Genomic DNA, 57,355 nt, shown 5'->3' with positions numbered 1-57,355 from the left:
GTTGCGCGACCAGCTGCTGATGGTCGGGTTCGCCTGCAGCGCGCGGCCGTCGTGGTGGCGCCGGAAGTACAGCCAGTCCGGCACCTGCAGGAAGCGGCCGTGCAACGCGACCTCGGCCATGAACACCTGGTCGGCGTGGTAGAAGCTCCCGTGCGGCTTGACCTTGCGCAGTACGTCGGTGCGCATCACGCCGTAGAAGTCGTCGGCCTGGATCGCGCCGGGCAGGTCGCCGTCGAACAGCATGCTGCGCAGCCGTTCGGGCGCCTGCGGCGCGTCGGTGTGCAGCGGGTACTCGAGCGCCTGGATCACGGTGTCCGCGCCGTCGATCGCCGCCGTGTAGCTGTGCGCCAGGATCGCGTCCGGGTGCTGGTCGAGCAGCTCGACGCAGCGGGCGACCAGGTCCCGCGCCCACAGGTCGTCGCCGGAGGCCCACTTGAACAGTTCGCCCCGGCTCTTCTGCAGGACGAAGTCGTGGTGCGGCGCGGCGCCGACGTTGCGCTCCTGCCGGTAGAACGTGATCCGCGGGTCCCGCGCGGCGTACTCGCGGCAGATGTCGTCGGTGCCGTCGGTGGACGCGTTGCTGGACAGGATCAGCTCGAAGTCGGTGTAGGTCTGGCCGAGGACCGCGTCGATCGACGCGCGCAGGTAGTCCTCGCCGTTGTACACCGGCAGGCCGATGCTGAGTCGCGGCCGAATACGGTCAGCGGTCATGACAGGCTCCCAACTGAGTGCGGCGCGGTCCGGTGGACCGGCGTGAGAAAGCGAGGCGATGCGGCAACGACAAGCAGCGGTACGGCGAGCAGCAGGCCACCGATCACGTCCGTGAACCAGTGCATCGACAGCAGCAGGAGCGACAGGCCCATCGTCAGCTCGGCCACCACCGCGACCCACCACGCCCAGGCCGGCGGGCGTTCCCGCCACAGCAGCAACACGCCGCCGAGGCAGGTCAGCAGGATCACCATGTGGCCGGACGGGAACGAGCCGCTGAACGAGCCGACGTGCCCTTGCGGATCCGGGCGCGCCACGATCGCCTTCGCGACCTGGGTGATCACGACGGCGGCCAGCGCGAGGATCCCCGCGAACACCAGCGGCCGCCACGACCTGCGCCGGGCCCCGGTCAGCGCGGCGACCAGTGCGAAGACGACGAGCGCGACCTCGGGCGCCGCGCCGTCGACGACGTTGCCGAAGATCTGTTGCCAGATGCCCCAGACGTCGTCGGGGCGGAAGACCTGGCGCAGGTCCTGGTCGAGGCCGTTGACGTGCCCGGCCGACGCCACCACGGCGAGCACCACGAACGCCACCACGCTGGCTACGGCCAGGAGGTTGGTCCAGGTGAACCGGGTAGCTCGCATGAGGTTCCTTCAGACGTACTTACGGAAGACGGGCCGCACCGGACGACCGCCCAGGAAGGCGTTCACGTCCTGGGCGTCGAGTGCCTGGCGGTAGACCGTGCACGCCTTCGCGACGACCTCGACAGTGCGGTCGATGTCGGCGTCGGTGAGCGCGCTGCTGACGACGAACGACGGCCCGATGACACCGCCGGTGATCAGCTCCCGGAGGAACAGGGTGCGGTAGATCTGTGACGGTTGCCGGTCTTCGTCGAGCGTCGCGAACACCAGGTTGCTGGCCCGGCCGCGGACCACGACGTGCTCCTGGACTCCGGCCGCCGCGGCGACCTCGCGGACGCCCCGGGCCAGCCGCTCACCGCGCTCGTGCAGCCGCGCGGCGATGTCCTCCTCCGCGTAGACCTCGGTCACCGCGATGGCTGCCGCGAGGGCGTGCGACTCGGCGCCGTGCGTGGTGGACAGCAGGAAGACGCGCTCGTGGCTGTCCCGCAGACCGCCGCGCTCCATGTACTCCCGCTTGCCGGCCAGCGCGGACACCGCGAAGCCGTTGCCGAGCGCCTTGCCGAAGGTGGACAGGTCGGGCGTCACGCCGTACAGGCCCTGGGCGCCGGCCGCGGAGAACCGGAAGCCGGTGATCATCTCGTCGAAGATCAGCAGCGCGCCGTAGCGGTGCGCCAGGTCGCGCAGGCCTTCGAGATACCCGGCCGGCGGGTCGTGCTGGGTCGCGGCCTCCAGGATCAGGCAGGCGATCTCGCCGTCGTGCTGCCGGAACAGCTCCTCGGTGGCGGCCAGGTCGCCGTACGGGAAACCGACCGTCAGCGCGCCGATCTCGGCGGGGATGCCGGCCGCCATCGGCGTCCGGGTGATGAACCAGTCGTCGATCGAGAAGAACGCGTGGTCGGCGCAGATCGCCACCAGCCGGCGGCCGGTGACCGCGCGGGCCAGCTTGACGGCGGCCGACGTCGCGTCCGAGCCGTTCTTGGCGAACTTCACCATCTCCGCGGTCGGCACCGTGGCCAGGAAGCGTTCGGCGGCGTCCAGCTCGACGATGCTCGGGCGGACGAAGTTGCTGCCGCGGTCGAGCTCCCGGCGGACCGCCTCGAGCACCTTCGGGTGCCGGTGGCCCAGGCTGACCGCCCGTAGGCCGGAGCCGTACTCGATGTACTCGTTGCCGTCGACGTCCCAGACGTGCGCGCCGTCGCCGCGCTCGATGACCGGCGCCATCTGCTCGGGGAACTGGTCGTCGCCCTTGGCGTAAGTGTGCGCGCCGCCCGGGATCACGTCGTGCAGCCGCTTGTTCGCGGCGATGGACTTCTCGAATGATCTGGTCATGTCAGCCTCGCAGTGGCGAGTGCCAGTGATGCGGCGGCCTTGTCGCGCTCGGACATCAGCGTGATCGGCAGCGGCCACGGGATGTCCAGCTCGGGGTCGTCGAAGCGGATCGCGACGTCCTCGGACGGGTCGTGCGCACGGTCGATGCGGTACGAGACGTCGGCCGGCTCGGTGAGGGCCTGGAACCCGTGCGCGCAACCGGCCGGGACGTAGACCGTCACCTGGTTGTCGCCGGTCAGGTCGAAGGTCTCCCGGTTGCGGTACGTCGGCGAGTCCGGGCGCAGGTCGACGACGACGTCGAACACCGCGCCGTACGAGCAGCGCACCAGCTTGGCCTCGCCCTTGCCGGAGCGGGTGTGCATGCCGCGGACCACGCCCTTGCGGGACCGGGAGATGCTGTCCTGCACGAAGGCGTCCGGGTCGAGACCGGCCTTGGCGACCACGTCCCGGTCGAACGTGCGGGAGAAGAATCCCCGTTCGTCACGGTGCGGCGCCGGCCGGAAGAGCAGGACGCCGGCGATGCCCGGGATCTCGATGACGTCCATGTCAGCGACCTCTCTCGTGCGGTTCCGGGAGCGGGACGAGGTACGTCGTGCCCCAGCCGCCGTCGGCCTCCAGCTGGGCGATGATCTCGTCGGCGATGTCCCAGGTCAGGACCAGGACGACGTCGGGCTTCGCGGCCAGCAGGTCGGCGATCGGGCGGATCGGGACCAGGCAGCTGCCGGGGATCCGGCGGCCGTGCTTGCCGGGTGCGAGGTCGACGGTGAACGGCAGCAGGTCCGTCGTCACGTTGCTGAGGCCGAGCAGCACCGGCGCCTTCGACGGGGCGCCGTACCCGAGCACGGTCCGTCCGGCGGCCCGGTGGCGGGCCAGTTCGTCGTGCAGCGCGCCGGCCGCGTGCCAGGCGGCCTCCTGCAGGCTGCCGAGCTGTACCTCGTCCGCGAGGCCCGCGGCGTCCTCGTCCTCCAGCACCACGTCGATCGATGCGTCCGGCCGCGCGTCGGCGGTGTGCCGCAGCATCACCATCAGGCTGCCGCCGTACATGTCGACCTGCTTGACCGACTCGACCATCAGGCCGTGCAGCGCGGCGAGGTTGCGCAGCGCCCGCAGCGACACGTACGCCCAGTGCCCGTGCCGGATCGTGTCGAACTGGTTCCCGACGAACAACGGCAGCAGGTGGTGGAACTCCATCACCAGCAGCCCACCCGGTGCCAGCCGCTCGGCGCGCAGCTTCAGCGACGCGCCGTATTGCGGCTCGTGCACGATCCCGTGCACGTCGATGACGAGATCGGCCTTCTCGCCATCGCCGGCAAGCCGGCAGCCCGCTGCGGTCAGGTGGTCGAGCCAGGACCCGCCATGCGGACTGCCGAACTCGAACACCACCCCGCCAGTCAGTTCGGGGTAGTCACGAAGGATCTCCTTGACCGAGGCCTCCGCATGCGCCCGGCTGGTCGCCGACTCCACTGCCAGCGGCTCCTCGGCGATCTGTGCCTCGACCGGACCGAGCTGCACCAGCGTGCAGTCCCGGCACAGCCACAGCGCGAGCGGCCAGCGCGGATCAGGTCCGGGCGTATCGGCAGCCGGGAAGTAGTCCGCGCACGGCTGCTCGCCGATGTCCACGACGGGTACGACGTCGGACGACCCGCACCCACGGCACCTGAAGCTCACCACATCCCCCTCCTTCACCATGTCAGCGTGGCTTTGGCCGTCGTGAACGCCTCGGCGTAAGGCGCGCGGCACTCCATGCCGCGCAGCCGGGCCAGTCCGGCGAACACCTCTTCGTCGAACCAGTCGTGCGGGACCTGGGACGGGTAGGCCTTGTGCAGCAGCGCCACCTTGTCCCGCAGCTGTTCCTCGGTGAGCTCGACGTACAGCCACGGCCGGCCGAAGTCGCCGTCCCACTTGGGGATCTCGTAGTGCAGCACCAGGTGGTTGCGCCACACCGTCGGCGCGAGCTCGGCGATCAGCCGGTGGTCCTGGTGCGCGTCGTGCTTGCCCGGGGCCAGGACCAGGTCCGGCGTGCGGCCCTCCGCGGCCGTTGCCTCGAGCAACTCCTTGGTCTCGTTCCAGTGCGCCGGCAGCCGCCCGTCCGGCAGCCCGGCCGAGGTCACGCTCACCTCGCACTCCGGCAGGAACAGCTCCGCCGCGCGGCGCGCCTCCTCCAGGCGCGCCGGCGTACCGGTCGCGATCACGAACTCGGCGGTCAGCTCCGGCACCGACTCGGCCAGCTTGAGCAGCGTGCCGCCGCAGCCGATCTCGATGTCGTCCGGATGCGCGCCGAGGGCGACCAGGTGGACCGGCCCGTCGATCAGGCCGAGCTGGAACGGGAGCATCAGATCGCCACCACTACCGGACCGTCGGACAGCCCGTCGGACACCTTGTCCAGCACCCGGCCGTGGTGGCCCCGGTTCTCGTGGCTCCACAACGCCCACGGCTTCTTCCCCGACCGGTACAGCTCCTCGAGCTGGCTGCGTTCCTTGAGCGTGTCCATCGGCGCCCAGAACCCGTGGTGCGGGATCGCCTCCAGCTTGCTCATCGCGGCCAGCCGCGGGAACGCGTCGCCGACCAGGTCCTCGTCCTCGTGCAGGACGTCGAAGATGTCCTTCTTGAGCACGAAGTACCCGCCGTTGATCCACGCGTTCAGGTCGGCGGCCGACCGCAGCCCGGTGACCCGGGAGTCGGTGCCGAACTCGACCACGTGGAAGGACGCCTGCGGCGGCACCGCGAGCAGGCTGGCGGTGACGTCGCTGGTCACGACGTGGTCGATGATCTTGTCCATCGGCGCGTCGGTCAGCACGTCGCCGTAGTTGGCCAGGAACACGTCGTCGTCCTCGAGGTACGGCCGGACCCGGCGCAGCCGCTCACCGATGCTGGTGTCGATCCCGGTGTCGACGAAGGTGATCTTCCACTCGCTGATGTCGGAGTCGAGCAGCTCGATGCGCTGGCCGCCCTTGGTCATCACGAAGTCGTTGGAGACCGTCTCCTCGTAGCGCAGGAAGTACTCCTTGACCGCCGAGCCGCCGAAGCCCAGGCAGAGGATGAACTCGGTGTGGCCGAAGTGCGCGTAGTACCGCATCACGTGCCACAGGACCGGCCGGTCGCCGATCGTCATCATCGGTTTCGGTGCGGAGTCGACGCCGCTGCGCATCCGCAGCCCGAACCCTCCGCAGAAGATCACGACCTTCATCAGACTTCTCTCCCCCCAACGGCTTTCAGATCACTTCGAGGCGCGGGATCGCGACGACGAACTTCGCGCCCCACTCCCGTGCGTAGCCGAGCTGGTGGACGATCTCCGTGCGCAGGTTCCACGGCAGGATCACGATGTAGTCGGGGCGCGTCTCGGCCAGGCGCTCCGGGGCGAAGATCGGGATGTGCGTGCCGGGCAGGTACATCCCGTGCTTGTGCGGGCTGCGGTCCACCGTGTACGGCAGCAGGTCCTCGCGGATGCCGCAGTGGTTGAGCAGCGTGTTGCCCTTGCCGGGCGCGCCGTAGCCGGCGACGAACTTGCCGTCGCGCTGCGCCTGGATCAGGAACTCGAGCAGGTCGGACTTGATCGTGAAGACCTCGGCGGCGAAGCCCAGGTGCCCCTCGACCGTGTGCAGGCCGGCCTCTTCCTCGTCCATCAGCACCTTGACGACGAGGTCGGACGGTTCGCCCGCGGTCTCGACCGGGGTACTGAAGACCCGCAGTGAGCCGCCGTGGCTGGCCAGCTCCTGGACGTCGACCACCTTCAGACCTGCCGCGGCGAGGGCCGCGGAGGCGGTCTTGAGGGTCAGGTACTGGTAGTGCTCGTGGTAGATCGTGTCGTACTGGCGGTTCTCGATCAGCCGGAGCAGGTGCGGGAACTCCAGCGACACCAGACCGTCGTCCTTGACCAGCGCCCGCAGGCCCTTCGCGAAGTCGACGATGTCCGGGACGTGCGCGAACACGTTGTTGCCGACGACCAGGTCCGCCCGGCCGTGCCGCGCGGCGGCGTCCTGGCCGGTCTCCTCGCCGAGGAAGTAGCTCTCGGTGCGGATGCCCTTCTCGTTGGCGATCTTCGCGATGTTCGCGGCCGGCTCGATGCCGAGCACCGGGATACCGAGCGCGACGGCGTGCTGCAGCAGGTAACCGTCGTTGCTGGCGGCCTCGACGATCAGGCTGTTCCCGTCCAGGCCGAGCCGCTCCTGCAGGTCGACGACGAAGCGGCGCGCGTGCTCGACCCAGCTGGTGGAGTACGACGAGAAGTAGAGGTAGTCGCTGAAGACGTCGTCGGCCGCGACGTACGCCGGGAGCTGCACGAGCAGGCAGTTGTCGCAGATCCGCACGTGCAGCGGGTAGAACGTCTCACCGCTGTCGAGCTGGTCGGCGCGCAGATAGCTCTCGCACGGCGGTGACATGCCCAGGTCGACGAAAGTCTGATTCAAATCGGCGCCACACAGGCGGCACGCCACTGCCATCAGTCCATCTCCTTCGGTCCGGGGAACTGCGCGTCGGTCTGCCGGCGCAACTGGTCGTCGACCAGGCCCGCACCGAGCAACTGCTGGATGCGGCGCAGCCGGACGAACTGGGCCGAGTTGAAGTCGTCGAGCGTGAGACCGTGCCGCTGGTAGGCGTCGTACAGCTCATCGACGCCCGTGCGGACCGTCCAGGCGAGCTTCAGGTCCGGGAACGTCTCGTTGAGCTTGCTGAAGTCGACCTTGTAGTTGCGCAGGTCCGGTCCGGCGCCGTCGGCGATCGACAGTGTCGACCCCGGCACGGCCTCGCGGACCATCTCGGCGATGTCGCGGACCTGCACCACGTCCTCGGACCGGCCGACGTTGAAGGCCTCGTCGTGGATCGTCTCCCGGGGCGCCTCGAGCACGGTGGCGAACGCCCGGCTGATGTCCTCGATGTGCACGAGCGGCCGCCACGGGGTGCCGTCGCTCTCCAGCCGGACCTGGCCCGACGTCAGCGCGATCGCGGTCAGATTGTTGACGACGATGTCGAGCCGCAGCCGCGTCGAAGCGCCGTACGCGGTCGCGTTCCGCAGGTACGTCGGGCTGAACGAGTCGTCGGCGAGCTTGGCCAGCTCCTGCTCCGCCAGCGCCTTCGTCTCGCCGTACGGCGTGACCGGGAACATCTCGGCGTCCTCGGCGACCGCCTCCGAGCCCGCGGCGCCGTACAGGCTGCACGAGGACGCGAACAGGAACCGCCCGACACCGGCGTCCTTCGCCGCGCGGGCGAGGTTCAGTGTCCCTTCGAGGTTGACCGAGTACGTCGCGTCGCGGTTCAGGTGGCCGAGCGGGTCGTTCGACAGCGCGGCCAGACACACCACCGCGTCGTACCCCGCCAGCTCCCCCGCCGTCACGTCCCGCATGTCCCGTGGTGCGCGGCCGCCGATCGGCTCCGGCCCGCCCAAGAGGTCGCAGCCCTCGTAGAGGCCGGTGTCCAGCCCGTCCACCTGATGCCCGGCGGCTCGCAGGAACGGCACCATCACCGCTCCGATGTAACCCCGGTCCCCGCTGACCAGAACCCTCATCCGTCGTCCCCTCACCCCAGCACTGGTCTGTCGACCAATACAGATCACCGGGACCGCCCGTTGATACAGGCAAATTTCTTCCGGCGATTTTCTTCGGCCGGTATGTATCAGGACGGCGTCGCGGTCGCTCTCATGGGCGCTGTGGGGACGTGGGCGAAGCCGCGTCGTGAGCCTGTGGGGGGCGTTATGAAGGTGGCCGTTTTCGGCTTGGGGTACGTGGGGTCGGTGACCGCGGCTTGTCTGGCCGCCGCCGGGCACGACGTCTGGGGGGTGGACGTCGACACGGCGAAGGTCGACCCGATCACCCAGGGACACAGCCCGGTCGTCGAACCGGGACTCGACGAGCTGGTCGCGGCCGGCGCCACCTCGGGACGGCTGCATGCCACCACCGATCCCCGGCCGGCGCTCGACGGCGCCGACGTCTCGCTGATCTGTGTCGGCACCCCGTCCACGCAGGCGGGCAGCACCGACCTCACCTACATCAAGCGCGCGGTCCGCGACATCGCCGAGGCCGCGCAGGTCGTGGTCCGGCCGGAGTCCGGTTTCCACACCATCGTCGTCCGCAGCACGGTGCCGCCGGGCACCGTCGACGAGGTGGTCGCCAAGGTGCTCGCCGACGTACCGCCACCGGAGGGGCTCACCTTCGGTACGGCGATGTGCCCGGAGTTCCTGCGCGAAGGATCCGGCCTGGCGGACTTCTACGAGCCGCCGTTCGTCGTGGTCGGCACCCGCAGCCCGAAGGCCGGTGCCGCTCTGACCGACCTGTTCGCATTCCTCGGCGCCGAGGTGCAGGTCGTCGACGTGCGGACCGCGGAGGCGCTCAAGTACGCCTGCAACGCGTTCCACGCCACCAAGGTCTCGTTCGCCAACGAGATGGGCCGGATCTTGCGGCACTTCGGCGTCGACTCGCGCGAGGTGATGAAGATCTTCGTGCAGGACACCAGCCTGAACATCTCGCCGTACTACCTGAAGCCCGGTTTCGCGTTCGGCGGCTCGTGCCTGCCGAAGGACCTGCGCTCGGTGCTGCACCTCGCGCGCACCCACGACACCGAGCTGCCGCTGCTGGCCGGCGCGCTCGCCACCAACGAACGCAGCGTCCGCGACGTCGTCGACCGGGTGATCGCCGGGCCCGGCCGCGAGATCGCGCTGCTCGGCCTGAGCTTCAAGCACGCCACCGACGACCTGCGCGAGAGCCCGAACGTCGAGCTCGCCGAACGGCTGATCGGCAAGGGCTACAACCTGCGGATCTATGACGCAATCGTGAACCCGACCCGCCTGGTCGGAGCGAACCTGCGCCACGTCCGCAGCAAACTGCCGCATCTGCAACGGGTGCTCACCGACGACCCGACCGCCGCGCTGAGCGGCGCCGACCTGGCCATCGTGTCGGCCACCGACACCGCGGCGGTCACCGCGCTGCTCGCCGCGCCGCCGGCCCGCATCATCGACCTGAGCGGCCGGCTCGGCGCCGATGTCGAGGCACTGCACGGATACGAAGGAGTGGGCTGGTGAGCCGTCCGCGCGTGCTGATCATCATCCAGAACCTCTGGGTGCCGTTCGACCGCCGCGTCTGGCTGGAGTGCCAGGCGCTGGTGGCGGCCGGGTACGACGTCACGGTCGTCTGCCCGAAGGGGCCGGGCGATCCGTCGTACGACGTCATCGACGGTGTGACCGCGCACAAGTACAAGGCGTACGCGCCGGGCGGCAGCAAGATCAGCTTCGTCTGGGAGTACGCGTATTCGTTCCTGCTGACGCTGCGCCTGGTCTTCCGGGCCCGCAAGGCCGGGCGGTTCGACGTGCTGCAGGCGTGCAACCCGCCGGACATCTTCTGGCCGATCGCGATGCTGCTGCGCCGGCTCGACGGGACCAAGTTCGTCTTCGACCACCACGACCTGTGCCCGGAGCTGTTCCAGTCCCGGTTCGGCGGTACGTCGAGCCTGCCGTACAAGGGCTTGCGGTTCCTGGAGCGGACCACGCACCGGCGGGCCGACCACGTGATCTCGACGAACGACTCGTACCGGCGGATCGCGATCACCCGCAGCGGCAAGGCGAACCACGACGTGACCGTGGTCCGCACCGGGCCGGACCCGGACAAACTGCTCCGCGGCGCAGCGGACGAGTCGCTGCGCCGCGGTCACCGCCACCTGGTCACCTACATCGGCGTGATGGGCCCGCAGGACGGCGTCGACATCGTCGTCCGGGCCGCGGACCACATCGTCAACACGCTCGGCCGCACCGACGTCGCGTTCACGCTGATGGGCGGCGGCGACTCGTTCGACGACGTGGTCGCGCTGCGCGACCAGCTCGGGCTCGCCGAGCACGTCGAGTTCACCGGACGGGTGCCGGACGAGACCGTGCGCGCGGTGATGTCGACCGCGGACCTCGGCCTGTCGCCGGACCCGAAGAACCCGCTCAACGACGTGTCGACGATGAACAAGACCATGGAGTACATGGCGTTCGAGCTCCCGGTCGTCGCCTTCGACCTGGTCGAGACCAGGGTCTCCGCCGCGGACGCCGCGGTGTACGTCGAGCCGAACGACGTGGCGCAGTACGGCGACGCGATCGTCGAACTGCTCGACGACCAGGTCCACCGCCGCCGGATGGCGAAACTCGGCCGCGAACGGGTCGAGCGGGTGCTCGCGTGGCGGCACCAGCAGAAGGCGTACCTCGGGGTGTACGACCAGCTCACCGGGCACGTCAGCCGGCTCGCCGGCGTCACCGGCATCAAGAACGCCGCGGGGTCCTGAGGTGTGCGGCATCGCCGGCTGCTACCAGCAGCGCGACGGCTTCGCGCTCGCGGAAGCGATGAGCGACCGGATCGCGCATCGCGGACCGGACGCACACCAGATCTACCGGTTCGAACAGACCGATGTGAACGCCCACCTGGCGCACCGCCGGCTGTCGATCATCGACCTGTCCTCGGCCGCGGACCAGCCGTTCAGCAAGCAGGGTCTGACGATCTGCTACAACGGCGAGCTCTACAACTACCAGGAACTGCGCGCCGAGCTCTCGAAGGCCGGCGTGCACTTCCGCACCCACGGCGACACCGAGGTCGTGCTGGAGGCGTGGCGCCGCTGGGGCCCGGACGCGCTCAGGCGTTTCCGGGGCATGTTCGCGTTCGCGATGCTGGACGAGGACAGCGGCAGCCTGTTCCTGGCCCGCGACCCGCTCGGCATCAAGCCGCTGTACTTCCTGCGTCGCCAGGGCGGCGTGATCTTCGCGTCCGAGCTGAAGGCCCTGGTCACCGCCGTCGGTTCCGAGCTGCGCACCGAGCCGGGCGCGCTGATCGCGTCGATGCTCTACTACTGGCTGCCCGAGCAGCGCTGCGCGATCGACGGTGTGGAGAAGCTGCCGCCCGGATCGTGGGCGGAGTTCCGGCCGGACGGCAGCAGCCGGGAGGCGACGTACTGGCGGGTGACCGAGGTCGCGACCGAGGCCGCGGCCGGTCCGCGGGCCGACCTGCGCCAGGTCATCGAGGAGTCCGTGGCCGCGCACCTGGTGGCCGACGTGCCGGTGTCGACGTTCCTGAGCGGCGGCCTGGACTCCAGCCTGGTCACGGTGCTGGCGAAGCGGATGGACCCCGGCGTCGACTCGTACACGATCACGTTCCGCGCGCAGGACCAGAAACTCGAGGCGATGCCGGACGACGCGGTCTACGCGCGCAAGCTGGCGCAGCAGTTCGGGATCGACCTGCACGAGATCGAGATCGCGCCCGACGTCGTCGACCTGCTGCCGCGGATCGTCGACATCCTCGACGAGCCGATCGGCGACCCGGCCGCGATCAACACGCTGCTGATGTGCGACACCGCACGGGACGCAGGTGTGAAGGTGCTGCTGTCCGGGATGGGCGCCGACGAGTTGTTCGGTGGCTACCGCAAGCACCTCGCGTGCGTGATGGGAGCGCAGTACCAACGACTTCCCCGCGCTCTGCGCAACGGTCTGGTCGGGCCGGCGGTACGCCGCCTCCCGGTGACCGTGAACGGGCGCGGACTGCGCTACGCGCGCTGGGCGAAACGGTTCGAGACGTTCGCGAACCTGCCCGAGGAGACCGCGTTCCGGCGCAGCTACACCATGTACGACGGCGACCAGCTCGCCGGCCTGCTCAGCCCGGACCTCGAGCCGTACGTCGGGAAGCTGCTCGCCGAGCACAGCGACATCTACCACGACACCACGCTCGACGACCACGTGAACCGGATGTGCCTCGCGGACTCGCGGCTGTTCCTGCCGGGGCTGAACCTCGCCTACACGGACCGGGCCAGCATGGCGGCGTCGACCGAGGTGCGGACGCCGTTCGTGGACCCGGTCGTGGCGCGTGCGGCGTTCTCGATCCCGGGCGCCGAGAAGATCCACCGCCGGGTCGGCAAGCTGGCGCTGAAGAAGGCGGCCGAGGCGTGGTTGCCGAAGGAGATCATCTACCGGCCGAAGGCGTCGTTCAGCGCGCCGCTGCGGGCGTGGGTGCGGAACGACCTGCGCGAACTGGTGGACGACGTGCTGCTGCGCGGGGAGCTGGTCGGGAGCGGGTTCTTGCGGCAGGCCGCCGTACAGAAGCTGGTCGACGACGAGCGGGCCGGGCGCGAGGACTACTCCAAGCAGATCTGGCAGTTGCTGACGCTGGAGACCTGGACCCGGAACATGCGGTCCCTCGGCGTCACGATCACCTCCCTCTGACTTTCGCGAAGGACGGACATGAAGCAGGTTGCGCAGAACTACAAGTCCGGTGAGCTGGCGGTTCTCGACGTACCGCCGCCGGGGTGTGCGCCGGGCGGGGTGCTGGTCCGTTCGCTGTACTCGCTGATCTCCACCGGGACCGAGCTGATGAAGGTCGGCGAGGCGAAGCTCTCGCTGGTCGGCAAGGCGAAGGCCCGGCCGGACCAGGTCCGCAAGGTGCTGGACACCGTTGCGCAGCAAGGTGTGATGAGCACCTACAAGAAGGTCATGAACAAGCTCGACTCGTACACGCCGCTCGGGTACTCGCTGTGCGGTGTCGTGGTCGAGGTGGGCGCCGGCGCCGAGGAGTTCAGCGTCGGTCAGATGGTCGCGGCGGCGGGCAACGAGTACGCGCTGCACGCGGAGTACAACTGGGTGCCGGTGAACCTCTGCGTGCCGGTGCCGGACGGGGTGCCGCCCGAGCAGGCCGCGTTCTCGACCGTCGGCGCGATCGCGATGCAGGGCGTCCGGCAGGCCGAGGTACAGCTCGGTGACACGGCGGTGGTGATCGGGCTCGGGCTCGTCGGGCAGCTCGTCGTACGGCTGCTGGTCGCGGCCGGGGTACGGGTCTGGGGTATCGACACCGTCGCCGACCGCTGCCGGATGGCGGAGAAGGCCGGCGCGCTCGCCTGCTCCTCCCCCGACGGGATCGACGCTCTGGAGCGTTCGTTGTTGCAGGCCTCGAACGGCCTGGGCGCCGACCACATCCTGCTGGCCGCCGGCGGTCACTCGAACGGCCCGGTGGAGACCGCGGCGCGCCTGGCCCGCGATCGCGCCCGCGTCGTCGACATCGGCAAGACCAAGCTGGACCTGCCGTGGAACGCCTACTACGACAAGGAGCTGGACGTCCGGTTCTCCCGCTCGTACGGCCCGGGCCGGTACGACGACCGCTACGAGCTGCAGGGCATCGACTACCCGGCCGGCTACGTCCGCTGGACCGAACGCCGCAACCTCGAATGCTTCGTCGACCTGATTGCCCGCGAACAGATCGACGTAGCGTCCCTGATCGCCAACACCTTCCCGATCGCCGACGCCACGGACGTCTACTCCAAGTTGAGCACAGGCGAGTACCCAGGCGTGGGTTTCCTCTTCGAGTACCCAAAGGAAGATCTGGCGACCGACAGCCACCCGGGAACGGTCGCGACCACCAATTCCAGGAGTGTCGCGCCCTCCGCCGGCGCTGTGCGGATCGGCTTCGTCGGGGCGGGCAACTACGCATCGAGCATGCTGCTGCCGCACCTGCAGAAGAACGAGCACGCCGTCTTGGCCCGAGTAGCCACCAACAAATCCCTGTCGGCCGCCAACGCCCAGCGAAGGTTCGGCTTCGAAGCACTTTCCACCGACGCCAACGAAGTACTGTCGGACGAGAGCCTCGACGCCGTCTTCGTGGTGACCCGCCACAGCTCCCACGCCGACCTGGCCTGCCGCGCCCTGGAGACGGGCAAAGCAGTCTTCGTCGAGAAGCCGCTCGCGCTGACCGACGAGGAGCTCGACCGGATCGTCGCCACAGTGGATGCCACCGGCAACGACCGCCTGATGGTCGGCTTCAACCGCCGGTTCGCCCCGCTGCTCACCGACCTCAAGGACCGCTTCGGCGACCCCGGCGGCGCGTTCTCGCTCCGCTACCTGGTGAACGCCGGCAAGCTCGACTCCACCAGCTGGTACCTCGACGCCGGCAAGGAAGGCAGCCGGTTCGCGGGCGAAGGCGGCCACTTCGTCGACACCCTGACCTGGTGGCTGAACAGCCTCCCGACCGAGGTGTACGCCGTCCCCGGCCCGGACACCGGCGACGTCGTCGTCACGCTCCGGTTCGCGAACGGCTCGGTCGCCACGATCAGCTACGTCGGCGGCGGCACCGCGCGCTTCCCGAAGGAGACGATCGACATCACCGGCGGCGGCCGCAACGCCCGGTTCGACAACTTCCAGAGCGCGTCGGTGTGGACCGGGCGCAAACCGTCCACCCGCAAGTCCCGCAGTACCGACAAGGGCCAGCGGATCGAGCTCGAGCGCTTCGTCGCCGCGGTGAAGTCCGGCGGCCCGATGCCCATCCCGTTCGACGCCCTGGTCGCCACCACCCGCGCGACGATCGCCGTCGACCGCAGCCTGGCCAGCGGCCGGCCGGAAAAACTGTGAGCCGCCAGCCCTTGGGCTGGTACGTCCGCCGCCTCCGCCGGATGTCCCCCACCGAACTCATCTGGCGCACCCGCGATGCCGGACGCCGTTCTGCCTGGGCCTACCAGCAGGTCAGGCCCGGGCAGGACGGAAACCTGAACCTCCCGCTCCGCAAGCACCTCACGTTCGGCGCGACGGTCCCGTCGCGCACCGACGTACCGGAGGACGCCCGCAAGGCGGTGATCGCCCAGGCCGACGCGATCCTGGCCGGGAACCTCGAGGTCCTCGGTGTCGACCGCACGGACCTGCGCGCACCGGACTGGTTCCGCGACCCGACCACGGGCCGCCGGTCCGACCCGGCGCAGTACGTCTTCAAGCTGAACCACCGCAACGAGCAGGCGGTCGGCAACATCAAGCAGGTGTGGGAGCTGTCCCGCCACCATCACCTGACCCAGCTGGCCGCCGCCTGGTACCTGACCCATGACGACCGGTACGCCGAACGCGTCGCCGACCACCTGAACGACTGGTGGCGCTCCAACCCGTTCCTGTCCGGCGTGCACTGGGCCAGCGGTATCGAGATCGGCCTGCGGCTGATCAGCTGGACGTGGGTCCGCCGGCTGCTGAACGACTGGCCCGAGGTCACCGACCTGTTCGAGCACAACGAGCTGGCGCTGCAGCAGATCTACTGGCACCAGCGCTACCTCGCCGCGTTCCGCAGCCATGGCTCGTCGGCGAACAACCATGTGATCGCCGAGGCGGCCGGACAGCTCGTCGGCGCCTGTGCGTTTCCCTGGTTCAGCAAGAGCGACCGCTGGCGCACGGACGCGGCAGCCCTGCTGGAGAAGGAACTCGACGCCAACACGTTCCCCTCCGGTGTGAACCGCGAGCTGGCCACCGACTACCACCGTTTCGTGTCGGAGCTCGGTCTGTACGCCGCGGTGGAAGCAGAAGCCGCCGGACACCCGCTCAGCGCGCAGACGTGGGCGCTGCTGACCCGCACGGTCGACGTGGCCGCAGCAATCGTCGACACGACCCTGCGCCCACCTCGCCAAGGTGATGACGACGAAGGCATGGTCCTGGTCCTCGACCCACCAGATGCCAGCAACTGGTCGGCCTACCTCTCGCTGGGTGCTGCGGTGGTCGGCAGGGCACCCTGGTGGCCCGACAGCGAGCCCACGGCGACGTCCGTCATCGTCGGCTCGCTGATCAGCAAGAAGCAGCAGAACCGCCCGGCTGAGCGACCGGACTGCTTCCACGACGCAGGCCTGGTCATTCTGCGCAGCCGGGACACTGGTCCGGAGATCTGGTGCCGCGCGGATACCGGTCCGCACGGCTTCCTCTCCATCGCCGCGCACGCCCACTCCGACGCCCTCTCCCTCGAGGTCCGCGTCGACGGCGTCGACGTCCTCGCCGACCCCGGCACGTACTGCTACCACGGCGAGCCGGAGTGGCGGGACTACTTCCGCTCCACCATCGCCCACAACACTGTCGAGGTAGCCGGCGCCGAGCAGTCCACCTGGGGCGGCCCGTTCCTCTGGCTGCGCGGCGCGAACGGCGTACTCCGTCGGTACGCCAGGAACGCCTGGGAGGCCGAGCACGACGGCTACGCGCCCATGACGCACCGGCGTACCGCCGTGCTGGAGCAGGGCGTGCTGCGCGTGGAGGACCACCTCGACGCGCCCGCCGACGTACGGATCGCATGGCACCTGGGACCGGAAGTCGAGTTCGACGAGCGGACCGGACAGCTGACGTGGTCCATGGGCTCAGCGGTCGTCGAACTGCCGGCGGGGCTGACCTGGACCGCGCACCGCGGCGACGACAACCCGTTGCTGGGCTGGTACTCAGCGCGCTTCGGCCACAAGGTCCCGAGCACCACTCTGATCGGCACCGGCACCTCGAACCCCGACTCGCCCGCAACCACCATCTTCCGCTTCCGCACCTGAGGTGTATCAGCGCCGCGGTCCGCCCCTCTATTACTCCGTACCGATAGACGTTCGCTTGGAGGGGGCCTGTGAGCGCACAGCAGTTGGACGTGAAGAAATCGTGGCGGGCCATCAGGCGCAGCCGCCTGCTGGTGGCCGCCGCGGCCGCTGTCGGCCTGCTGGGCGGGATCGGCTACGCCTTCCTGCAGCCGCCGATGTACAACGCCTCGGCACTGATCGTGCTCCCGCCGCCGCCGGCGTCCGCCGCCGGCTCGGCCACGGGGGCGCAGAGCATCGACACGCAGGTCTACATCGCCGAGAGCGGACCAGTACTGCTGAGCGCCGGCCAGAACGTCACGCCGACGCTGTCGACCGAGGCCACCCGGGCCCGCGTCAAGGCGACCGCCGTCACCGAGGACGTCATCCGGATCGACGCGAAGGGCCCGTCGGCCAAGCAGGCGACCGGGCTGGCCAACGCGGTCGCACAGGTCTACCTGGTGTTCATCACGACCGACCAGAAGCTGCCGGGCGACCTCGGCAAGCGCACCGGTGCCCGGATCCTGGAAGAGGCCGTCAACGCGCACGGCGGCAGCATGATCGTCCACACCGGTATCTACGGCGGCCTGGGTGCACTGCTCGGCGCGATCGCCGGAGCCGTCATCGTGCTGGCCCGGGAGCGTGGCGACCGCCGGCTCCGGCTGCGCGACGAGATCTCCGACGCCGTCGGCCTTCCGGTGCTCGCCTCCGTGTCGTCGTACCGGGCGACCGATCCGTCCGACTGGGCGAACCTGCTCGAGCACTACACGCCGACCGCGGTCGACGCGTGGGCGCTGCGCAAGGTGCTGCACAACCTCGCACTCGACGTGAAGGGCGGGCAGCAGGTCTCGCTGACCGTGATCTCGTTCGCGGACGACGACAAGGCCCGCCCGCTCGGTCCGCAACTGGCCGCGTTCGCCGGCACCGTCGGGATCTCCAGCTCGCTGGTGATCGACCAGCACCACGACAAGCCGTCCGGGGAGGTCGCGCTGGAGATCCACCTGGTCCTGGTCGACCGCGAAGCACCGCACCTGGACGGCACCGAGCGGACCACCCGCACGATCATCGCGCTCTCGGCGGGCACCGTGACCGCCGAGGAACTGGCCCGGCTGGCCGTCGCCACGGTCGCCGACGACCGTGCGATCGACGGCCTCGTGGTCACCGATCCCGATCCGTTCGACCGCACCATCGGCCGGGTCGCGCAGGCGCAACGCCGCACCGGTTCGCGGCTACCCACGCTTCTCACCGGCACGGCAAGGCGGACCCGATGACGAACCAGCAGTTCTCCGAGTCGCAGAACGGCATCAGCACCGGCTGGATGGACGACAACGACGGGCTGTTCGCCGACGACCGCTCGGCGGCGTACCCGCCGGACAGCCTGGTCACAGTGCGGTTCCTGCGCGACGCCGTGGTCCGGCATGCCCGGATCTGGCTGGCGCTGGCGATCCTCGGCTTCGCCGGCGGCCTGGCGACGTACTTCGCGTTCCCGGCCCCGCACCAGGCGTCGGCCCGGATGCTGATCACCACCCGCGAGGGCGACGACCCGGTCAAGGCGATGGCGACCGAGATCAGCCTGGCCACCAGCCGGACCGTGGCCGAGCGGGTGATCGCGCTGCTGCAGCTGCCCCAGAAGCCGGACGACCTGCTCGCCGAGTACTCCGCGACCAAGCTCACCGACCGGGTGCTGGAGATCAAGGCGTCGGCGACGACCGACGAGCAGGCCACCAAGCTGGCCACGACGGTCGGCCAGACTTACCTGATCTTCCGCCGCGAGCAGCTCGGTCTGGACGAGGCCCCGCTGAAGAAGGACCTGACCGCGGCGTCGAACGAGGTGGCGCTGGCCCGGCAGGCAGTGGTTGCCGCGGGCGACAACCCCAACGATCCGGACAACCCGAACAGCCCCGAGATGGCCAAGCTGAACGCCGCCGCGGACAAGTACCGTTTCGTCCAGCAGCAGCTGCTGGACCAGAACGTCCGGGCGTCGAAGATGAACGCCAGCCGGATGCTCGACGAGCCCGCGCCGGTGATCGTGTCGGCGAAGCGGGCGCTGGCGCTCAAGGCCGGGACCGGCCTGATCGCAGGCCTGTTCGTCGGGCTCGGCTTCGTCATCATCCGGGCGCTGATCTCGGACCGGTTGTGGAAGCGGCAGGACATCTCGAACGCGCTCGGCGCCCGCGTGCGGCTCAGCACGGGCCGTCCGCCGCGCTCGTGGCTGCCGTTCCGCCGCGTGCTGCGGTCGTCGCAGTCGCGGCATCCGGAGATCCGGCTGCTGTCGCAGCACCTCGGCCAGCGCATCATCTGGTCGAAGCGGCCGACCCCCGCGCTCGCGGTGGTCAGTGTCGACGACGTACCCGCTTGTGCGCTGGCCGTCGCGTCGCTGGCGGTCGCGCTCGCCGACGAGGGCAAGCACGTGCTGGTCGCCGACCTGACCGGCACCGGTGCGCTCGCCCGCAAGCTCGGGGTGAACGAGGTCGGGACCCGGGAGTCGCGGTTCAGCGACGCCGGCCGGCGGATCGACGTCTACCTGCCGGACCCGGAGGGTCTGCCGGCCGACGGCTGCTACCTGCGGCTCGGCGAGAACAACCGGCCGAGCGGTTCGGGTGACGTCCAGCTCGACGCGGCCTGGGACGTCGCCGACCTGGTCCTGACCCTGGCCGTTCTGTCACCGGCGATCGGCGCCGATCACCTCGCCGGCTGGGCCTCCCGGGCCGCGGTCGTGGTGACCGCCGGCCGGTCCAGTGCGGCCAAGGTCCGGGCGACCGGCGAGATGCTGCGGCTGGCCGGGCTGGAGATCGACACCGCGGTCGTGCTGCACGCCGACCGCACCGACGAGGGCGTCGGCGTCACCGACGCGGAGGCGTCCACCACGACCGTCGACCTCGAGATGTTCGCGCGATGACCGCCGTCGCCACGATCCGGAGCCGGCTGGGGCCCAAACCGGGCTTCCGGCCGGTCGAGCCGGAGCGCCGCCGGCGGCGCCGGGTCCAGCTGGTCTGGGCGATGCTCGTACTGAACGTGCTGACGTTCTTCCCGGACTCGCGGCTGATCCTGCCGATCCCCGGCCCGATCGGGAAGCTGATCGCCCAGGGCTCGCTGCTCCTCGGCGCGCTGCTGATCCTCACCGTCAACCGGCCGGCCCGGGTCCGGCCCAGCGTCTACATCTTCCTCGCTACGCTCCTGGTGAGCGAGGCGGTCATCTCCAGCCTCCGCGCCGAGTTCCTGCTCGGTGCGATGTACCGGTCCGCGCGGCTGTTCCTGTTCGTCGCGGTGCTGTGGATGTTGTCGCCGTGGTGGACCCGCAAGGACCTGCTGCTGGTGCGGACGCATCTCATGGTCCTGTGGTGCATCGTCGGCTCCGTCGCGGTCGGTCTGCTGGTGGCGCCGGGGACCGCGATGGCCGACGAGCGGCTGGCCGGCATCCTGTGGCCGATCCCGCCGACTCAGGCGGGTCACTACTCGGCCATGGCGATCGGACTGACCGCGGTGCTGTGGATGGCCGGACTGCTCAAACGCTACGTCGCCCTGGCCAGTGTGGTCGTCTGCGTGCCGATCCTGCTGCTGACCCACACGCGGACAGCCCTGGTCGCCTTGCTCGCGGGCGCGGTGGTCGCGGGGCTGAGCCTGTTCACGTACCGCTCCCGGGTCCGTAAGTCGTTCGCGATCGCGATCGGTGTCTTCTCCGTCGGTGCGCTGTCGCTGGGTTCGGTGGTCACCACGTGGCTGGCCCGTGGCCAGGACGCGGACCAGGTCGCCGCGCTGACCGGACGGCGCGCGGTATGGGACTCGATCATCGCGCAGCCGCGGTCGACGTGGCAGACACTGTTCGGCTTCGGACTGTCCAACAAGTCGTTCAACGGCCTGCCCATCGACAGCAACTGGCTCGGTACCTATTACGACGTCGGCCTGCTCGGTATGGCGTTCTGTATCGCGATGGTGCTGTTCGTCTTCATCAGCGCGTGGTTCACGCCGCAGGGCCCACGACGGGCGCTCGCACTCTTCCTGGTCGCGTACTGCGTGGTGGCGTCGTTCACCGAGACCGGTCTGAGCGAGGCGTCGCCGTACCTGCTCGAGCTCACGCTGGCAGCGACCTTGGTGTACTCACGACCGCCGGAGCAGGAGGGTGTGCGATGAAGATCCTGCTGGTGCACAACAGGTACCGGTCGACCGCTCCGAGCGGTGAGAACCGGGTCGTCGACCAGGAGCACGAAGCACTCGCGGAGCTCGGTCACGACGTGCGTGTCTTCGAACGGCACAGCGACGAGATCGAGGACTGGCCGGCCTGGAAGAAGGCGACCCTGCCGGCCCGGGTGGTGTGGAACCCGGCCAGCAAACGCGACCTGGCCGAGACGCTGCGTCAGTTCCGGCCGGACGTCGTACACGTCCACAACACGTTCCCGGTGCTCAGCCCGTCGGTGCTGTACGCCTGCCGCGACGCCAAGGTGCCCGTGGTCATCACACTGCACAACTACAAGCTGCTGTGTGCGAGCGGTGACTTCTACCGCGACGGCGCGGTCTGCCACGACTGTGCCGACGGCAGTCCGATCCCGGCCGTCAAGCACAGCTGCTACCGCGGCTCCAAGCTCGCGACCGCGACCACGGTCCTCAACACCAGGTCCCATCGACGGACGTGGCGCAACCTCGTGTCGGCGTACCTGTTCGTGTCGGAGTCGCAGCGCAGGCTGCTGGCCGGCATGGACTTCGACCCGGACCGCAGCTTCGTCCGCTACAACTACGTCCCGTACGACGGTCCGCTCGCGGCGACGCCCCGGCGCCAGGTCACGTACGTCGGGCGGCTGGACGCGGCCAAGGGCGCGCCCCTGCTCATGAAGGGCTGGGACGCGTACCGCGAGATCGCCGGCGACGACGCGCTGCGGCTGGTGATCGCCGGCGGCGGCCCGATGCTCGACGAGGTCACCGCGTGGGCGGCCGAGCGGCCCTCGGTCGAACTGCGCGGACTGATGACCAAGCCCGAGGTCTTCGCGCTGATCCGCGAATCCCGCGCGGTCGTGCTGCCGTCGGAGTGGGAAGAGACGTTCGGGCTCGTGGTCGTGGAGGCGATGGCGGTCGGCGTACCGCTGCTCGCCGCCTCCCACGGCTCGTTCCCGGAGCTCGTCACCGACGGGACCGACGGCGCGTTGTTCGACCCGGGGCGTCCGGACGAGCTCGCGAAGCTGCTCCTCGACGTCGACGCCGCCCCCGACAGGTACGTCGAGCTCGGCCGGGCGGCGCGCACGACGTACGAGACCAAGCACGACCCGCACCGCAACCTCACGCAACTCCTGGACGTGTACCGCTTTGCCGTGGCGAACCCCGTCCACGCCGACCAGCACGGTAAGTAGAAGGATCGCTCATGGCCAAGCGCCGCAACCTCCTCGCCGGCGGTGCCGCACTGCTCGTCGGTGTGCTGTCCGTGGCCGCACTGGTCGCCGACGGCTCCCCCTCGCGGAACCCTGACGAACCCCGCTCCGCCTCCACCCCCGCCACCGCACCCGCCACCGCGCCCACCGCTCCCCCGGCCAGGATCTGCGGCAACGCCAAGGCCCTGGCCGGCCTGGCCGCCCCGCCCGCCGGCGCCGTCGTGGTGAGCACCAAACAGAACCTGCAGACCCTCACCGCCGCGCACCCGGCCGGTACGACGTTCTGGCTCGCGCCGGGGCGGCACCGGTTGAGCAACGGCGCCTTCGTCCAGGTGATCCCGAAGGACGGCAACCGCTACATCGGCGCGCCCGGCGCGATCCTGGACGGGGCGAACCGCAACAAGTACGCGTTCACCGGCTCCGCCGAGCGGGTCGTGATCAGCAACCTGACCATCCAGAACTTCGGGTCCGCGCGCGGCAACAACGACGAGGGCGTCGTCAACCACGACTCCGGCTCCGGCTGGGTGATCCAGGCGAACACGATCCAGAAGAACGCCGGCGCCGGCCTGATGATCGGCAGCAAGAACGTCGTCCGCGGCAACTGCCTGCGGAACAACGGCCAGTACGGCTTCAACGCCTACCACCCGCAGCGCGTAGCCGGCATCGTCATCGAGCGCAACGAGATCACCGCCAACAACACCGACAACTGGGAGACCCTGCGGCCCGGCTGCGGCTGCACCGGCGGCGGCAAGTTCTGGTCGGTGGCGGGCGCGATCGTGCGCGGCAACTGGCTGCACGACAACAACGGGCCCGGGATGTGGGCCGACACCAACAACTCCGCGTTCGCGGTCGAGGGCAACTACATCGCCGACAACGTCGCCGAGGGCATGATCTTCGAGACCAGCTACAACGCCGCGATCCGGGCCAACACGTTCCTGCGCAACGGTCTCGGCAAGGGACCGGACAACGACGGCTTCCCGGCGCCGGCGCTGTACCTGTCCGAGTCCGGCGCCGACAAGCGGGTGCCGGGGATGTTCAACCAGACCTTCGAGGTGAGCGGCAACGTGTTCACCGACAACTGGGCCGGCGTGATCCTGTGGGAGAACGCCGACCGGTTCGCCGGGTCCGCCGCCAACACCAGCACCGGCTCCGGCACATTGGTGAACCCCACCGTGGTCACCAACGAGACCTGCAATGCCGCGAACATCAAGAACCAGCCGTACCTCGGCGACTGCCGCTGGAAGACCCAGAACGTCCGCGTCCACGACAACCTGTTCACCCTGAACCCGGACAAGCTCGGCGACAGCTGCGCGTCCCGCAGCGGCTGCGGTTACAACGGCATCTTCGCCAACTGGGGCACGTTCCCAGACTGGTCGCCGTACAAGGCCCGGGTCGTCGAGGACGCGATCACCTTCCACCAGGGCAACCGTTTCTTCTCCAATACCTACAGCGGGCCGTGGAAGTTCATGGTCCACGAGCAGGGCAACTCGGTGAACTGGGCGGCCTGGCAGGGCGCGCCGTACGGACAGGACCAGAACAGCGTGATCAAGGTGACCGGGGAGCGCTGACGGCGATGATCGGGCCTCCGGAGCGAGTCGCCGGCGAGCAGATCGCGCTGCTCCGGTCGGTCGGGTACGCCGCGTTCGGCCGGCACGAGCGGAACCTCGACGTCCTCGACCTGGTCTTCGACAGCCTGGTCGACCGGCCGGGCGAGACCGGCGTACGGCGGCTGCGCTTCGCCGGGCACGGCGTGACACTGGACGTGGAACGTGCCGCCGAGACCGTGGAGCTGCGGGTCACGCCGGCCGGTCCGGTCGTGGTCGAGGCCCGCGGCGGCGACGGGCCCGGGGACACCCAGCTGGTGAGCTTCCTGCTGCGCTGGCCGGGTGGCAGCCAAAGACCGGTCCGGACCGCGTGGATCATGCTGTGAGACGGCATGATCCCGGTCGGTCCGGACCGGTCCGGTGCTGCTTCAGGAGGCAAGCAGCAGTCTGAGCTTCTCCAGGCACCGGCCCCGGATCGGGCCGATGCTGCCGATCGGGATGCCGATCGTCGCGGAGATCTCGGCGTACGGCGCCGGCGGGTCGGCCATCAGCATGCCGAGCAGCTGCTGCCAGCGGTCCGGCAGGCTCTCGAGCGCCCGGCGGACGTCGTCGGCGCGCTCGCCGGCGAGCAGCTCGGCGTCCGGTTCGGGCTGGTCGCCGGCCACGTCGTCGAACGCGGTCGCCTCGTAGGTCAGCAGCACCCGCTTGCGGAACGCCAGCACCCGCAGGCATTCCCGGCGCGTGGTGACGACCAGCCAGGCGCCGACCCGCTCGGGGTCGACCCGGTTGATGTGTTCGAGCAACCGCAGCCATACCATCTGCGAGACGTCAGCGGCGTCGCTGTCGCTCAACCGGAAGCTGCGGGTCACGGCCCAGACGAGCCGCGCATAGTGATCGACCAGTTGACTCCACGCGCCCTGGTCCCCCTCGGCGGCCCTGATCACCAGGGTCGCGGCGTCGGACCGGGCGACGGCCGACCTTTCCAGTACTGCAGTCACGGATTCCCCCCTCGGGAACAAAACACCGCTCGGCACCGGTCGGTGCTCAGTAGGCGCCGTCGCTCCCCAGCACGGCGCGAGCGGTTTTCCACAGGATCAGCAGGTCGAGTGCGATCGACCAGTTGTCGGCGTACCGCAGGTCGAGTCGCATCGACTCCTCCCACGTCAGGTCACTGCGTCCGCTCACCTGCCACAGGCCGGTCAGGCCCGGCTTGACGAGCATCCGCCGCGCGTCGTCGATCGCGTACTGCGCGACCTCGGCGGGCAGCGGCGGGCGCGGGCCGACCAGTGACATGTCCCCCCGGAGCACGTTCACCAGCTGCGGCAGCTCGTCGATCGAGAACCGTCGCAGGTACCGGCCGATCCTGGTCACCCGCGGGTCGTCGCGGAGCTTGAACAGGACCCCGTTGCCTTGGTTCAGCGCATGCAGTTCCGCCTTGCGTTCCTCGGCATCGATCACCATCGTGCGGAACTTCAGCATCTGGAACTGCTCGCCGCCGCGTCCCACCCGGGTCTGCCGGAACAGCACCGGACCGCGGCTTGTGAGCTTCACCAGCACCGCGGTGACCAGCAGGATCGGCGCCACCGCGAGCAGCAGGAAGCAGCCGACCACCCGGTCGAAGACGTTCTTCAGGACGTGCGGCCCACCGCTCACCGACGGCCGCTCCAGGTGCAGCAGCGACAGCCCGGCGACCGGCCGGATCGAGATCCGCGGACCGGCCACCTCGACGATGCCCGGCGAGACGATCAGCTCCACGCCGCGCTGTTCGAGCGCCCAGGACAGCTTGCGCAGCGAGTGCCCGGACAGCTCCGGGTCGGCCGCCACGGCGACCACCTCGACGTCCCACTCGTCGACCGCCTTGAGGATGTCCATCTCGCCGCGCCCCAGGCGCTCCGGCTCGGGCTCCTCGAAGGCGTCGCCGCGGGGCAGGCAACTCGCCACCACGACGTACCCGTCGGTCCTGCGCTCCTCCAGGTGCCGGCGCAGCGTCATCACCTGGTCGTTGCGTCCGACAACGAGCACCTTGCGCATGCACCGGCCGACGAACCGCCGCTTGGAGATCTGCCGGTGCAGCACCCAGCGGGCGAACATCGCCGCGAAACAGGTCATCGGCACCGCCAGCACGACAAAGCCGCGCGCGACCTGGCTCTTCGTCGCGTACGACGTGACCGCGACCACCGCGGTCAGCGCGACGGCGGCCCGGATGATCGAACGGAACTCCTCCGGCCCGGTGCCGAAGTAGCGGGTCTCATAACCCCGCTCCAGGGCCACGCAGACCAGCCAGGCGATCGGCAGCACGGCGCCGAGCAGCACATAGCCGAGGTTGATCTGGGCCCCGAACCGGACCACCAGGGCCAGCGAGACACCGAACAGCGCGGCCCCCAGGTCGCCGGTGAGCGCCGCCCACCGGTACTTCGCGACCCAGCGCGCCTCGGTGAACCGTGCCGCGCGCGGCACGACCGCCGGAACCTCGTCCGGTACCACCCAGACCGGCCGGCGACGCTCCCCCGACGGCGCCGGCCGTAGGTCAGCCGGTTCGGCCAACCCCTCGGACATGACAAAATCAGTCACGCACAGTCACCCCCCACAGGTGAAAACCGAAACCCGTGACCAACCCACACCCCGTCACGGACCTCGTCCAAACGCCGCCCCCACAACGGCGTGAACCAGAGAGTACTACGTGGACGCGAACATAAGAAGCACTGACAGCAGAGACCCCCGGGTTCCCAATTTCCGGGTTCCCAGGGGTCTCTGGTGACTACTTGAAGTGATCAATCGCCGGGTCGGGGCACTGATCAAGGGGTGTTACGTCAGCCGGCGATCAGACCGTCGCCGCTGATCAGCTCACGCATCTCGGCCAGCGAGCTGTCCGACGGGGGCAGGATGGCGTCGGAGTCGTGCAGCTCGTCGTCCGGCACCTTCTCACCGGAGCGGACGAAGTCCAGCAGCGCCGCGAACGCGGCCTGGTACGTCGTCTCGTCGCCGGACGACACGGCCTTCTCCAGGTCGCCGTCGACCGCGTTGAGCGCATCGAGCTTCTCGTCGGCCAGTCGCCACTGGCCTTCACCCATGATCCGAACGATCACCGAACATCTCCGTCCTGAGGTCGCGCCGGCTCGGCTGCCGGCTGCTGGGCGGTCTGGGGGGCGGACTGCTGCGCCTCACCGGAGAGCTCCTTGGGCGTGCTGCTGCCGCCGGACAGCTGGGCCTTCATGGCGGCCAGCTCGTTCTCGACGTCGGAGCCGGACGACATCCGCTCGAGCTCGAGCGTGATGTTGTCCTTGTTGGTCCCGGTGGCGTCGTCGAGCGCGCCGGAGGCGAGCAGCTCGTCGATCGCACCGGCCCGGGCCTGCATCTGCTGCGTGCGGTCCTCGGCGCGCTGCACCGCGAGGCCGACGTCGCTCATCTCCTCGGAGATGCCGGAGAAGGCCTCGTTGATCCGGGTCTGCGCCTCGGCCGCGGTGTAGGTGGCCTTGATGGTCTCCTTGCGGGTCCGGAAGGACTCGACCTTGGCCTGCAGCCGCTGGGAGGCGAGCGTCAGCTTCTCCTCCTCGCCCTGCAGCTGGGCGTGCTGCGTCTGCAGGTCGTCGATCTGCCCCTGCAGCCCGGACTTGCGGGTCAGGGCCTCGCGGGCCAGGTCCTCGCGGCCCATCGAGAGCGCCTTCTGCGCCTGCTCCTGCAGCTTGGCCGACTGGGACTGCAGCTGTGACGCCTGCAGCTCCACCCGCTTCCGGCTGGTGGCCACGTCGGCCACGCCACGCCGCACCTTCTGCAGCAGCTCGAGCTGCTTCTGATACGAGTAGTCAAGGGTTTCGCGAGGATCCTCGGCCTTGTCCAGGGCGGAGTTCGCCTTGGCCTTGAAGATCGTCGACATCCGCTTGAAGATGCTCATCGATATCCGTACCCCTTCTGTGCCGGACTGACGACCCGGCGTGCGTGCCTTCCACCCTATGTCCCACCGGGTCACGACACCATCAGGACGGGCCCGGATAAAGTAGTGGGAAGGTCCGGGGACCACCCCGAGTCGCGACCTTGCCCTGCGAATGAGGTTCTGACCCCGTGTTCCGTCGTACCAAGTCTGAGACAGCTACCACCGTACCCGCCGAACCCCAGGGCAAGCCGGGCGGCAAGGGCCGTCCGACGCCGAGCCGCAAGGAGGCGGAGGCGGCCCGCAAGGCTGCCTTCAAGAAGCCGCGCAACCGCAAGGAGGCCTCGGCGATCCGGCGGGACAAGGTGCGGACCGAGCGCGCCAAGATGCAGTCGGCCATGCAGACCGGCGACGACCGGTACCTGCCGGCCGCCGACAAGGGCCCGGTCCGGCGGTTCGCCCGGGACTACGTCGACGCCCGCTATTCGGTGATGGAGTTCGCGCTGCCGGTGCTGCTGGTGGTGTCGCTGATCGGCGTGGTGTTCTCGCCGCAGTTCCCGTGGCTGGCCGGGATGGTGAACCTGTTGTTCCTGTTCATGATCCTGCTGATCGCGGCGGACTGGTTCCTGCTCACCTCGGGCCTGAAGAAGCAGGTAGGGATCAAGTTCCCGAAGGAGTCCACCAAGGGCCTCGGGTTCTACGCCGTCCGGCGGACCATGCAGATGCGCCGCTGGCGGCTGCCCAAGCCGATGGTGAAGCGCGGCGAGAAGCCGAGCTGACCGGGGCGAAGTAGGGTCTGGGGTATGGACTTCCGCTATCTGGGCAACAGTGGTCTCAAGGTCAGCGAGATCTCGTACGGCAACTGGCTGACGCACGGCTCACAGGTGGAGAACGAGCAGGCGAAGGCCTGTGTGCGGGCCGCCCTGGACGCCGGCATCACGACGTTCGACACCGCCGACACCTACGCCAACACCAAGGCCGAGTCGGTGCTCGGCGAGGCGCTGGCCGGCGAGCGCCGCGAGTCGCTGGAGATCTTCACCAAGGTGTACTGGCCGACCGGTCCCGGCGGACCGAACGACACCGGCCTGTCCCGCAAGCACATCCACGAGTCGATCAACGGCTCGCTGCGGCGGCTCGGCACCGACTACGTCGACCTCTACCAGGCGCACCGGTTCGACACCGAGACGCCGCTCGAGGAGACGATGGAGGCATTCGCCGACGTCGTCCGGCAGGGCAAGGCGCTCTACATCGGCGTGTCGGAGTGGACCGCGGAGCAGCTGCAGGAGGGCCACCGGCTCGCCCGCGAGCTGCGCATCCCGTTCGTCTCGAACCAGCCGCAGTACAGCATGCTCTGGCGGGTGATCGAGGCCGAGGTGGTGCCGGCGTCGGAGGAGCTCGGCATCGGCCAGGTGGTCTTCTCGCCGATCGCGCAGGGCGTGCTCACCGGCAAGTACCTACCGGGCCAGCAGCCGCCGGAGGGGTCCCGGGCGACCGACGCCAACGGCTCGAACTTCATCAAGCGGTTCCTCACCGACGACGTCCTGACCCGGGTCCAGGAGCTGAAGCCGCTCGCCGAGCAGGCGGGGCTGTCGCTGTCCCAGCTCGCGATCGCGTGGGTGCTGCAGAACAGCAACGTCTCGTCGGCCATCATCGGCGCGTCCCGGCCGGAGCAGGTCACCGAGAACGTCAAGGCCGCCGGCGTCACGCTGGACGAGGGCCTGCTGAAGGGTATCGACGAGGTGCTCGGCCACATCGTCGAGAAGGACCCGGCCAAGACCGCGCAGAACGCCCCGCAGAAGCGGCCGAACTCGTGAGCTGGAACTGGCGGTTCGAGACCGCGAGCGGCGCGCTGGTCGACCCGGGCGAGGTCGGCGGGGCGGAGTTCTCCGCCCAGGGCGACGCCGAGAGCTGGCTGGGTGAGGTCTGGCGCGACCTGGCCGACCGCGGCGTCGGCCAGGTGTACCTGCTGGAGGACGGCCGCGAGGTCTACGGCCCGATGAGCCTGTCCTCGGCCGAATGACCGCAGAGTAGGATTCGGTCGAACCACACGCCTGCGTCACAGGGAAGCCGGTCCGAGTCCGGCGCTGACCCGCAACCGTAGGCCACCGCAGCGCATCAGCGCCGGGGTGGCGAGCCGGAACACTGTGACACAGGCGGTCAGGCTCGACTACCCGCCGTGGTCCGCGGGTGGAGCCCCTACCCTGCCGGTGCAGGCGGGACCTCCTCCACCGGGCTGCGGCCCGACCGAGGAACGACAATGACTGCACATCGGACCGCACGACTGGTCCTCAGCCTGCTGGCGGGTTTCCTGCTGGCGGGGACCGTCACGACCGTCACGGCTACCACCGCCCAGGCCGAGGACGGCTACCGGTTCTGGGGCTACTACCAATGGACGAACAGCCAGTGGGCCTTCTCCCAGAAGGGCGCCGACGCCTACGTCCCGGCCGACGGGGCCGTCGAAGGCTGGCGGTTCGCGCTCGGCGGCGCCAAGCCCCGGGTGCCGCGCGCCGCGGGCGACTTCGAGGCGATCTGCGGGAAGACCCCGGCCGAGACCGGCAAGAAGCGTGTCGCGGTGGTCGTCGACCCCGGGACGCCGGAGGACGCGGCCGCCGGGGAGACGCCCGGGCAGGCCACCGGCACCTGCGTGGTGACCGACCCGGCGTCGAACGGCGCGAAGATCCTCGCGGCGGTCGGCCCTGTCCGGATCGAGAAGGGTTTGACCTGCGGCGTCGCCGGCTACCCGGCCAAGGGCTGCGGCGACCAGGTGAAGAACATCAACGTCCCGGCCACCGACGCCCCGGTCACGCTGCAGCTCGGTGCAAGCGTGGGGTCCTCGGCCAAGCCGTCCCCGGCCGCCTCGTCGGAAGAAGACAGCGGCACGCCGTGGACCGGCATCATCATCGCGATCGTCGTGGTCGCCCTGCTGGCCGGTGGCGGGCTCGTCCTGAGCCGCCGCCGTACCGCGGCCAAGTAAGGTGCGCGCCGTCCACCGCCTGACACTCCCCCGGGCACTCCACCCGGGGGCCTGGTGGTTGTGGGCGCTGTGCATGGCTGTTGCGGCTAGCAGGACCCGCAACCCGGTTCTGCTGGCCCTCATTCTCGCCGTGACTGGATTCGTGGTGGCTGCCCGCCGGAGCGACGCACCGTGGGCGCACAGCTTCACCGCGTTCCTGAAGCTGGGCCTGCTGGTCATCGGCGTCCGCGTGGTGCTGCAGGCGCTGCTGTCGACTCGCTCGCAGGGCAACACGGTGCTGTTCACGCTGCCGCTGATCCCGCTGCCCGGCTGGGCCGCGGGCGTCAAGCTCGGCGGTGAGGTTACGGCGGAGGCACTGGTGACAGCCCTGTACGACGGCGCGCAGCTGGCCGTCATGCTCTGCTGCGTCGGCGCCGCGAACGCTCTGGCCAGTCCGCGGCGGCTGCTGAAGTCGTTGCCGGGGGCCCTCTACGAGATGGGCGTCGCCTGTGTCGTAGCACTCACCTTCGCGCCGCAACTGGTGACCGACGGCCGCCGTGTCCGGGCAGCACGCCGGCTGCGCGGCCGTACGCGCGCTTCCTTCCGTACGACGGCCATGCCGGTCCTGGAGGGTGCGTTGGACCGGTCGGTCGAGCTGGCAGCTGCAATGGACTCACGCGGCTACGGTCGTACGGCGCAAGCTTCAAAGGTCCACCGTCGACTGACAGCGTTGTGCGTTTTGCTGGGGCTGCTCGGGATGCTGCTCGGTGTATATGCGTTGCTGACCGACTCCATGGCGTTCCCGTTCGCGGCCGGCGCACTGGCGGCCGGTGTGCTCCTGGCGGTCGCCGCCATGGCGATCGGGCGGCAGCGGGTCTCCCGAACGCGCTACCGCCCTGATCCCTGGGCGCTGCCCGAGTGGCTCGTCGTCACGGCCGGTGCGGCAGCGGCCGGAGCCATGGTGTTCGCAGCGGTCCGTGGCGTGAACGGTCTGTTGCTGGCCGGCCCCTTGGTCGTCCCACCAGTGCCGGTGCTGCCGGTTGTCGGCGTTCTGGTCGGACTGGTCCCCGCACTGGCTGCACCACCCGTGAAGAAGGCGGCGGCATGATCGAGTTCGACCACGTGACCATGACGTACGACGGTGCGCGTGAACCGGCGCTGCGTGACGTCAGCTTCACCGTGCCCGAGGGCGAGCTCGCGCTGGTGATCGGGCGGACCGGCTCCGGCAAGTCCACGCTGCTCCGGGCGATCAACGGCCTGGTGCCGCACTTCACCGGCGGCACGCTGGCCGGGCGGGTGCTGGTCGACGGGCGGGACACCCGCGAGTACCGGCCGCGCGATCTCGCGGACGTGGTCGGGATGGTCGGGCAAGACCCGATGGCGGGGTTCGTCACTGACACGGTCGAGGACGAGCTGGCGTACAGCATGGAGTCACTCGGCGTGGCACCGGACGTCATGCGGCGGCGCGTCGAGGAGACACTCGACCTACTCGGGCTGGCCGACGTGCGGGACCGGGCGCTGACGTCCTTGTCGGGTGGCCAGCGACAGCGGACCGCTATCGGAGCAGCACTGACGTCACACCCCGCCGTACTGGTCCTGGACGAGCCCACCTCCGCGCTGGACCCGCAGGCGGCCGAGGAGGTGCTGGCCGCGCTGCAGCGGCTGGTGCACGACCTGGGCGTCACGGTGGTGATGGCCGAGCACCGGCTGGAGCGCGTGATCCAGTACGCCGACCGCGTGATCGAAGTGCCTGGTGGCGCGGCGGCTGTGTCGACAGGGCTCCCGGCCGAGCGCATGGTGACCGCGCCGGTCGCACCGCCAGTTGTCGAGCTGGGACGGCTGGCCGGATGGTCACCGCTCCCCCTGTCGGTACGAGACGCGCGACGCGCCGCCGTCGTACTGCGAAGCGAGTTGGGCTCCACCGCACCGGCACGTACCGCGGCCGCACTCGGTGCGGAGCTGGCGCGCTGCACCGACCTTGTCGTCGGGTACGGCGCCGTGACTGCGCTGCGTGGCGTGTCGCTGAGCCTCAAGGCCGGTGAGATCGTCGCGCTGATGGGCCGCAACGGCGCAGGCAAGTCGACGCTGCTCAATGCACTGGTCGGCATCCTGCCGGCTCGGTCAGGTACTGCGACAGCATCCGGAGCAGACCCGCGACGTACCAAGCCGAGCGACCTGGTCAAGGCGGTCGGACTGGTCCCGCAGGAGCCGGCCGACCTGCTGTACGCCGCTACCGTCGCGGACGAGTGCGCCACCGCGGACTCGGACTTCGGTGTGCCCGCAGGCAGTTGCCGCGCGCTCCTGGAACGGCTGGCGCCGGACGCGCCGCTGGACGCCCACCCACGCGACCTGTCCGAGGGACAGCGGCTGTGTCTGGCGCTGGCCGTCGTACTGTGCGGGGCGCCCCCGTTGCTGCTGCTGGACGAGCCGACGCGCGGGCTCGACTACGGCGCCAAACGCCGCCTGGTCGCGATTTTGCGGGAACTGTCTGCTGCCGGACACGCGGTGGTGCTGTCGACGCACGACGTGGAGATGGTGGCCGAGGTCGCGACGCGGGTCATGGTGCTCGCCGACGGCGAACTGGTCAGCGACGGCGGCACCGCCGAAGTGATCGCCGGGTCACCGGCCTTCGCTCCGCAGGTGGCGAAGATCCTGGCGCCGCTGCCGTTCCTGACGGTCGGCGAGGTCGCCGACGCGCTGGATCGGGCATCGTGAAGCTGATCCTGCTCAGGCCGCGGAGCACGGTCATGCTGCTGATCGCGTCGGCGGTCGGTGTGCTGGCGTTCGGGTGGCCGTTGTTCTTCCGGACCTCACAGGCGGGCGAGTCGGCGATCGGCCACACCACGGATGCGCCGTGGCTGTTCGTGTTGCTGCTGCCATTGCTGGTCGCCGTCGTGCTCGCGGAGCTGTCCGAGGCGGGCATCGACGCGAAGGTGATCTCACTGCTCGGCATGCTCGCCGCGATCGGCGCGGCGCTGCGGGCGCTGGGACCCGGGACCGCGGGGCTCGAGCCGGGGTTCTTCCTGCTGGTGCTGGCGGGCCGGGCGTTCGGGGCCGGGTTCGGGTTCGTGCTCGGGGCGGTGTCGCTGCTCGGCGGGGCGATGATCAGCGGCGGGGTCGGGCCGTGGATGCCGTTCCAGATGTTCGCGTGCGCGTGGGTCGGGTGCCTGGCCGGGCTGCTGCCGCGGGTCGGCGGGCGGCTCGAGGTGCTGATGCTCGCGGCGTACTCGCTGGTCTCGGGCGTGCTGTACGGCGTGATCATGAACCTGTGGTTCTGGCCGTACGCGACGTTCGGCAGCGACTTCTCGTTCGTCCCCGGCGATGTGCTCGCGGCGAACCTGCACCGGTACTTCCTGTTCGTGGTGGCGACGTCGCTCGGCTGGGACATCCCGCGCGGCATCCTGTCCGCGGCGCTGGTCCTGGCACTCGGGCGGCCGATGCTGAACGCGTTCCGGCGTACCGCCCGCAAGGCGGCCTTCGAGACGCCGGTGGTTTTCGAGTCCGGGAGGACGCATGGCTGACCGGATCCTCGTTCTCGGCGGCGCCCGCTCGGGCAAGTCGATCGCCGCGGAGCGGCTGCTGGCCGACGTACCGGACGTCGTGTACGTCGCCACTGGCGGAGACGACTCGGGGAGTTCCGAGTGGGCCGAGCGGGTCGCCAAGCACCGGGCGCGCCGGCCCGCGACGTGGGGTCTGGCCGAGACGATCGACCTGGTCCCGTTGCTCGAGTCCGCCGGGCCGCCGCTGCTGATCGACTGCCTGACGCTGTGGCTGTCGCGCACGATGGACAGGCTGGACGTCTGGTCCGACTTGTCGCGTGCGGGCGAGGTCGAAGCCCACATCGCCGCGCTCGCCGAGGCCTGGTCCGCGACCTCGCGCCATGTAGTTGCTGTCAGCAATGATGTGGGCTCCGGCATCGTCCCCGCGGACGCCGGCACGCGCCTGTTCCGCGACCTCATGGGCCGCCTCAACACCACGGTTTCGCTGGCCTCGGATCAGGTCCTCTGGACCATCGCCGGCCGAATCCTCCCCCTCACATGAGCTGGGCCGACGCGGCGCGGCTGTCGCTCGGCACGCTCAGCGTGCTGCCCGCCGGCATGCCCTCGCGGGTGGATCGGACGGTGAGCGGGCGGGCGATGGCGCTCGCCCCGATGGTCGGGGCGCTGGTCGGCGGGATCGCGGCCGCGGTCGTCGTGCTGACGCAACTGGTGAATCCGGACGCGGACCTGCTCGCGGCCGTGCTCGGCGTCCTCGTCGTCGCAGGACTGTCCGGTGGCCTGCATCTCGACGGGCTCGCCGACTTCGCCGACGCGCTCGGTAGCCGGCGGGATCGCGAGACGATGCTGCGGATCATGAAGCAGAGCGACATCGGCCCCTTCGGTGTGGTCGCCATCGTCGCCGTCCTGCTGCTCGACGTCGCCGCCCTCACCGCCTGTGTGCAGGCCGGCTTCGGCTGGCAGGCGACCCTGATCGCGACCACCGCGAGCCGCCTCACGCTCCCGTGGGCCTGCCTGAGATCCATCCCCGCGGCCCGCCCGGACGGATTGGGAAGCATGGTCGCCGCGACCGTCCGGCCAGTCACGGCTGTGACGGCGACTGTGGTCGTCCTGGCCGCGGCCGCGAGCATCGCCTGGCCCGTGCCGCCCCGGACGATCGGCGCCGCGGCCGCGGTCCTGCTCGCCGTCGCGACCAGCCTGCTCACGAGCCGTCGAGCCCGCCGGGCACTCGGCGGAACCACCGGCGACGTCCTCGGCGCGACCGTCGAGCTGGCCCTCCCTGTGGCCTTGGTGACACTCGCCCTGACCGTGTGAGCGCTCCCCTCCCTCGCACGGCCGCCACGGTGGTCTACTGTCGCGCTCGTGAGTGCACCGCTATCCGTTATCTTTATGTAATGAACGCAACCCGCCCGGCCCCGGGCTCGCAGGCTTCGCTGCGCGAAGCCAACCGTGCGCGCGTTCTCGGCGTGGTCCGCCAGCACGGCCCGCTCACCCAGGTCGAGATCGCGGCCGCCTCCGGGCTCTCCGCCGCCACCGTCTCGAACATGGTCCGCGAGCTGGACCAGGCCGGCATGGTCGGCCTGTCCCGCAGCATCCGCAACGGCCGCCGCGCGGTCCTGGTCTCACTGGCCTCCGGCGGTGGACTCCTGGCCGGGGTCGCGTTCGGCGAGCGTGACGTCCGCGTCGCGGTCGCGAACGGCTCCCGCCAGATCCTCGCCCAGCAACTGATGCCGCTGCAGGCCGACCATGTCGCCGACGAAGGGATGGAACGCGCCGCCCGCCTCCTCGCGGACCTGGCCGAAACCGTCAGCTCCGGCGTCGAGGACATCTCCGCGATCGGGTTCGGGCTGCCGATGCCCGTCGACGCGATCAGCGGCGAGGCGGGCTCGGACGCAGTACTTCCCGGCTGGCGCGGCGTCAATGTGACCCAGGCGATGTCCGGCTACCTGCGCGCCCCGGTCGCACTCGACAACACCGCGAACCTCGCCGCACTGGGCGAACTCCACGCCGGCGCGCTGCGCGGGGTCCGCAACGGCTGCTACCTGAAGTTCTCGTACGGCGTCGGCGCGGGCATCGTGATCAACGGCGACGTGTTCCGCGGCTCGGCCGGTACGGCGGGCGAGATCGGGCACGTCACGATCGACGAGAACGGGCCGATCTGCCGCTGCGGCAACCGCGGCTGCCTGGACACGTTCGTCGGCTCCCGGGCGCTGATCACCAGCCTGGCCGCGTCGCACGGGCCGCTGCGGCTGAAGGACATCGTGACCCGGGCGCTCGGCGGCGACCTGGGCTGCCGCCGGGTGATCGAGGACGCCGGCCGGCGCGTCGGCGTCGCTGTCGCCGGAGTCGTGAACCTGCTGAACCCGGAAGCGATCGTGGTCGGCGGCCTGATGGCCGAGGCCGGTGAACTCATCCTCGGCCCGCTCCGCGAGGCCCTGGACCGGTGCGCGATCCCGAGTGCCGCGGCGACCGTCGACCTGCGGCCCGCCGAGCTCGGCGACGAGGCGGACATCGTCGGCGCGATCCATCGCGCGTCGATGCTGAGTCATACCAATATCTCCATTTCTTGAATTCAAGTCTTGACGCCAAGACGCTGGAGAGCTTGACTTCGGGCAGGCCAATCGGGGCCTGTCCCGTCAAGGAGCCGCCATATGTCCTTATCCGCAACCCGTCTCGTCGGCATCGGCATCGCCGTGTCGGCCCTGGCCGTCTCCCTGGTGGCCTGTGGCTCGGACGACGACTCCGGCAGCGGCTCAGGCAGCGCGAAGAAGATCGCGCTGTTGCTGCCCGAGTCGAAGACCACCCGGTACGAAGCGCTCGACCGCCCGCTGTTCACCGAAGCGCTGAAGGCGGCGTGCGGGAACTGCGAGCTGATCTACAGCAACGCCGACCAGGACGCCGCGAAGCAGCAACAGCAGGCCGAGGCCGCGCTCACCCAGGGCGCGAACGTGCTCGTCCTCGACCCGGTCGACGGCAAGGCCGCCGCCGCGGTGGTCAACTCCGCCAAGGGCCAGAACGTCCCGGTGGTCGCGTACGACCGGTTCATCGACAACGCCAACTACTACGTGTCGTTCGAGAACGAGGCGGTCGGCAAACTGCAGGCCCAGACCCTGGTCGACGCTCTCAAGGCGGCCGGCAAGACCTCCGGCAACCTGGCCATGATCAACGGCTCGCCGACCGACCCGAACGCCGCCGACTTCAAGAAGGGCGCGCACAGCGTGCTCGACTCCAGTGGCTACAAGGTCGCCGCCGAGTTCGACACCCCGGACTGGAGCCCGGACAAGGCGCAGGCCTGGATGGAAGGCCAGCTCAGCGCGATCAAGAACGGCTTGGTCGGTGTGTACGCCGCCAACGACGGCACCGCGGGCGGCGCGATCGCGGCGCTCAAGGGCGGTGGCGTGACGCCGCTGCCGCCGGTCACCGGGCAGGACTCCGAACTGGCCGCGATCCAGCGGATCGTCGCCGGCGACCAGGCGATGACCATCTACAAGGCGGTCAAGCCGCAGGCCGAGGCCGCCGCCAAGGGCGCCGTGGCGCTGGCGAACGGCGGCAAGCCGGAGTCCACCACCGAGAAGAACGGCGTACCGTCGACGATCCTCGACCCGGTCGCGGTGACCAAGGACAACATCAAGGACACCGTGGTCAAGGACAACATCTACAAGGTCACCGACATCTGCACCGCGTCCTTCGCGGCTGCCTGCAGCGCCGCAGGCCTGAGCACCAACTGACCCGCCCCCTCGTCGCAGTCCTCCCCGCAGTGAGGTGCGGGGAGGGCTGCGCCGGGCCTCTCCCCAACCGCGCCCCCGGCGAGGATCATGGCCTGAAATAAGCCCAGGAGGCTGATCGAGTGACTGTGACTCCACCTGCTACACCCGCTCCCCTGGACGTCGGCGCCGGCACGGTGCTGACGCTGCAGGGGATCTCCAAACGGTTCGGCGCCGTCCAGGCCCTGAAGAACATCGAGCTCGACGTCCGGGCCGGCGAGGTGCTGGCGCTGGTCGGCGACAACGGCGCCGGCAAGTCCACGCTGGTCAAGACCATCGCGGGCGTCTACACCGCCGACGACGGGTCGATGGTGTTCGACGGCAGGCTCGTCCGGGTCGGCAGCCCGGCCGAGGCGCAACAACTCGGCATCGCGACCGTGTTCCAGGACCTGGCGCTGTGCGACAACCTGGACGTCGTCGCGAACCTGTACCTGGGCCGCGAGCTCCGCAAGGGGCGGGTGCTCGACGAGGTCGAGATGGAGCGGCAGTCCTGGGAACTGCTCCGCCAGCTCTCCGCCAAGATCCCGTCGGTCCGGATCCCGGTCGCCAGCCTGTCCGGCGGCCAGCGGCAGACCGTCGCGATCGCCCGCAGCCTGCTCGGCCGGCCCAAGGTCGTGATGCTGGACGAACCGACCGCGGCCCTCGGCGTAGCTCAGACCGCCGAGGTCCTCAACCTGGTCGAGCGGCTGCGCGAACGCGGCCTGGCCGTCATCCTGATCAGCCACAACATGGCCGACGTGATGGCGGTCGCGGACCGGGTCGCCGTGCTGCGGCTCGGCCGCAACAACGGCGTCTTCGTGGTCAGCGAGACCAAGACGCAAGACATCATCGCCGCGATCACCGGCGCCACCGACAACGCCGTCTCCGAGCGCGCCGCGCGCCGAAGCCGGGAGGACTCATGACCGCGCAAGACTCGGCCCAGCTTCCGGCCGACCTCCAGGACGAACGGCTGATCGCGAGCAGCGGGGTCAGCGGCGCCGTGTCGGCGTTCACCGCGCGGCTGCGCTCCGGCGACCTCGGATCGGTCCCGGTGGTCGTCGGGCTGGTCATCATCTGGGTGGTCTTCCAGATCGCGAACAGCTCGTTCCTGTCCAGCCGCAACCTGGTCAACCTCACGCTGCAGACCACCTCGGTCGGAGTGATTGCCCTCGGCATCGTCCTGGTCCTGCTGCTGGGTGAGATCGACCTCTCGGTCGGTTCGGTCAGCGGTGTCGCGGCCGCACTCGTCGGCGTCACTTTCGTCAACCAGGGCTGGCCGCTCGTCCTGTCGCTGGTCGCCGGCGTCGCGCTCGGCGTGGCCGTCGGCCTGTTCTACGGTCTGCTGTACACGCGGTTCGGCGTACCGAGCTTCGTGATCACGCTCGCCGGTCTGCTCGGTTTCCTCGGGCTCCAGCTGCTCGTGCTCGGCAAGGACGGCACGATCAACCTGCCGTACGACTCCGCGCTGGTCGGGTTCGCGACGCGGAGCTTCCTGCCGCCCGCGATCGCCTACGCACTGGTCGCGCTGGTCGTCGTCGCCTACGCACTCACCCGGCTGCAGGGCCGGACGGCGCGGGCGGCCGCCGGTCTGTCCGCGGCGCCGACCTCGGTCATCGCGATCAAGTCCGCCGGCCTCGCGGTCGTGCTGCTGATCCCGGTCGCGATCCTGAACGGCGACCGCGGCGTCTCGTCGATGTTCCTGCTGTTCCTTGCGCTGGTGGTCGTCACGGACCTCGCGGTCCGCCGGACGCGCTGGGGCCGCTCGGTGTTCGCCGTCGGCGGCAACGTCGAGGCCGCCCGGCGGGCGGGTATCAACGTCCGGACCATCTATCTGACGGTGTTCGCGGCGTGCTCGACGTTCGCGGCCGTCGGCGGCATCCTCGCCGCGGCCCGGCTGGTCGCGGTCGGGCAGGCCAGCGGCGGTACGGACACCAACCTGAACGCCATCGCGGCGGCGGTCATCGGCGGCACCAGCCTGTTCGGCGGCCGCGGTTCGGCGTACTCCGCCCTGCTCGGCGCGCTGGTGATCATGTCGATCTCCAACGGCCTCGCCCTGCTCAGCCTGGACTCCAACGTCCGCTACATCGTCACCGCGGGCGTCCTGCTGATCGCCGTCACCATCGACTCGCTCAGCCGCCGCAGCCGGCAGGCGCACGGGCGAGCATAACCAGTCAAGACACAAGTAAGCCCTCCGTCGCCTTTGACGGAGGGCTTACTTGCGCTCAGGCGGTTTCCGCGATCAGATCGACCTTCGGCTCCGCGAAGTGGCAGGCGGCCGTGTGGCCGGTGCTCGACTGCGGCTTGATCTCCAGCAGCGGCTCCTGCGTGGCGCAGATGTCCTCTGCCTTCCAGCAGCGGGTCCGGAACCGGCAGCCGCTCGGCGGGTCGATCGGCGAGGGTACGTCGCCGACCAGCCGGATCCGCTCCTTCGGCGGGACGCCGCGGATCGTGCCGAGGTCCGGTGCCGCGGACAGCAGCGCCTGCGTGTACGGGTGCTGCGGCGCGTTGTAGATCTGGTCCCGGCTGCCCTGCTCGACGATCTTGCCGAGGTACATCACCGCGACCTCGTCACAGAAGTGCCGGACGACGCCGAGGTCGTGCGCGATGAACACGAACGCGATGCCGAGGTCCTTGCGCAGCTCCTCGAGCAGGTTCATCACCTGTGCCTGGATCGACACGTCGAGCGCGGACACCGGCTCGTCGGCGATGATCACCTCCGGCTCCACCGCGAGCGCCCGAGCGATGCCGATGCGCTGCCGCTGACCGCCGGAGAACTCGTTCGGGTAGCGGTTGTGGTGCTCGGGGTTCAGACCGACCCGCTCCAGCAACTCCTGGACCCGGCCGAGCTCCTTGCCCTTCGGCACCAGGTTGTGGACGCGCAGCGGCGTACTGATGATGTTGCTGACCGTCTGCCGCGGGTTCAGCGAGCTGTACGGGTCCTGGAAGACGATCTGCAGCTGGCGGCGGAACGGACGGAGGTCCTTCTCCTTCAGCTGCGCGATGTCCGTGCCCTTGAACAGGATCTGGCCGGACGTCGGCGTCAGCAGCCGGGTGATCATCCGGCCGGTGGTCGACTTGCCGCAGCCGGACTCGCCGACCAGGCCCAGGCTGGCGCCCGCCTTCAGGTCGAAGTCGACGCCGTCGACGGCCTGCACGACCTTCTTGGTCCGGCCGAGGCCGGCGGCCTCCTTGATCGGGAAGTGCATCTTCAGGTCGCGGACCTGCAACAGAGTCTCGCTCATGGTTTCGCTCATGGCTCCTCAGTCCCCCTCGTCAGCCCAGTCTCGGCGCGACCTCGGTCTCGTAGATCGAGACCTTGTCGTGCAGGTGACAACGGGACGTGTGCGCACCGGCGCCGTCGACCGGCAGCAGTTCCGGCAGTTGCGTCGTGCAGAGCTCGCCCTTGACCCGGTCCTTGTACGGACAGCGCGGGTTGAACGAGCAGCCGTCCGGCAGGTTCAGCAGCGACGGCGGCAGGCCCTTGATCGGGCGCAGCTTCTCGTTCGCCGCGGAGACGGTCGGGATCGACTCGAGCAGACCCCAGGTGTAAGGCATCCGCGGGTTCGCCAGGACGTCCTCGGCGGTGCCGTACTCGACGCAGCGCCCGGCGTACATCACCAGGACGTCGTCGGCCATCTCGGCGACCACCCCGAGGTCGTGGGTGATCAGCACGATCGCAGAGCCGAACTCCTTCTGCAGGTTGTTCAGCAGGTCCAGGATCTGCGCCTGCACGGTGACGTCGAGCGCCGTGGTCGGCTCGTCGGCGATCACCAGCTTCGGGTCGTTGATCAGGCTCATCGCGATCATCGCGCGCTGCCGCATACCGCCGGAGAACTCGTGCGGGTACTGCGCGAACCGGCGCTGCGGGTTCGGGATGCCGACCAGGTCGAGCATCTCCAGCGCCCGCTTCTTCGCGACCTCCTTGGAGACCTTGTGGTGCACGCGGTACGCCTCGACCAGCTGGTTGCCGATCGTGTACAGCGGGTGCAGCGAGGACTGCGGGTCCTGGAAGACCATCGAGACCGCGTCGCCGCGCACCTTCATCAGGTCGTTCTCGGACAGGCCGACGAGTTCCTCGCCGCCGAGCCGGATCGACCCGGTGATCCGGGTCCGCTTGCGGTCGTGCAGGCCCATCACGGCCATGCTGGACACCGACTTGCCGGAGCCGGACTCGCCGACGATCGCGAGCGTGCGGCCGAGCGGGACCGAGTAGCTCAGCCCGTTCACCGCGCTCACCACGCCGTCGGCGGTGGGGAACTTGACCACCAGGTCGTCGACCACCAGGTACGGCGTCTCGCCGCTCGGGTTGGTCGCGCCCTGGCGGCGCTCGCGGGTGGCGACCGACGGGCCGCGCTTGGCCGCGGCGGCATCCGCGGCCGGCGTTTCCGACGTTTCCGGCATGATGTCCTGGACGTCCTTACCGTCGTCGTTGGCTGGTGTGGTCATGCGAGCCTCACCCGCGGGTCGATCAGCGAGTAGGCGATGTCGACGAGGAAGTTCATCGCGACCAGGATGACCGCGGAGACCAGCACCGTGCCCATGATCAGCGGCAGGTCGTAGTTGCTGAGACTCTCCAGCACCAGGTTGCCGAGGCCCGGCAGGTCGAAGATCCGCTCGGTGAAGATCGCGCCCGCGAGACTGCCGGCGATGTCCAGGCCGAAGATCGTGATGACCGGGATCATGCCGGAGCGCAGACCGTGCTTGTAGGTGACGACCCAGTCCGACAGGCCCTTGGCGCGCGCGGTCCGGATGTAGTCCTCGCTGAGGGCCTCCACCATCGAGCCGCGCGAGTACCGCGCGTACTGCGTACAGCTGTAGAGACCGAGCACCAGCCACGGCGTCAGCAGCCCGGTGAACCAGGCCGCCGGATTCTCCGTGAACGGCGTGTACCCGCCGCGCGGCAGGATCGGGTACAAGATCGTCAGGTAGAGGGAGATCATCAGCGCCACGATGTAGTACGGCACCGAGCTGAGGATCAGCGTGCTGCTCATCAGCGCGCGGTCGCCCAGCGTCCCCCGTCTCTTCGCAGCCATCGAGCCCACGAAGACACCGATGGTGAGGACGATCACCGCATAGCCGGCAACCAACGACACTGTGACCGGTAGTCGCTCTTTCAGCATCTGGGTGACCGGACGGTCGTTCTTGAAGGAGAAGCCCAGGCAGGGCACTGAGCAGTGCTGCTTGACGCCGGCCGTCTCGAAGGTACGTCCGGCGAAGATGCCCACCGTGTACTCGGTGAACTGCTGCACCAGCGGCCGGTCCAGGTGCAGGTTTTCCTTGATCTCGTTGTATCGCTCCTGGGTGCAGTTGCGATCACCGCAGATCGCGCCGGCCGGGTCGGTCGGCGCAACGAAGAACAGCGCGAAAGTCACGATCAGCGTGACCAGCACGACGCTCAGCGCGCTCACCAGCCGGCGCGCCACGAAGTAGAGCACGAAGGATTCTCCTCGCTGAGGGATGGCGGCCGGACCGGGGTCCGGCCACCATCCGTCGTCAGACGATCAAACTGCTGTTACCCGAAAGCCGATCAGGGCTGCTTCAGGAAGATGGAGGTGAACTCCGGCAGACCCTGCGTCGGGTCGTTGATGACGTGGCCGAGGTTCTTACCCACCGGGTAGTTGCTCGCGCTGTAGTACAGCGGGATCAGCGGCAGGTACTTCTCCATGATCATCTTGTCGACCTTCGGCCATTCCTTGAGCTGCTCATCAGCGGTCAGGGCGTTGACGCGGTTGAGCTCTGCGTCCAGCGCCTTGTCCTGCAGCATGCCGATGCTGTTGCTCAGCTCGACGGCGTCGGACCGGAACAGGACCGGGAACCAGCTGGCACCCGACGGCCAGTCGGAGCACCAACCCGACGGACCCTGGCCGATGTTGACCGGAGCAGCCGGGTCGTTGCGGAAGGTCCGCAGCTTGGCCTTCGCGACACCGATGGCCTTCACCTTGAAGCCGGCCGAGGTGTAGACCTGGGTCCGCAGCTGGGTGACCTGCGTGGCGATCTTGTCGTCGTTGGCGTAGTACCAGCTGAGCTCGAAGTTCTCCTTGCCGAGCTCCTTCAGCTTCGCCTTGACCTCGCTCGCGACGGCCGGGTCCTCGGCGCCCTTACCGGTACCGACCAGGCCCGGGAGCTCGTACTTCGTGTAGCCCGGAACGGCCGGCGGCATGATCGTCGACGCCGGGATGGCGCTCTTCGGCGTCAGGCCCGCGACCTTGCGGTAGGTGTCGAACGGGTACGCCTTGGCGATCAGCTGGCGGACCTCCATCGGAATCTTCCGGGTGTCCAGGCCCCAGACCGTGGTGCACGGCTGCGGACCGGTGACGAGCTGGCTCTGGTCCTTGACCTCAGGCACGAGGCTGGAGTCGAGGTCGGAGTAGTTCAGCGCGTTCGCGTCCGGACCGTTGCTGGCCAGCACCTGACGCTGAACCTTCAGCGTGTCCTGACCGAACTTGAAGTCGAAGGCGTCCGGGTACTGGTACCGCACCGGGTCGGTGTTGGGGTCCCAGTTCGGGTTCTTCTTGAGCTTCAGCTCCGAACCCGGCGTGTAGGAGTCGACCTGGTACGGGCCGGTGGTCATCGGCTTCAGGTCGTAGGACTTCTTGGTGTCCTTGGCCTGCGGGATCGGCGTGAACATCGGGAACGCCGCGTAGTACGGCAGGTCGTCGAACTTCTCCGCCAGGTGAATGACCAGGGTGTTGTCGTCCGGCGTCTCGACACCGGAGTAGTTGGCGCCGTTCGGACCGTACGGGCCCTTGTAGGTCTTGCCGTCCTTGAAGTACTGGTCCTGGTAGACCGGTCCGGCGTCGTACAGGTCGTGCGCGAAGGACCGCTTGATCGCGTACGCGTAGTCGACCGCCTTCACCGGCGTGCCGTCCTGGTACTTGATGCCCTTCTTCAGCTTGAAGGTCCAAGTCAGGCCGTCGGCAGACTTCGTGCCCAGGTCCTCGGCGAGGTCCGGAACGAGCACCGGCTTGTGGCTGTCACCGTCCAGGCGGTACTGGGTCAGCGCCCGGTACATCAACTTGCCGATCTGGTTCGTGTCGGTGAAGTAGATGTTCGTCGGGTCCATGGTGTCCGGCGAGACGTCCGACAGGACGCTCACGGTGCCGCCCTTCTTGGCACCCTCGAGCTCCGGAGCCGGGCCCTTCGCGGTCGCGTCGGTGGCCTTCTCCTGGGCGGTACCCGCGTCACCCGCGTTGGCCCCGTCCTTGCCGCTGTTGGACGACGGGCTTCCACAGGCCACGGCGGCCAGCATGACCGTCGCCGTGACAGCGGTGATCCGTTTCCACTGCATTGTTGTGTTTCTCCTTTTCTGCCGCTGGGGCAACGCCGGGCTACCGGCGAGTCTTGGGGTCGAAGGCGTCGCGGACGGCGTCACCGAGCAGGGCCAGCGCCAGAACGAGCGCGGTGATGCCGAGCACGGGCAGCCACAGGTACAGCGGGTCCGCCTTGAACCAGTTGGTCGCGGTCGCGATCGTCTGGCCCCAGGACGGGACCGGCTCGATCAGACCGACGCCGAGGAAGGACAGCCCCGCCTCCGCGGTCACGTACGCCGGCAGGGCCAGCGACGCCGAGATCACGATCGGGGCGACCAGGTTCGGCAGCAGCTCCTTGAACAGGACCTGCCGGGTGGGAACGCCGATGGCCTTCGCCGCGAGCACGAACTCACGCTCGCGCAGGGACAGCACTTCGCCTCGGATGATGCGGGCCAGACCGGCCCAGCCGAAGAACGACAGCACGAAGATCAGCACGATGAAGCGGGTCGAGGCCTGCTCCTCGGGCGAGAGGTTGAACGACCCGCCGCGCATGCTCTCGACGATCGGCACCAGCGCGATCGCGAACAGCAGGTACGGCAGGCTCAGCACGAAGTCGACCAGCCAGGAGATGACCCGGTCCACCCAGCCGCCGAGGAAGCCCGCGAGCAGGCCCATCAGCACGCCGACGATAGTGCCGAACAGCGTCGCGACGAACGCGACGACCAGCGACGGACGGGCGCCGTACACCCAGCGGGCGAAGTTGTCCCGCCCGGTCTTCGGCTCGACGCCGAACCAGTGCTGCGCGTTGGCGGCGAAGGTCGGGAAGCCGTACTCGTCGACGAGCTCCGGGTGGAAGGTACCGATGTCGCTGCCCTCGATCTTGGTGAGCAACGGCGCCAGGACCGCGATCAGGATGAAGAAGAGCACCACTCCGGCACAGACCACGGCCACTCGGTCCTTGCGGAGCCGGTCCACTGCCACCCGGGTGGGGGACTTGCCGTGCGGTACAGCAGAACCCCGAACCGGTTCCGCCGACGCCGGGTGTTCTTCGATCCCCACGGTCGAGTCGGGTGACCCAATTGTCATTCGCACTCCGTAGCTTCAGTCGACCGGATTTCGGTCCGTCAAATTCTCTTGACAGGCGTTGTCCGCACAGCCGCGCGCTAGCCTGCCCGACACCGTGACACCAAACCAGCGGTGTCCGGCAGCAGTGCACAAATCGTTACCGGACCGCGTACCCCGATGGAACATTTGCCCCATTTCGTCACTGCCCGCAGTTGAGCCTGCGCGAAACGCGTCGGCACAGCACCGACAGTGGCCATTTTGTGCCAAGATCTCACGCAATGTAACGAAATGACACAAACGGTGCAGATCGCGGTCAGCGCACGTGGACCGTCACGAAGGGCGGTTTCACGACCTCGAAGGTTTCCTTGCGGCCCCGGATGTCGACGGTCACTTGCTCGCCTTCTTTCACCGACGCGTCGAGCAGCGCCAACGCAATACCTTTCTTCAGCGTCGGCGAGAACGTGCCGGAAGTCACTTCACCGAGCGCCGTTCCGGAATGCGCCAGAACGGACATGTGCGGCCGCGGAATACCCCGGCCGGTGGCCAGCAGGCCGCGCAGGATCCGGGCCGGTCCGCGCTCCTTCTCGGCCCGCAGGGCCTCGTCGCCCCAGAAGTGCTCCTTCTTCCAGCCGACGGCCCAGCCGGACCGCGCCTGGACGGGCGTGATGTCCGGCGAGATGTCCTGACCGTGCAGCGGGTACCCCATCTCGGTCCGCAGCGTGTCCCGCGCGCCGAGCCCGGCCGGGACGATGCCGTACTGCTCGCCGGCCGCCAGCAACGCGTCGAACACGGCCACCGCGGCGGCGTTCGGTACGACGAGCTCGAAACCGCGCTCGCCCGTGTACCCGGTGCGGCACACCACCACCGGCGTACCGTCGACGTCGGCCGTGGCGAACGACATGTAGTCGTGGCCGGTCGGCAGCCCGATCGCGGACACCACCTCGTCGCTGTGCGCGCCCTGCACCGCGAGGATCGCGTAGTCGTCGTGCACGTTCGTCACCTCGACGCCGTCGGGGGCGCCGGCCTGGAGCAGGCGGACGACCTCGGCGGTGTTCGCGGCGTTCGGGATCAGGAACACGTCGTCGTCGGCGTGCAGGTAGGCGATCAGGTCGTCGACCACTCCCCCGCGCTCGTTGCAGCACAGCGTGTACTGCGCCTGCCCGGGCGCGATCTTGCCGAGGTCGTTGGTCAGGCACGCGTTGACGTACGCCGCGGCGCCCGGTCCCTTGACCGTGGCCTTGCCGAGATGGCTGACATCGAAGACCCCGACCGATGTCCGCACCGCGGTGTGCTCGGCCACCACACCGGAGTACTCCAGGGGCATCTCCCAGCCGCCGAACTCGGCGAACTTGGCGCCGAGCGCGACGTGGCGCTCGTGCAGCGGGGACTTCTTCAACTCGGTCGACGGTGTCGGTGATGGGGTCATGGAGCGCAAACTACCTGACGCGTAGCATGCGGAGGCAGCTTGCACGTACCGTCACGACCGGCCGTCTGAGTCGCCGGTCAAGGAGGACTGAGGATTTCGTGACCACCATCACCCTGAGCAAGTCAGATGCCGCCGGCGTCAAGAGCGACGCCGTGGTCATCGGCGTGGTCAAACTCGGCGGCGGCGTCACCCTGCCGGCCGGCACCGAGTCGCTGAACGCCGCGTACGGCGGGAAGCTGGTGGAGGTGCTGTCCGGTCTCGGCGCCACCGGCAAGACCGGCGAGGTGACGAAGGTGCCCGGGCCCCACCTGAACAAGCCGGGCAAGTCGGCCACGCTGATCGCGGTCGGCCTGGGCGCCGCGCCCGACGGCGAACTGAAGACCGAGGACCTGCGGGCCGCGGCCGGCACCGGCGTCCGCGCCGCCAAGACGTCGCAGTCGGTCGCCTTCGCGCTGCCGACGCCGGACGCCGAGTGCGTGCGGGCGGTCGCCGAGGGCGCGTTGATGGGCCGCTACTCGTTCACGGCGTACAAGTCCTCCGACGGCCCGGCCGAAGCCCCCGGCAACCTGACGGTGCTGACCGACCTGGCCCGGAACAAGGAGGCCAAGGCCGCGCTCGAGCGGGCCCAGGTGACCGCGGAGGCCGTCGCGCAGGTGCGGGACTGGGTCAACACCCCGCCGTCGGACCTGCACCCGGCCGAGTTCGCCGCCGGCGCGGTCAAGCTCGGCAAGGAGTACGGCGTCAAGGTCGAGGTGCTCGACGAGAAGGCGCTCGCGAAGGGCGGGTACGGCGGCATCCTCGGCGTCGGCCAGGGCTCGGCCAACCCGCCGCGGCTCGTCCGGCTGACCTACACGCCGCGCAAGCCGGTCACCCATCTCGCGTTCGTCGGCAAGGGCATCACGTTCGACTCCGGCGGCCTGTCGCTGAAGACGTCGTCCGGCATGGTCAGCATGAAGTCCGACATGGCCGGCGCCGCCGCGGTGATCGGCGCCACGATCGCCATCGCGCGGCTCGAGCTGCCGGTCCAGGTGACGACGTACGCCGCGATGGCCGAGAACATGCCGTCCGGGTCGGCGGCCCGCCCGTCCGATGTGCTGACCATGTACGGCGGCAAGACCGTCGAGGTGCTGAACACCGACGCCGAGGGCCGGCTGGTGCTCGGCGACGCGCTGGTCCGGGCCGGCGAGGACCAGCCCGACCTGATCGTCGACGTGGCCACCCTGACCGGTGCGTGCGTCGTTGCCCTGGGCACCAAGGTGGCCGGCGCGTTCGGCAACACCGACGCCGCCCGCGACCGGGTGCTGGACGCGGCGGTGGCGGCCGGCGAGTCGATGTGGCCGCTGCCGATCCCGGCCGAGATGCTCGACAAGCTGAAGTCGCACTCAAAGGTCGCGGACCTCGCCAACATCACCGGTGAGGCCTGGGGCGGCGCGCTCGCGGCGGCCGCGTTCCTCGGCGACTTCGTTGCCGACGGCATCGACTGGGTGCACCTCGACGTGGCCGGCCCCGCCTTCAACGACGGCGGCGCCTCCGGTTACACCCCCAACGGCGGCACCGGCTACGCCGTCCGCACCCTGGTGGAACTCGCCGCCTCAGCCGGCTGAGGCGGCTCCGGGGCCTGGCCGGTGGTCAGGCCCCGCCGTTCCGCTTCATCCGGGCGTTGTACTCACGCATCCGGGGCGGGTAGCCGACGACGGCCGCGTCGTACGACGGGATGCCGAGGCGGTTCGCGAAGTCGTGCGCCCATTTGACCGACGGGACCCGGCGCCGGGTCCACTCGCCGTCGACCGCGACCAGCAGCAGGGTGTAGTCGGTCACCGCGGTCCGCGGCTCGACGAAGCCCTCCACTCCCTGACGGGTCTGCGCGAACTCCCGCAGGTGCGCCTGGTCGGGGCTGTCCGACCGGCGCATCGTTCCGGCTTTCTGCCGGCGACCGAACCACTTCATGGGAGTAAGTGTCCACTATCTGTGCAAGTCCCGGCCGAAATCCTGGATAACGGTTGCGGCCGGATCCGGCCTGCGCGCCACGGGCGGCCCGGGGATGGATCCGGCCGCGATCGGTGACAAGATGACGCCGAGGTTGGAACCCGCGATCCGGAGGAACCTGTGACTGGTACGACGTACGACCTGGTGATTCTCGGCGGCGGAAGCGGTGGCTATGCCGCCGCACTACGCGCCGCGACCCTCGGCCTGTCGGTGGCAGTGGTGGAGAAGGACAAGGTCGGCGGGACCTGTCTGCACCGCGGCTGCATCCCGACCAAGGCGCTGCTGCACGCCGCCGAGGTCGCGGACTCGGCCCGCGAGGGTGAGCAGTTCGGTGTCCGGACGACGCTCGAGGGCGTCGACATGGGCGGTGTGAACAAGTACAAGGACGGCGTCGTCGACCGGCTGTTCAAGGGTCTGCAGGGTCAGTTGAAGGCCCGCGGCATCACGGTGGTCGAGGGCGAGGGCCGGCTGACGTCGGCCACCACGGTCCAGGTCGGCGACACGACGTACACCGGCCGCAACATCATCCTTGCCTCCGGCTCCTACTCCCGCTCGCTCCCCGGTCTCGAGCTCGACGGGCACCGGGTGATCGCGAGCGAGCACGCGCTGACCCTGGACCGGGTGCCGGAGTCCGCGGTGATCCTCGGCGGCGGCGTGATCGGCGTCGAGTTCGCGTCCGCGTGGACCTCCTTCGGCACCCGCGTGACGATCGTCGAGGCGCTGCCGCGGCTGGTCCCGGCCGAGGACGCGGACTGCTCGAAGACGCTGGAGCGCGCGTTCCGGAAGCGGAAGATCGCGTTCAAGACCGGTACGCCGTTCGAGTCGGTCTCGTTGACCGATTCCGGGGTGCAGGTCCGCGTCGCGGGCGGCGAGATCATCGAGGCCGAGGTCCTCCTGGTCGCGGTCGGCCGTGGGCCGAACACGACGGGCCTCGGCTACGAAGAGGTAGGTGTCGCTCTCGACCGCGGGTTCGTGACCGTCGACGCGACGCTGCAGACGAGCGTGCCGGGCGTGTACGCGGTCGGCGACATCGTGCCGGGGCTGCAGCTCGCGCACCGCGGGTTCCAGCAGGGCATCTTCGTCGCCGAGCACCTCGCGGGCCTGGCACCGACGCCGATCGACGAGGCCGGCATCCCGCGGGTCACGTACTCCGAGCCCGAGGTCGCGTCGGTCGGGCTGACCGAGGAGCAGGCCCGGTCGCAGTACGGCGACGTCGAGATCCTCAACTACAACCTCGGCGGCAACGGCAAGTCGCAGATCCTGAAGACCGCGGGCTTCGTGAAGCTCGTCCGCGCCCGCGACGGCGCGGTCGTCGGTCTGCACATGGTCGGTTCGCGTGTCGGCGAGCTGATCGGCGAGGCCCAGCTGATCTACAACTGGGAGGCGTACCCGGCGGACGTGGCGCCGCTCGTGCACGCACACCCGACCCAGACCGAGGCCCTCGGCGAGGCCCACCTCGCGCTCGCCGGGAAACCTTTGCACTTCCATGACTGAGCTACCCGGAAGCCTGCTGGATTGCCCGAGTAGGTTAGAGCCGTGTGCAGCGTGCGGGTCCGTGTGACCCGGATCCCGCGCGCTCAGGCGGCACCGTAGGCTGACACTCGACCGATCAGACGAAGGAGCAACGACCGTCATGCCGACCTCTGTATCCCTGCCGGCCCTCGGGGAGAGCGTCACCGAAGGAACCGTCACCCGCTGGCTCAAGCAGGTCGGTGACACGGTTGCCGTGGACGAACCCCTGCTGGAGGTCTCGACCGACAAGGTCGACACCGAAATCCCGAGTCCCGTCGCCGGCACCCTGCTCGAGATCAAGGCTGCCGAGGACGAGACCGTCGAGGTCGGCGCGGAACTGGCCGTCATCGGCGACGCCGGCGAGGCCGGCTCCACTCCTGCGGCTCCGGCCGAGCCCGCTCCTGAGCCCGCCGCCGAGGCCGCGCCTGAGCCCGCGGCCGAGGCCGCGCCTGAGCCTGCTGCTGAGGCCGCTCCGGCCGGCGAGGCTGCTGCTCCGGCGCCTGCCGCTGAGGCTCCTGCTGCCGAGGCTCCTGCCGCTGAGGCTGCCGGCGGGTCCGCCTCGGGTACGTCGGTGACGCTGCCCGCGCTCGGTGAGAGCGTGACCGAGGGTACGGTCACCCGCTGGCTGAAGCAGGTCGGCGACGACGTGGCCGTCGACGAGCCGCTCCTCGAGGTCTCCACCGACAAGGTCGACACCGAGATCCCGAGCCCGATCGCCGGCAAGCTCCTGGAGATCAAGGTCGCCGAAGACGAAACCGTCGAGGTCGGCGCCGAACTGGCCATCGTCGGCTCGGGATCGGCCGCCCCGGCCGCCGCCGCGCCCGCCGAGGCCCCGGCTCCTGCCGCCACTCCTGCTCCCGCCGCCACTCCTGCTCCCGCCGCCGCGCCGGCTCCGGCCCCCGCTCCGGCCGCTCAGGCTCCGGCTCCCGCTCAGGCCCCGGCTGCTGCTCCGGCTCCGGCTGCTGCTCCCGCACCGGCTGCCGCTCCGGCGCAGGCTCCGGCTGCTCAGGCGCCCGCTCCGGCCCAGGCTCCCGCTCCGCAGGCTGCTCCGGCGCCGGCCGCTCCGGCTGTTTCGCCGAACGGCGCCGCCGCGGACGGCCCGAACTACGTCACCCCGCTGGTCCGCAAGCTCGCGGCCGAGCACGAGGTCGACCTGAACGCCGTACAGGGCACCGGCGTCGGCGGCCGCATCCGCAAGCAGGACGTGATCGCCGCCGCCGAGGCGAAGAAGGCCGCCGCGGCCGCACCGGCGCCGGCCGCCCAGGCTCCGGCCCCGGCCGCCGCGACGGCCGCGCCGATCAGCCCGCTGCGCGGTACCACCGAGAAGATGAGCCGGATCCGCAAGGCGATCGCGGCCCACATGGTCAACAGCCTGAAGGTCTCGGCCCAGCTGACCACCGTGGTCGAGGTCGACGTCACCGAGATCGCCAAGCTGCGGAACAAGAAGAAGGCCGAGTTCGAGGCCCGCGAGGGCGTCAAACTGTCGTTCCTGCCGTTCTTCGCGCTGGCCGCGGTCGACGCGCTCAAGCAGTACCCGAAGCTGAACGCGTCGATCGACGAGGAGAAGGGCGAGATCACGTACCACGCGGCCGAGCACCTCGGCATCGCGGTGGACGTGGAGCGCGGCCTGATGGTCCCGGTCGTCCACAACGCCGGCGACCTGAACATCGCCGGCCTGGCGAAGAAGATCGCCGACCTCGCCGACCGCACCCGTAACAACAAGGTGCTGCCGGACGAGATGGCGGGCGGCACGTTCACCATCACCAACACCGGGAGCCGGGGCGCGCTGTTCGACACCCCGATCCTGAACCAGCCGCAGGTCGGCATGCTCGGCACCGGCGCCGTGGTGAAGCGCCCGGTCGTCATCACCCACCCGGAGCTCGGCGAGACGATCGCGATCCGGCAGATGGTGTACCTGGCCCTGACCTACGACCACCGCCTGGTCGACGGCGCCGACGCGGCCCGCTACCTGACGGCGGTCAAGCAGCGCCTCGAAGAGGCCCAGTTCGACGTCTGATCCGATCGGACACCGGCGCCGGTGCCCGTCTCCCCGGAGATGGGCACCGGCGCTGTTATGTTGACGCGCCAGGTGTGAGCGGACAAGGAGCTGAACGGGATGAAGTACGTACTGGCCGGCGCCTCCGGTTTCCTCGGCAGGGCCCTCGCCCGCGACTTGGTTGCCAACGGCCACCAGGTCGTCCGGCTGGTCCGGCGGCCGCCGTCGGCCCCGGACGAGGTCCGCTGGGATCCGGCGGCGGGTGATCTCGACCTGAGCGCGCTCGACGATCCCGACGTCCTGGTCAACCTGGCCGGCGCGAACATCGGCCGCCCGTGGACACCGACGTACCGCCGCACGATCCGCGAGAGCCGCATCGCGACGACCGCGACGCTGGCCGCGGCCGCCGTAGAGCTCGACCGGCGACCGGTGCTGATCACCCAGAGCGGGATCGGCGGCTACGGCACCGACCTCGGCGACCGCATCCTCACCGAGGACTCCGAACTCGGTGAAGGCTTCCTGTCCGACGTCGTCCGGCTGTGGGAGGGCGCGCTCGAGCCGGCCCGCGCGGCAGGTAGCCGGGTGGCGGCGTTGCGTACGGGCGTCGTCCTCGACCGCAAGGCTCCGGCCTTTCAACTCCTCTCCCTTCCCTTCCGCATCGGCCTGGGTGGGCGGTTCGGCTCCGGGACGCAGTACTTCCCGGTGGTCTCGCTGACCGACTGGATCCGCGCCGTCCGGCACGTCGCGGAGAACGACGCCGTGAGCGGCCCCGTCAACGTCGCCCTCCCGGCACCCGCCACGAACTCCGAACTCACCGAAGCCCTGGCCACCGCCCTGCACCGCCCCGCGGTCGTCCCGGTGCCCGCGATCCTCATGAAGCTCGCCCTCGGCGAATTCGCCTGGGAACTCCTCGGCAGCAAACGGGCGCTGCCCACCCGCCTCCAATCCACCGGCTTCACCTTCCACCACCCCACCATCACCACCGCCATCTCCGCCGCCCTCGCCTAGCTGTTGTGATGTCTCAGGACATGGGGGACAGTTCTGCATCAGGACATCGGTGACACTCGATCTCTCAGGACATCGGTGACACTCATGGCCAGCCACGGCATCTGCTCGGCCTGACCGGACGCGCTCGCTCAGCGGCAGATCCGGACGTTACGAAAATGGCTTCGGCCTTCGGACCAGTCAGGTGCGAGCGGATTCCGAGTGCTTCGCACATCTTGTCTTCTAGAATCCTGTAGTTGCCGAGAGCCTGCGGTCCCACAAGCGAGACCACTGTCGTCGGCATGGCCGACCGGAACGCGGCCTGAGCGCCGGTTCGTCGATGGAACAATGCCTGGATGACGAGGTGGATCCGCTCCTACTGCGCCGAGGAAAGCGTCACGTTCTTGTGGGAGGTCGGCGACGACGGTTGGATCTCACGTTCTGTCGAGTTCGTCGGACCGGACCGCCGTGTGCAGGCCGCAGCAGCGCTTGACGAGGTGATGCGGGCAAGAGACATGGGCGGCATCCCGGCAGTGCAGGCGTACGAATCACAGTACGGCGTCGTACCGGAGAAACCGATAGACGACTGGGACTCGGACTTCCCCCACGTAGAGATCAGCCAGTCCGACTTCGAGCGCGCATGGACCGAGGCTCGTCGGGCCTAGAACCATAGGCGTCGGCCGCATATCGGCTGCAGTGCATTCGTTCGGATGTTGCAACCGAGCCCGGTATGGGCGTTCCGGAGCTAACGACGCGCGTCGTTCGCGACCGACTGCAAATGGCAGCAGCACTGCGCGCGGCGTCGGGCGGGCGATGCACGGGGTGCTGCCCGCGGACGAATTCTGCGCCCCTCAAATGCCGCCTCGTTGCCAGTCCACCGGTTGTGTCCGCACTGCGACGCGACGCTGCCCGTGCGCGGGGTGCGGCCAGGTCGTGTGGCCTCCGTTCAAGCGCTGGCGTCGGTGGGCCGAGCACGACCCTGGATCATCACCGAACTGAGCCAGAAGGTCGCCGTGGGCAACGGTGTAGCGGCACCGGCCCCCGTGAGCGCATCGTAGAACAGTGGACATGGACCCGGCGGCACTCGAGCTGTACGGGTCGCAACCCGAACAGTTCACCGCGGCGCGCAACCAACTCGCGAAGGCCGCCCGGGACGCCGGCGAGTGACAGCCGCGGACACGATCATGGCGCTGCGCAAGCCCACACTCGCCGCATGGCTAGCCAACCAACTGGTGCGCACCGATCCCGACGGCATTCATGCACTGACTGAGCTGGGGGAGGACCTGCGGAAGCCCTACCTGTCAGCCGACGCGGCGCGTCGCCGAGAATTCACCCGGAAACGTCACGAACTGGTGAGCAGCCTCGTGCGCGCCGCCCGGGAACGTGCAGCCGGCGGCCGAAAGATCACCGCCCAGACCACCGAGCGATTGACCGAAACCCTCGATGCCGCCCTGGTCGATCCAGGCGCGGCCCAGCTCCTGCGGTCCGGACAGCTCACCAGCGCACTGCGACATGTCGGTTTCGGCGTCGTCGACGAGAACGGAGATCCAGCCCAACTGGCTTCCGTCCGTCCCCGCGTCGTACGACGCTCCGCCCCGCCACGCAGAACCCAAGGGACCAAGGCCACAACTCCGACAAGTCAGCCGCAGCGAGGTCGCTCGACCGTCGACAGAACGCTGCGCGAGCGCCAATCTGCGCTCCGCAAGCGTGTCAATCAGGCCGAGGAGGACTACGCGGCAGCCGAAGCCGAACGCGAAGAAGCCGAACGGATCCTGGACGCCCACCAGCACCGCATCGCCGACCTCCGAGCCGACCTGGTCCGGCTCAACGATCAGCTGGAGCCGACGAGGCAGACGCTGCGCGAGGCGCAAAAACAGACCACGCGGCTCCAGCGCGCCTTCAATCAGGCCGCGCGCAACGCCGCAGCCATCAAGAAGCGCCGCGACAGCGAACACCAGCGACTCAGCCAGCTCGACCGATGATCGCCGGACGAAGCCACCTCGCGACATGAAGTAGCGGCGGTTCGTCGACTAGGACATAAGTTCCCTTAAGCCCCGAATTGAGATTCGGTGGGTAGCCTGGGCGGTTGCGTCGTGGACGCTGTCCGTGACGTAGAAGGTCTAAGACCAGACTCGACGTCGCTCGGGGCCGATCGGCTGGCATCGCGGTACGCCGCGCGCCCAACGCGGCAGATCCGTAAGTCCGTGTCCGCAGCCCTCGTTGGCCGACCAGGTGTCCAACTCTGAACGCTCGCCCCATTGCGGGTCAGCGTTTGCCACAACGCTCTTGCTCTCATCGAAGGTGATGTGCCACGGCTGGTCGAGCTCACCAACCCGTCAGGCGCCGGCCACCCACCGGACTTCAAGCTGCCCTCCGATGATGCTTCAGTCCAGCCTTTCTGACAGTTCGGCTCCGCAAAGTCAGTGGAAGATGAGGATTTCGATTCCGACGAACATGACGAATAGCAGCGTCGACACCAGCGGCGACCGGGTGATGGTGAAGTTCCAGTCGTCGCGGTGGACCCGGAACCGCACCTGGCCGGCACCAGCATGGAAGGCGAGATAGGTCCAGGTCACAGCCCCAAGGACGACCACCGGCACCAACGCGATTGTTCGGGCCGGCTCGGGGAACCAACTCACCGCCGCTACGCCGATCAGGTTGACCACAATGAGAACAAGGAACCCCAAGCCAGTCAGTCCTGAGTGGAGGTCGCCAAGTCCCTCCCTCTCCATGACCGGCAGCCTGGCCCAGAACCACGGCCTCCTCCGCCGGGCCTCGTCCACCTTCCGCAGGTACTTGTCGACATCCTCGCGGGCGAACCGGAAGGTCCGACCGACCAACCGCAGTAAGGCCCACTCGATCACGAGCACTTAACTCATCACCAGTCCCCATGAAAGATGCCCCTGAAGCCAGCGTGAGCAAGTGTTCCAGAGCCGCACCAACTATCGATCCGATCCGCCCGCCGCACGCTGCCTCGAGCGGAAAGGTCGTCGTAGTCACCTCGTCAGCCGCGCCAAGCGGGCATCCGCACATCGGCAGATCCGTTCGTTGTGGGATTGACCCGTTTCGACGGACAGGGTCGGTGTGAGGTGGTCAGGCTATCTGCTTGCCGGTGACTGGGATGGTGGGATTCGTACTGTGCGGGGCTGAGGTAGCCGAGGGTGGAGTGGCGTCGGCGGGTGTTGTACCAGCCCTCGATGTAGTCGAAGAGCGCGCTGGTGG

Annotated in this window: 51 protein-coding genes and 1 pseudogene (1 of these 52 cut by a window edge); 30 read left to right on the top strand and 22 right to left on the bottom strand. The window is 69.4% G+C overall.

Annotated features, from left to right (window positions below; translation table 11 throughout):
* The 9 genes in view from ACWEOO_RS13070 to ACWEOO_RS13030 are tightly spaced (at most 25 nt apart) and all read right to left on the bottom strand, a layout consistent with a single transcriptional unit that may run on beyond the window.
* Positions 1 to 711, bottom strand: the 5' portion of a protein-coding gene (locus tag ACWEOO_RS13070; protein WP_452143129.1) for a glycosyltransferase family 2 protein. It extends 264 nt beyond the left edge of the window; only the first 711 of its 975 coding nucleotides appear in the window; the start codon lies at positions 709 to 711; its stop codon lies beyond the left edge, outside the window.
* A complete protein-coding gene (locus ACWEOO_RS13065) occupies positions 708 to 1,352 on the bottom strand; it encodes a phosphatase PAP2 family protein (protein ID WP_452143128.1) in 645 nt (214 codons plus the stop codon). The genes ACWEOO_RS13070 and ACWEOO_RS13065 overlap by 4 nt, the downstream gene beginning before the upstream one ends.
* Before the next feature lie 9 nt (positions 1,353 to 1,361).
* Positions 1,362 to 2,678 carry a glutamate-1-semialdehyde 2,1-aminomutase gene (locus ACWEOO_RS13060; RefSeq protein WP_452143127.1) on the bottom strand — a complete coding sequence of 439 codons (1,317 nt, stop codon included), beginning with the start codon at positions 2,676 to 2,678 and terminating at the stop codon, positions 1,362 to 1,364.
* Entirely contained in the window at positions 2,675 to 3,223 is a 549-nt protein-coding gene (locus ACWEOO_RS13055; protein WP_452143126.1) for a dTDP-4-dehydrorhamnose 3,5-epimerase family protein, read from the bottom strand. Before ACWEOO_RS13055 ends, ACWEOO_RS13060 begins: the two co-directional genes overlap by 4 nt.
* 1 nt (position 3,224) lies before the next feature.
* Positions 3,225 to 4,349, bottom strand: a complete 1,125-nt coding sequence (locus tag ACWEOO_RS13050) for a class I SAM-dependent methyltransferase (protein WP_452143125.1) — start codon at positions 4,347 to 4,349, stop codon at positions 3,225 to 3,227.
* A gap of 11 nt (positions 4,350 to 4,360) precedes the next feature.
* A complete protein-coding gene (locus ACWEOO_RS13045) occupies positions 4,361 to 5,011 on the bottom strand; it encodes a PIG-L deacetylase family protein (RefSeq protein WP_452143124.1) in 651 nt (216 codons plus the stop codon).
* On the bottom strand, positions 5,011 to 5,865 hold the full coding sequence (locus tag ACWEOO_RS13040) for a sugar phosphate nucleotidyltransferase (RefSeq protein WP_355688486.1): 855 nt from the start codon (positions 5,863 to 5,865) through the stop codon (positions 5,011 to 5,013). Before ACWEOO_RS13040 ends, ACWEOO_RS13045 begins: the two co-directional genes overlap by 1 nt.
* Before the next feature lie 25 nt (positions 5,866 to 5,890).
* A complete protein-coding gene (locus ACWEOO_RS13035) occupies positions 5,891 to 7,117 on the bottom strand; it encodes a methyltransferase domain-containing protein (protein ID WP_452143123.1) in 1,227 nt (408 codons plus the stop codon).
* Entirely contained in the window at positions 7,117 to 8,178 is a 1,062-nt protein-coding gene (locus ACWEOO_RS13030; RefSeq protein WP_452143122.1) for an NAD-dependent epimerase/dehydratase family protein, read from the bottom strand. The genes ACWEOO_RS13035 and ACWEOO_RS13030 overlap by 1 nt, the downstream gene beginning before the upstream one ends.
* Before the next feature lie 186 nt (positions 8,179 to 8,364).
* Between ACWEOO_RS13030 and ACWEOO_RS13025 the strand changes: the two genes are divergently transcribed.
* The 11 genes from ACWEOO_RS13025 to ACWEOO_RS12975 all read left to right on the top strand — a co-directional run bounded on the left by ACWEOO_RS13025 (position 8,365) and on the right by ACWEOO_RS12975 (position 24,239).
* On the top strand, positions 8,365 to 9,687 hold the full coding sequence (locus tag ACWEOO_RS13025; protein WP_452143121.1) for a UDP-glucose dehydrogenase family protein: 1,323 nt from the start codon (positions 8,365 to 8,367) through the stop codon (positions 9,685 to 9,687).
* Positions 9,684 to 10,922, top strand: a complete 1,239-nt coding sequence (locus ACWEOO_RS13020) for a glycosyltransferase family 4 protein (protein ID WP_452143120.1) — start codon at positions 9,684 to 9,686, stop codon at positions 10,920 to 10,922. The genes ACWEOO_RS13025 and ACWEOO_RS13020 overlap by 4 nt, the downstream gene beginning before the upstream one ends.
* 1 nt (position 10,923) lies before the next feature.
* Positions 10,924 to 12,843 (top strand): asparagine synthase (glutamine-hydrolyzing), encoded by a 1,920-nt coding sequence (gene asnB / locus ACWEOO_RS13015; RefSeq protein ID WP_452143119.1) that lies wholly within the window; start codon positions 10,924 to 10,926, stop codon positions 12,841 to 12,843.
* Positions 12,844 to 12,861: 18 nt separating this feature from the next.
* A complete protein-coding gene (locus tag ACWEOO_RS13010; protein WP_452143118.1) occupies positions 12,862 to 15,015 on the top strand; it encodes a bi-domain-containing oxidoreductase in 2,154 nt (717 codons plus the stop codon).
* Positions 15,012 to 16,937: an alginate lyase family protein gene (locus ACWEOO_RS13005; RefSeq protein WP_452143117.1), complete on the top strand. Its 1,926-nt coding sequence runs from the start codon at positions 15,012 to 15,014 to the stop codon at positions 16,935 to 16,937. Before ACWEOO_RS13010 ends, ACWEOO_RS13005 begins: the two co-directional genes overlap by 4 nt.
* 68 nt (positions 16,938 to 17,005) lie before the next feature.
* Positions 17,006 to 18,223 carry a Wzz/FepE/Etk N-terminal domain-containing protein gene (locus tag ACWEOO_RS13000; protein ID WP_359932996.1) on the top strand — a complete coding sequence of 406 codons (1,218 nt, stop codon included), beginning with the start codon at positions 17,006 to 17,008 and terminating at the stop codon, positions 18,221 to 18,223.
* The gene (locus tag ACWEOO_RS12995; protein WP_452143116.1) at positions 18,220 to 19,851 is read left to right on the top strand and encodes a hypothetical protein; all 1,632 of its coding nucleotides are present in this window, start codon (positions 18,220 to 18,222) and stop codon (positions 19,849 to 19,851) included. The genes ACWEOO_RS13000 and ACWEOO_RS12995 overlap by 4 nt, the downstream gene beginning before the upstream one ends.
* Positions 19,848 to 21,083, top strand: a complete 1,236-nt coding sequence (locus ACWEOO_RS12990) for an O-antigen ligase family protein (protein WP_452143115.1) — start codon at positions 19,848 to 19,850, stop codon at positions 21,081 to 21,083. Before ACWEOO_RS12995 ends, ACWEOO_RS12990 begins: the two co-directional genes overlap by 4 nt.
* The gene (locus ACWEOO_RS12985) at positions 21,080 to 22,291 is read left to right on the top strand and encodes a glycosyltransferase (protein ID WP_452143114.1); all 1,212 of its coding nucleotides are present in this window, start codon (positions 21,080 to 21,082) and stop codon (positions 22,289 to 22,291) included. The genes ACWEOO_RS12990 and ACWEOO_RS12985 overlap by 4 nt, the downstream gene beginning before the upstream one ends.
* Before the next feature lie 11 nt (positions 22,292 to 22,302).
* On the top strand, positions 22,303 to 23,877 hold the full coding sequence (locus ACWEOO_RS12980) for a right-handed parallel beta-helix repeat-containing protein (RefSeq protein WP_452143113.1): 1,575 nt from the start codon (positions 22,303 to 22,305) through the stop codon (positions 23,875 to 23,877).
* A 5-nt stretch (positions 23,878 to 23,882) separates the two neighbouring features.
* Positions 23,883 to 24,239 (top strand): hypothetical protein, encoded by a 357-nt coding sequence (locus tag ACWEOO_RS12975; protein ID WP_452143112.1) that lies wholly within the window; start codon positions 23,883 to 23,885, stop codon positions 24,237 to 24,239.
* Between the two features lie 42 nt (positions 24,240 to 24,281).
* Here the strand turns inward: ACWEOO_RS12975 and ACWEOO_RS12970 are convergent, their stop codons facing one another.
* The 4 genes from ACWEOO_RS12970 to ACWEOO_RS12955 all read right to left on the bottom strand — a co-directional run bounded on the left by ACWEOO_RS12970 (position 24,282) and on the right by ACWEOO_RS12955 (position 27,745).
* The gene (locus tag ACWEOO_RS12970; protein ID WP_359932978.1) at positions 24,282 to 24,851 is read right to left on the bottom strand and encodes an RNA polymerase sigma factor; all 570 of its coding nucleotides are present in this window, start codon (positions 24,849 to 24,851) and stop codon (positions 24,282 to 24,284) included.
* A gap of 46 nt (positions 24,852 to 24,897) precedes the next feature.
* The gene (locus ACWEOO_RS12965) at positions 24,898 to 26,424 is read right to left on the bottom strand and encodes a sugar transferase (RefSeq protein ID WP_452143111.1); all 1,527 of its coding nucleotides are present in this window, start codon (positions 26,422 to 26,424) and stop codon (positions 24,898 to 24,900) included.
* 239 nt (positions 26,425 to 26,663) lie between these two features.
* Positions 26,664 to 26,939, bottom strand: a complete 276-nt coding sequence (gene pspAA / locus ACWEOO_RS12960; RefSeq protein ID WP_355484288.1) for a PspA-associated protein PspAA — start codon at positions 26,937 to 26,939, stop codon at positions 26,664 to 26,666.
* On the bottom strand, positions 26,936 to 27,745 hold the full coding sequence (locus ACWEOO_RS12955; RefSeq protein WP_355688512.1) for a PspA/IM30 family protein: 810 nt from the start codon (positions 27,743 to 27,745) through the stop codon (positions 26,936 to 26,938). The genes pspAA and ACWEOO_RS12955 overlap by 4 nt, the downstream gene beginning before the upstream one ends.
* 167 nt (positions 27,746 to 27,912) lie before the next feature.
* On the opposite strand from ACWEOO_RS12955, the gene ACWEOO_RS12950 reads away from it, so the two are divergent.
* From ACWEOO_RS12950 to ACWEOO_RS12890, 13 genes are all read left to right on the top strand, one after another.
* Positions 27,913 to 28,500, top strand: a complete 588-nt coding sequence (locus ACWEOO_RS12950; protein ID WP_452143110.1) for a DUF3043 domain-containing protein — start codon at positions 27,913 to 27,915, stop codon at positions 28,498 to 28,500.
* 24 nt (positions 28,501 to 28,524) lie between these two features.
* Positions 28,525 to 29,535: an aldo/keto reductase family protein gene (locus ACWEOO_RS12945; protein WP_355688516.1), complete on the top strand. Its 1,011-nt coding sequence runs from the start codon at positions 28,525 to 28,527 to the stop codon at positions 29,533 to 29,535.
* A complete protein-coding gene (locus tag ACWEOO_RS12940; protein WP_359932968.1) occupies positions 29,532 to 29,741 on the top strand; it encodes a hypothetical protein in 210 nt (69 codons plus the stop codon). The genes ACWEOO_RS12945 and ACWEOO_RS12940 overlap by 4 nt, the downstream gene beginning before the upstream one ends.
* 237 nt (positions 29,742 to 29,978) lie before the next feature.
* Complete coding sequence (locus ACWEOO_RS12935) at positions 29,979 to 30,695, top strand: SCO2322 family protein (protein WP_452143109.1); 717 nt, start codon at positions 29,979 to 29,981, stop codon at positions 30,693 to 30,695.
* A gap of 1 nt (position 30,696) precedes the next feature.
* A complete protein-coding gene (locus ACWEOO_RS12930; protein WP_452143108.1) occupies positions 30,697 to 31,782 on the top strand; it encodes an energy-coupling factor transporter transmembrane component T in 1,086 nt (361 codons plus the stop codon).
* Positions 31,779 to 33,389 (top strand): ABC transporter ATP-binding protein, encoded by a 1,611-nt coding sequence (locus ACWEOO_RS12925; protein ID WP_452143107.1) that lies wholly within the window; start codon positions 31,779 to 31,781, stop codon positions 33,387 to 33,389. Before ACWEOO_RS12930 ends, ACWEOO_RS12925 begins: the two co-directional genes overlap by 4 nt.
* Positions 33,386 to 34,195: an ECF transporter S component gene (locus ACWEOO_RS12920; RefSeq protein ID WP_452143106.1), complete on the top strand. Its 810-nt coding sequence runs from the start codon at positions 33,386 to 33,388 to the stop codon at positions 34,193 to 34,195. The genes ACWEOO_RS12925 and ACWEOO_RS12920 overlap by 4 nt, the downstream gene beginning before the upstream one ends.
* Positions 34,188 to 34,715 (top strand): bifunctional adenosylcobinamide kinase/adenosylcobinamide-phosphate guanylyltransferase, encoded by a 528-nt coding sequence (locus ACWEOO_RS12915; protein WP_452143105.1) that lies wholly within the window; start codon positions 34,188 to 34,190, stop codon positions 34,713 to 34,715. The genes ACWEOO_RS12920 and ACWEOO_RS12915 overlap by 8 nt, the downstream gene beginning before the upstream one ends.
* Complete coding sequence (gene cobS / locus ACWEOO_RS12910; RefSeq protein ID WP_452143104.1) at positions 34,712 to 35,485, top strand: adenosylcobinamide-GDP ribazoletransferase; 774 nt, start codon at positions 34,712 to 34,714, stop codon at positions 35,483 to 35,485. The genes ACWEOO_RS12915 and cobS overlap by 4 nt, the downstream gene beginning before the upstream one ends.
* A gap of 80 nt (positions 35,486 to 35,565) precedes the next feature.
* Positions 35,566 to 36,741 carry an ROK family transcriptional regulator gene (locus ACWEOO_RS12905; protein WP_452143103.1) on the top strand — a complete coding sequence of 392 codons (1,176 nt, stop codon included), beginning with the start codon at positions 35,566 to 35,568 and terminating at the stop codon, positions 36,739 to 36,741.
* 81 nt (positions 36,742 to 36,822) lie between these two features.
* Entirely contained in the window at positions 36,823 to 37,899 is a 1,077-nt protein-coding gene (locus ACWEOO_RS12900) for a substrate-binding domain-containing protein (protein ID WP_452143102.1), read from the top strand.
* 119 nt (positions 37,900 to 38,018) lie between these two features.
* Positions 38,019 to 38,837, top strand: coding sequence for an ATP-binding cassette domain-containing protein (locus ACWEOO_RS12895; RefSeq protein WP_452143101.1), 819 nt, complete (start codon positions 38,019 to 38,021; stop codon positions 38,835 to 38,837).
* Complete coding sequence (locus ACWEOO_RS12890) at positions 38,834 to 40,081, top strand: sugar ABC transporter permease (RefSeq protein WP_452143100.1); 1,248 nt, start codon at positions 38,834 to 38,836, stop codon at positions 40,079 to 40,081. Before ACWEOO_RS12895 ends, ACWEOO_RS12890 begins: the two co-directional genes overlap by 4 nt.
* A gap of 55 nt (positions 40,082 to 40,136) precedes the next feature.
* Here the strand turns inward: ACWEOO_RS12890 and ACWEOO_RS12885 are convergent, their stop codons facing one another.
* From ACWEOO_RS12885 to gcvT, 6 genes are all read right to left on the bottom strand, one after another.
* Positions 40,137 to 41,156 carry an ABC transporter ATP-binding protein gene (locus ACWEOO_RS12885; RefSeq protein ID WP_452143099.1) on the bottom strand — a complete coding sequence of 340 codons (1,020 nt, stop codon included), beginning with the start codon at positions 41,154 to 41,156 and terminating at the stop codon, positions 40,137 to 40,139.
* Positions 41,157 to 41,187: 31 nt separating this feature from the next.
* Positions 41,188 to 42,360: an ABC transporter ATP-binding protein gene (locus ACWEOO_RS12880; protein ID WP_452143098.1), complete on the bottom strand. Its 1,173-nt coding sequence runs from the start codon at positions 42,358 to 42,360 to the stop codon at positions 41,188 to 41,190.
* Positions 42,357 to 43,349, bottom strand: coding sequence for an ABC transporter permease (locus ACWEOO_RS12875; protein WP_452143097.1), 993 nt, complete (start codon positions 43,347 to 43,349; stop codon positions 42,357 to 42,359). The genes ACWEOO_RS12880 and ACWEOO_RS12875 overlap by 4 nt, the downstream gene beginning before the upstream one ends.
* Positions 43,350 to 43,441: 92 nt before the next feature.
* Positions 43,442 to 45,202, bottom strand: a complete 1,761-nt coding sequence (locus ACWEOO_RS12870) for an ABC transporter substrate-binding protein (RefSeq protein ID WP_452143096.1) — start codon at positions 45,200 to 45,202, stop codon at positions 43,442 to 43,444.
* A 40-nt stretch (positions 45,203 to 45,242) separates the two neighbouring features.
* Entirely contained in the window at positions 45,243 to 46,250 is a 1,008-nt protein-coding gene (locus tag ACWEOO_RS12865) for an ABC transporter permease (protein ID WP_452143095.1), read from the bottom strand.
* 292 nt (positions 46,251 to 46,542) lie between these two features.
* Entirely contained in the window at positions 46,543 to 47,655 is a 1,113-nt protein-coding gene (gcvT, locus tag ACWEOO_RS12860) for a glycine cleavage system aminomethyltransferase GcvT (protein WP_452143094.1), read from the bottom strand.
* A gap of 98 nt (positions 47,656 to 47,753) precedes the next feature.
* Here gcvT and ACWEOO_RS12855 point away from each other — a divergent pair, with 98 nt between their 5' ends.
* The gene (locus ACWEOO_RS12855; protein WP_452143093.1) at positions 47,754 to 49,259 is read left to right on the top strand and encodes a leucyl aminopeptidase; all 1,506 of its coding nucleotides are present in this window, start codon (positions 47,754 to 47,756) and stop codon (positions 49,257 to 49,259) included.
* A 25-nt stretch (positions 49,260 to 49,284) separates the two neighbouring features.
* On the opposite strand, the gene ACWEOO_RS12850 is transcribed toward ACWEOO_RS12855, so the two are convergent.
* Positions 49,285 to 49,602, bottom strand: a complete 318-nt coding sequence (locus ACWEOO_RS12850; protein ID WP_355688545.1) for a hypothetical protein — start codon at positions 49,600 to 49,602, stop codon at positions 49,285 to 49,287.
* 159 nt (positions 49,603 to 49,761) lie between these two features.
* On the opposite strand from ACWEOO_RS12850, the gene lpdA reads away from it, so the two are divergent.
* From lpdA to ACWEOO_RS12825, 5 genes are all read left to right on the top strand, one after another.
* Complete coding sequence (gene lpdA, locus ACWEOO_RS12845) at positions 49,762 to 51,135, top strand: dihydrolipoyl dehydrogenase (RefSeq protein WP_452143092.1); 1,374 nt, start codon at positions 49,762 to 49,764, stop codon at positions 51,133 to 51,135.
* Between the two features lie 139 nt (positions 51,136 to 51,274).
* Positions 51,275 to 53,170, top strand: coding sequence for a 2-oxoglutarate dehydrogenase, E2 component, dihydrolipoamide succinyltransferase (sucB, locus tag ACWEOO_RS12840; protein ID WP_452143091.1), 1,896 nt, complete (start codon positions 51,275 to 51,277; stop codon positions 53,168 to 53,170).
* 99 nt (positions 53,171 to 53,269) lie between these two features.
* Complete coding sequence (locus ACWEOO_RS12835) at positions 53,270 to 54,157, top strand: TIGR01777 family oxidoreductase (protein WP_452143090.1); 888 nt, start codon at positions 53,270 to 53,272, stop codon at positions 54,155 to 54,157.
* Positions 54,158 to 54,489: 332 nt separating this feature from the next.
* Entirely contained in the window at positions 54,490 to 54,798 is a 309-nt protein-coding gene (locus tag ACWEOO_RS12830) for a hypothetical protein (protein ID WP_452143089.1), read from the top strand.
* Positions 54,799 to 55,317: 519 nt separating this feature from the next.
* The gene (locus ACWEOO_RS12825) at positions 55,318 to 56,115 is read left to right on the top strand and encodes a hypothetical protein (RefSeq protein ID WP_452143088.1); all 798 of its coding nucleotides are present in this window, start codon (positions 55,318 to 55,320) and stop codon (positions 56,113 to 56,115) included.
* A 438-nt stretch (positions 56,116 to 56,553) separates the two neighbouring features.
* Here the strand turns inward: ACWEOO_RS12825 and ACWEOO_RS12820 are convergent, their stop codons facing one another.
* Together ACWEOO_RS12820 and ACWEOO_RS12815 are read right to left on the bottom strand one after the other, a co-directional pair.
* Positions 56,554 to 57,003 carry a hypothetical protein gene (locus ACWEOO_RS12820; RefSeq protein WP_452143087.1) on the bottom strand — a complete coding sequence of 150 codons (450 nt, stop codon included), beginning with the start codon at positions 57,001 to 57,003 and terminating at the stop codon, positions 56,554 to 56,556.
* 260 nt (positions 57,004 to 57,263) lie between these two features.
* Positions 57,264 to 57,355, bottom strand: a pseudogene (locus ACWEOO_RS12815) (IS3 family transposase); the annotation flags it as partial.

Source organism: Kribbella sp. NPDC004138, from assembly GCF_053603655.1.
The sequence above is the reverse complement of the archived record's forward strand: the minus strand, read 5'-3'. Positions and strand labels throughout refer to the sequence as shown.

Excerpts from the sequence above, each read along its gene's own strand:
- ACWEOO_RS13065 (WP_452143128.1), bottom strand. The coding sequence starts at position 1,352 with ATGCGAGCTACCCGGTTCACCTGGACCAACCTCCTGGCCGTAGCCAGC.
- ACWEOO_RS13060 (WP_452143127.1), bottom strand. The coding sequence starts at position 2,678 with ATGACCAGATCATTCGAGAAGTCCATCGCCGCGAACAAGCGGCTGCAC.
- ACWEOO_RS13055 (WP_452143126.1), bottom strand. The coding sequence starts at position 3,223 with ATGGACGTCATCGAGATCCCGGGCATCGCCGGCGTCCTGCTCTTCCGG.
- ACWEOO_RS13045 (WP_452143124.1), bottom strand. The coding sequence starts at position 5,011 with ATGCTCCCGTTCCAGCTCGGCCTGATCGACGGGCCGGTCCACCTGGTC.
- ACWEOO_RS13040 (WP_355688486.1), bottom strand. The coding sequence starts at position 5,865 with ATGAAGGTCGTGATCTTCTGCGGAGGGTTCGGGCTGCGGATGCGCAGC.
- ACWEOO_RS13035 (WP_452143123.1), bottom strand. The coding sequence starts at position 7,117 with ATGGCAGTGGCGTGCCGCCTGTGTGGCGCCGATTTGAATCAGACTTTC.
- ACWEOO_RS13030 (WP_452143122.1), bottom strand. The coding sequence starts at position 8,178 with ATGAGGGTTCTGGTCAGCGGGGACCGGGGTTACATCGGAGCGGTGATG.
- ACWEOO_RS13025 (WP_452143121.1), top strand. The coding sequence starts at position 8,365 with ATGAAGGTGGCCGTTTTCGGCTTGGGGTACGTGGGGTCGGTGACCGCG.
- ACWEOO_RS13010 (WP_452143118.1), top strand. The coding sequence starts at position 12,862 with ATGAAGCAGGTTGCGCAGAACTACAAGTCCGGTGAGCTGGCGGTTCTC.
- ACWEOO_RS12995 (WP_452143116.1), top strand. The coding sequence starts at position 18,220 with ATGACGAACCAGCAGTTCTCCGAGTCGCAGAACGGCATCAGCACCGGC.
- ACWEOO_RS12990 (WP_452143115.1), top strand. The coding sequence starts at position 19,848 with ATGACCGCCGTCGCCACGATCCGGAGCCGGCTGGGGCCCAAACCGGGC.
- ACWEOO_RS12985 (WP_452143114.1), top strand. The coding sequence starts at position 21,080 with ATGAAGATCCTGCTGGTGCACAACAGGTACCGGTCGACCGCTCCGAGC.
- ACWEOO_RS12980 (WP_452143113.1), top strand. The coding sequence starts at position 22,303 with ATGGCCAAGCGCCGCAACCTCCTCGCCGGCGGTGCCGCACTGCTCGTC.
- ACWEOO_RS12975 (WP_452143112.1), top strand. The coding sequence starts at position 23,883 with ATGATCGGGCCTCCGGAGCGAGTCGCCGGCGAGCAGATCGCGCTGCTC.
- ACWEOO_RS12955 (WP_355688512.1), bottom strand. The coding sequence starts at position 27,745 with ATGAGCATCTTCAAGCGGATGTCGACGATCTTCAAGGCCAAGGCGAAC.
- ACWEOO_RS12945 (WP_355688516.1), top strand. The coding sequence starts at position 28,525 with ATGGACTTCCGCTATCTGGGCAACAGTGGTCTCAAGGTCAGCGAGATC.
- ACWEOO_RS12935 (WP_452143109.1), top strand. The coding sequence starts at position 29,979 with ATGACTGCACATCGGACCGCACGACTGGTCCTCAGCCTGCTGGCGGGT.
- ACWEOO_RS12925 (WP_452143107.1), top strand. The coding sequence starts at position 31,779 with ATGATCGAGTTCGACCACGTGACCATGACGTACGACGGTGCGCGTGAA.
- ACWEOO_RS12915 (WP_452143105.1), top strand. The coding sequence starts at position 34,188 with ATGGCTGACCGGATCCTCGTTCTCGGCGGCGCCCGCTCGGGCAAGTCG.
- cobS (WP_452143104.1), top strand. The coding sequence starts at position 34,712 with ATGAGCTGGGCCGACGCGGCGCGGCTGTCGCTCGGCACGCTCAGCGTG.
- ACWEOO_RS12905 (WP_452143103.1), top strand. The coding sequence starts at position 35,566 with ATGAACGCAACCCGCCCGGCCCCGGGCTCGCAGGCTTCGCTGCGCGAA.
- ACWEOO_RS12900 (WP_452143102.1), top strand. The coding sequence starts at position 36,823 with ATGTCCTTATCCGCAACCCGTCTCGTCGGCATCGGCATCGCCGTGTCG.
- ACWEOO_RS12890 (WP_452143100.1), top strand. The coding sequence starts at position 38,834 with ATGACCGCGCAAGACTCGGCCCAGCTTCCGGCCGACCTCCAGGACGAA.
- ACWEOO_RS12885 (WP_452143099.1), bottom strand. The coding sequence starts at position 41,156 with ATGAGCGAGACTCTGTTGCAGGTCCGCGACCTGAAGATGCACTTCCCG.
- ACWEOO_RS12880 (WP_452143098.1), bottom strand. The coding sequence starts at position 42,360 with ATGACCACACCAGCCAACGACGACGGTAAGGACGTCCAGGACATCATG.
- ACWEOO_RS12870 (WP_452143096.1), bottom strand. The coding sequence starts at position 45,202 with ATGCAGTGGAAACGGATCACCGCTGTCACGGCGACGGTCATGCTGGCC.
- ACWEOO_RS12865 (WP_452143095.1), bottom strand. The coding sequence starts at position 46,250 with ATGACAATTGGGTCACCCGACTCGACCGTGGGGATCGAAGAACACCCG.
- gcvT (WP_452143094.1), bottom strand. The coding sequence starts at position 47,655 with ATGACCCCATCACCGACACCGTCGACCGAGTTGAAGAAGTCCCCGCTG.
- ACWEOO_RS12850 (WP_355688545.1), bottom strand. The coding sequence starts at position 49,602 with ATGAAGTGGTTCGGTCGCCGGCAGAAAGCCGGAACGATGCGCCGGTCG.
- sucB (WP_452143091.1), top strand. The coding sequence starts at position 51,275 with ATGCCGACCTCTGTATCCCTGCCGGCCCTCGGGGAGAGCGTCACCGAA.
- ACWEOO_RS12835 (WP_452143090.1), top strand. The coding sequence starts at position 53,270 with ATGAAGTACGTACTGGCCGGCGCCTCCGGTTTCCTCGGCAGGGCCCTC.
- ACWEOO_RS12830 (WP_452143089.1), top strand. The coding sequence starts at position 54,490 with ATGACGAGGTGGATCCGCTCCTACTGCGCCGAGGAAAGCGTCACGTTC.
- ACWEOO_RS12825 (WP_452143088.1), top strand. The coding sequence starts at position 55,318 with ATGGCGCTGCGCAAGCCCACACTCGCCGCATGGCTAGCCAACCAACTG.